The 57,378-nt window shown below is 59.7% G+C and carries 55 protein-coding genes and 2 pseudogenes (1 of these 57 only partly in view); 40 read left to right on the top strand and 17 right to left on the bottom strand.

The features are described 5' to 3' along the window. The 5 genes in view from PU724_RS26885 to PU724_RS26865 are tightly spaced (each overlapping or abutting the next) and all read left to right on the top strand, a layout consistent with a single transcriptional unit that may run on beyond the window. Positions 1-831 carry the 3' portion of an NAD-dependent epimerase/dehydratase family protein gene (locus tag PU724_RS26885; RefSeq protein ID WP_354422680.1) on the top strand. 267 nt of this gene lie to the left of the window's left edge, so 831 of the gene's 1,098 nt are visible here — the last part of the coding sequence; its start codon lies off the left edge, out of view; the stop codon is at positions 829-831. Beyond that, complete coding sequence (locus PU724_RS26880) at positions 828-2,390, top strand: glycosyltransferase (RefSeq protein WP_354422678.1); 1,563 nt, start codon at positions 828-830, stop codon at positions 2,388-2,390. Before PU724_RS26885 ends, PU724_RS26880 begins: the two co-directional genes overlap by 4 nt. Beyond that, on the top strand, positions 2,387-3,388 hold the full coding sequence (locus PU724_RS26875) for a polysaccharide deacetylase family protein (RefSeq protein ID WP_354422676.1): 1,002 nt from the start codon (positions 2,387-2,389) through the stop codon (positions 3,386-3,388). Before PU724_RS26880 ends, PU724_RS26875 begins: the two co-directional genes overlap by 4 nt. After that, positions 3,381-4,259 (top strand): glycosyltransferase, encoded by an 879-nt coding sequence (locus PU724_RS26870; protein WP_354422674.1) that lies wholly within the window; start codon positions 3,381-3,383, stop codon positions 4,257-4,259. Before PU724_RS26875 ends, PU724_RS26870 begins: the two co-directional genes overlap by 8 nt. Further along, positions 4,256-5,221, top strand: coding sequence for a glycosyltransferase family 2 protein (locus PU724_RS26865; RefSeq protein WP_354422672.1), 966 nt, complete (start codon positions 4,256-4,258; stop codon positions 5,219-5,221). Before PU724_RS26870 ends, PU724_RS26865 begins: the two co-directional genes overlap by 4 nt. Before the next feature lie 38 nt (positions 5,222-5,259). Here the strand turns inward: PU724_RS26865 and PU724_RS26860 are convergent, their stop codons facing one another. From PU724_RS26860 to PU724_RS26845, 4 genes are all read right to left on the bottom strand, one after another. Then, complete coding sequence (locus PU724_RS26860) at positions 5,260-6,303, bottom strand: polysaccharide pyruvyl transferase family protein (protein ID WP_354422671.1); 1,044 nt, start codon at positions 6,301-6,303, stop codon at positions 5,260-5,262. Continuing rightward, positions 6,300-7,547, bottom strand: a complete 1,248-nt coding sequence (locus PU724_RS26855; RefSeq protein ID WP_354422669.1) for an ABC transporter ATP-binding protein — start codon at positions 7,545-7,547, stop codon at positions 6,300-6,302. The genes PU724_RS26860 and PU724_RS26855 overlap by 4 nt, the downstream gene beginning before the upstream one ends. A gap of 3 nt (positions 7,548-7,550) precedes the next feature. Beyond that, positions 7,551-8,396 carry an ABC transporter permease gene (locus PU724_RS26850; protein WP_354422667.1) on the bottom strand — a complete coding sequence of 282 codons (846 nt, stop codon included), beginning with the start codon at positions 8,394-8,396 and terminating at the stop codon, positions 7,551-7,553. 638 nt (positions 8,397-9,034) lie between these two features. Further along, positions 9,035-9,253: a hypothetical protein gene (locus PU724_RS26845; protein ID WP_320320474.1), complete on the bottom strand. Its 219-nt coding sequence runs from the start codon at positions 9,251-9,253 to the stop codon at positions 9,035-9,037. A 140-nt stretch (positions 9,254-9,393) separates the two neighbouring features. On the opposite strand from PU724_RS26845, the gene PU724_RS26840 reads away from it, so the two are divergent. Together PU724_RS26840 and PU724_RS26835 are read left to right on the top strand one after the other, a co-directional pair. Further along, positions 9,394-9,624: a hypothetical protein gene (locus PU724_RS26840; protein ID WP_426213677.1), complete on the top strand. Its 231-nt coding sequence runs from the start codon at positions 9,394-9,396 to the stop codon at positions 9,622-9,624. A gap of 346 nt (positions 9,625-9,970) precedes the next feature. Continuing rightward, on the top strand, positions 9,971-10,156 hold the full coding sequence (locus tag PU724_RS26835; RefSeq protein WP_126058585.1) for a hypothetical protein: 186 nt from the start codon (positions 9,971-9,973) through the stop codon (positions 10,154-10,156). 8 nt (positions 10,157-10,164) lie between these two features. On the opposite strand, the gene PU724_RS26830 is transcribed toward PU724_RS26835, so the two are convergent. From PU724_RS26830 to PU724_RS26810, 5 genes are all read right to left on the bottom strand, one after another. Beyond that, positions 10,165-10,473 carry a hypothetical protein gene (locus PU724_RS26830; RefSeq protein WP_426213676.1) on the bottom strand — a complete coding sequence of 103 codons (309 nt, stop codon included), beginning with the start codon at positions 10,471-10,473 and terminating at the stop codon, positions 10,165-10,167. A 567-nt stretch (positions 10,474-11,040) separates the two neighbouring features. Continuing rightward, on the bottom strand, positions 11,041-11,262 hold the full coding sequence (locus PU724_RS26825) for a hypothetical protein (protein ID WP_354422663.1): 222 nt from the start codon (positions 11,260-11,262) through the stop codon (positions 11,041-11,043). Continuing rightward, the gene (locus PU724_RS26820; protein WP_354422661.1) at positions 11,262-11,450 is read right to left on the bottom strand and encodes a DNA ligase-like domain-containing protein; all 189 of its coding nucleotides are present in this window, start codon (positions 11,448-11,450) and stop codon (positions 11,262-11,264) included. The genes PU724_RS26825 and PU724_RS26820 overlap by 1 nt, the downstream gene beginning before the upstream one ends. A 20-nt stretch (positions 11,451-11,470) precedes the next feature. Then, entirely contained in the window at positions 11,471-12,745 is a 1,275-nt protein-coding gene (locus PU724_RS26815; protein WP_354422659.1) for a cation:proton antiporter, read from the bottom strand. A gap of 547 nt (positions 12,746-13,292) precedes the next feature. Further along, positions 13,293-14,681, bottom strand: coding sequence for a DUF6600 domain-containing protein (locus PU724_RS26810; protein WP_426213675.1), 1,389 nt, complete (start codon positions 14,679-14,681; stop codon positions 13,293-13,295). Positions 14,682-15,270: 589 nt separating this feature from the next. On the opposite strand from PU724_RS26810, the gene PU724_RS26805 reads away from it, so the two are divergent. Then, positions 15,271-15,462, top strand: coding sequence for a hypothetical protein (locus tag PU724_RS26805; RefSeq protein WP_354422656.1), 192 nt, complete (start codon positions 15,271-15,273; stop codon positions 15,460-15,462). Positions 15,463-15,470: 8 nt separating this feature from the next. Here the strand turns inward: PU724_RS26805 and PU724_RS26800 are convergent, their stop codons facing one another. Both PU724_RS26800 and PU724_RS26795 read right to left on the bottom strand, forming a co-directional pair. Beyond that, on the bottom strand, positions 15,471-16,412 hold the full coding sequence (locus tag PU724_RS26800) for a LysR family transcriptional regulator (protein WP_354422654.1): 942 nt from the start codon (positions 16,410-16,412) through the stop codon (positions 15,471-15,473). 131 nt (positions 16,413-16,543) lie between these two features. Next, entirely contained in the window at positions 16,544-17,530 is a 987-nt protein-coding gene (locus PU724_RS26795) for a class I SAM-dependent methyltransferase (RefSeq protein WP_128271535.1), read from the bottom strand. Between the two features lie 422 nt (positions 17,531-17,952). Here PU724_RS26795 and PU724_RS26790 point away from each other — a divergent pair, with 422 nt between their 5' ends. From PU724_RS26790 to PU724_RS26780, 3 genes are all read left to right on the top strand, one after another. Further along, a complete protein-coding gene (locus tag PU724_RS26790; RefSeq protein ID WP_426213674.1) occupies positions 17,953-18,687 on the top strand; it encodes a helix-turn-helix transcriptional regulator in 735 nt (244 codons plus the stop codon). 106 nt (positions 18,688-18,793) lie between these two features. Beyond that, positions 18,794-19,987, top strand: a complete 1,194-nt coding sequence (locus PU724_RS26785) for an MFS transporter (protein ID WP_354422650.1) — start codon at positions 18,794-18,796, stop codon at positions 19,985-19,987. A gap of 73 nt (positions 19,988-20,060) precedes the next feature. Then, positions 20,061-21,392: a hypothetical protein gene (locus PU724_RS26780; RefSeq protein WP_426213673.1), complete on the top strand. Its 1,332-nt coding sequence runs from the start codon at positions 20,061-20,063 to the stop codon at positions 21,390-21,392. A 92-nt stretch (positions 21,393-21,484) separates the two neighbouring features. Here the strand turns inward: PU724_RS26780 and PU724_RS26775 are convergent, their stop codons facing one another. Next, entirely contained in the window at positions 21,485-21,949 is a 465-nt protein-coding gene (locus PU724_RS26775) for a YidB family protein (protein WP_354422646.1), read from the bottom strand. A 516-nt stretch (positions 21,950-22,465) separates the two neighbouring features. Here PU724_RS26775 and PU724_RS26770 point away from each other — a divergent pair. Further along, on the top strand, positions 22,466-23,968 hold the full coding sequence (locus tag PU724_RS26770; protein WP_354422644.1) for a PAS domain S-box protein: 1,503 nt from the start codon (positions 22,466-22,468) through the stop codon (positions 23,966-23,968). Positions 23,969-23,983: 15 nt separating this feature from the next. On the opposite strand, the gene PU724_RS26765 is transcribed toward PU724_RS26770, so the two are convergent. Then, positions 23,984-24,622 carry a hypothetical protein gene (locus PU724_RS26765; protein ID WP_354422965.1) on the bottom strand — a complete coding sequence of 213 codons (639 nt, stop codon included), beginning with the start codon at positions 24,620-24,622 and terminating at the stop codon, positions 23,984-23,986. Positions 24,623-24,799: 177 nt separating this feature from the next. Here PU724_RS26765 and PU724_RS26760 point away from each other — a divergent pair, with 177 nt between their 5' ends. The 9 genes from PU724_RS26760 to PU724_RS26720 all read left to right on the top strand — a co-directional run bounded on the left by PU724_RS26760 (position 24,800) and on the right by PU724_RS26720 (position 34,507). Continuing rightward, a complete protein-coding gene (locus PU724_RS26760; protein ID WP_354422642.1) occupies positions 24,800-25,549 on the top strand; it encodes a DUF4142 domain-containing protein in 750 nt (249 codons plus the stop codon). A gap of 25 nt (positions 25,550-25,574) precedes the next feature. Further along, positions 25,575-26,177, top strand: coding sequence for a general stress protein (locus PU724_RS26755; protein ID WP_354422640.1), 603 nt, complete (start codon positions 25,575-25,577; stop codon positions 26,175-26,177). 123 nt (positions 26,178-26,300) lie between these two features. Next, on the top strand, positions 26,301-27,071 hold the full coding sequence (gene xth / locus PU724_RS26750) for an exodeoxyribonuclease III (RefSeq protein WP_354422638.1): 771 nt from the start codon (positions 26,301-26,303) through the stop codon (positions 27,069-27,071). Between the two features lie 272 nt (positions 27,072-27,343). Next, complete coding sequence (ligD, locus tag PU724_RS26745) at positions 27,344-29,263, top strand: DNA ligase D (protein WP_354422963.1); 1,920 nt, start codon at positions 27,344-27,346, stop codon at positions 29,261-29,263. A gap of 94 nt (positions 29,264-29,357) precedes the next feature. After that, the gene (locus tag PU724_RS26740; RefSeq protein ID WP_354422636.1) at positions 29,358-31,064 is read left to right on the top strand and encodes a PHP domain-containing protein; all 1,707 of its coding nucleotides are present in this window, start codon (positions 29,358-29,360) and stop codon (positions 31,062-31,064) included. A gap of 117 nt (positions 31,065-31,181) precedes the next feature. Continuing rightward, a complete protein-coding gene (locus PU724_RS26735; protein WP_354422634.1) occupies positions 31,182-32,036 on the top strand; it encodes a PRC-barrel domain-containing protein in 855 nt (284 codons plus the stop codon). 223 nt (positions 32,037-32,259) lie between these two features. Continuing rightward, positions 32,260-32,565, top strand: a complete 306-nt coding sequence (locus tag PU724_RS26730) for a hypothetical protein (RefSeq protein ID WP_127282040.1) — start codon at positions 32,260-32,262, stop codon at positions 32,563-32,565. A gap of 443 nt (positions 32,566-33,008) precedes the next feature. Beyond that, entirely contained in the window at positions 33,009-34,319 is a 1,311-nt protein-coding gene (locus tag PU724_RS26725) for an NRAMP family divalent metal transporter (RefSeq protein WP_354422632.1), read from the top strand. A gap of 26 nt (positions 34,320-34,345) precedes the next feature. Further along, positions 34,346-34,507: a hypothetical protein gene (locus PU724_RS26720; protein WP_354422630.1), complete on the top strand. Its 162-nt coding sequence runs from the start codon at positions 34,346-34,348 to the stop codon at positions 34,505-34,507. A 9-nt stretch (positions 34,508-34,516) separates the two neighbouring features. On the opposite strand, the gene PU724_RS26715 is transcribed toward PU724_RS26720, so the two are convergent. Continuing rightward, positions 34,517-34,771, bottom strand: a complete 255-nt coding sequence (locus PU724_RS26715; protein WP_354422628.1) for a hypothetical protein — start codon at positions 34,769-34,771, stop codon at positions 34,517-34,519. 49 nt (positions 34,772-34,820) lie between these two features. On the opposite strand from PU724_RS26715, the gene PU724_RS26710 reads away from it, so the two are divergent. The 4 genes from PU724_RS26710 to PU724_RS26695 all read left to right on the top strand — a co-directional run bounded on the left by PU724_RS26710 (position 34,821) and on the right by PU724_RS26695 (position 38,591). Next, the gene (locus PU724_RS26710) at positions 34,821-35,327 is read left to right on the top strand and encodes a YciE/YciF ferroxidase family protein (protein WP_354422627.1); all 507 of its coding nucleotides are present in this window, start codon (positions 34,821-34,823) and stop codon (positions 35,325-35,327) included. A 23-nt stretch (positions 35,328-35,350) separates the two neighbouring features. Continuing rightward, entirely contained in the window at positions 35,351-36,904 is a 1,554-nt protein-coding gene (locus tag PU724_RS26705) for an FAD-dependent oxidoreductase (protein WP_354422962.1), read from the top strand. Further along, a complete protein-coding gene (locus PU724_RS26700) occupies positions 36,904-37,509 on the top strand; it encodes a cupin (protein ID WP_426213672.1) in 606 nt (201 codons plus the stop codon). The genes PU724_RS26705 and PU724_RS26700 overlap by 1 nt, the downstream gene beginning before the upstream one ends. 140 nt (positions 37,510-37,649) lie before the next feature. Further along, positions 37,650-38,591 carry a DUF72 domain-containing protein gene (locus tag PU724_RS26695; protein WP_354422623.1) on the top strand — a complete coding sequence of 314 codons (942 nt, stop codon included), beginning with the start codon at positions 37,650-37,652 and terminating at the stop codon, positions 38,589-38,591. 902 nt (positions 38,592-39,493) lie between these two features. Here PU724_RS26695 and PU724_RS26690 read toward each other — a convergent pair. Next, positions 39,494-39,685, bottom strand: a complete 192-nt coding sequence (locus tag PU724_RS26690; RefSeq protein WP_354422621.1) for a CsbD family protein — start codon at positions 39,683-39,685, stop codon at positions 39,494-39,496. Positions 39,686-40,176: 491 nt separating this feature from the next. On the opposite strand from PU724_RS26690, the gene PU724_RS26685 reads away from it, so the two are divergent. The 12 genes and pseudogenes from PU724_RS26685 (at position 40,177) to PU724_RS26630 (ending at position 52,217) form a co-directional block, all read left to right on the top strand. Beyond that, positions 40,177-41,082: an MBL fold metallo-hydrolase gene (locus PU724_RS26685; RefSeq protein ID WP_354422960.1), complete on the top strand. Its 906-nt coding sequence runs from the start codon at positions 40,177-40,179 to the stop codon at positions 41,080-41,082. Positions 41,083-41,090: 8 nt separating this feature from the next. After that, a pseudogene (locus PU724_RS26680) lies at positions 41,091-41,557 on the top strand (metallophosphoesterase family protein). Between the two features lie 373 nt (positions 41,558-41,930). Next, positions 41,931-42,938, top strand: a complete 1,008-nt coding sequence (locus tag PU724_RS26675; protein ID WP_354422619.1) for an ABC transporter substrate-binding protein — start codon at positions 41,931-41,933, stop codon at positions 42,936-42,938. Between the two features lie 29 nt (positions 42,939-42,967). Next, positions 42,968-43,981 (top strand): ABC transporter substrate-binding protein, encoded by a 1,014-nt coding sequence (locus tag PU724_RS26670; protein ID WP_354422617.1) that lies wholly within the window; start codon positions 42,968-42,970, stop codon positions 43,979-43,981. 45 nt (positions 43,982-44,026) lie between these two features. Beyond that, on the top strand, positions 44,027-45,031 hold the full coding sequence (locus tag PU724_RS26665) for an ABC transporter substrate-binding protein (RefSeq protein WP_354422615.1): 1,005 nt from the start codon (positions 44,027-44,029) through the stop codon (positions 45,029-45,031). Between the two features lie 45 nt (positions 45,032-45,076). Then, positions 45,077-46,084, top strand: coding sequence for an ABC transporter substrate-binding protein (locus PU724_RS26660; protein ID WP_354422613.1), 1,008 nt, complete (start codon positions 45,077-45,079; stop codon positions 46,082-46,084). A 52-nt stretch (positions 46,085-46,136) separates the two neighbouring features. Further along, positions 46,137-46,439, top strand: coding sequence for a hypothetical protein (locus PU724_RS26655; RefSeq protein ID WP_354422611.1), 303 nt, complete (start codon positions 46,137-46,139; stop codon positions 46,437-46,439). Between the two features lie 45 nt (positions 46,440-46,484). Beyond that, complete coding sequence (locus PU724_RS26650) at positions 46,485-47,492, top strand: ABC transporter substrate-binding protein (RefSeq protein ID WP_354422609.1); 1,008 nt, start codon at positions 46,485-46,487, stop codon at positions 47,490-47,492. Further along, positions 47,489-48,073, top strand: coding sequence for an SCO family protein (locus tag PU724_RS26645; RefSeq protein ID WP_354422607.1), 585 nt, complete (start codon positions 47,489-47,491; stop codon positions 48,071-48,073). The genes PU724_RS26650 and PU724_RS26645 overlap by 4 nt, the downstream gene beginning before the upstream one ends. 61 nt (positions 48,074-48,134) lie before the next feature. Beyond that, positions 48,135-50,693 carry a GAF domain-containing protein gene (locus PU724_RS26640; protein WP_426213671.1) on the top strand — a complete coding sequence of 853 codons (2,559 nt, stop codon included), beginning with the start codon at positions 48,135-48,137 and terminating at the stop codon, positions 50,691-50,693. Then, positions 50,690-51,055, top strand: coding sequence for a response regulator (locus PU724_RS26635; RefSeq protein ID WP_354422603.1), 366 nt, complete (start codon positions 50,690-50,692; stop codon positions 51,053-51,055). Before PU724_RS26640 ends, PU724_RS26635 begins: the two co-directional genes overlap by 4 nt. Before the next feature lie 13 nt (positions 51,056-51,068). Beyond that, a complete protein-coding gene (locus PU724_RS26630; RefSeq protein WP_354422602.1) occupies positions 51,069-52,217 on the top strand; it encodes an adenylate/guanylate cyclase domain-containing protein in 1,149 nt (382 codons plus the stop codon). 312 nt (positions 52,218-52,529) lie between these two features. Here the strand turns inward: PU724_RS26630 and PU724_RS26625 are convergent, their stop codons facing one another. Next, complete coding sequence (locus PU724_RS26625) at positions 52,530-53,114, bottom strand: TetR/AcrR family transcriptional regulator (protein ID WP_354422600.1); 585 nt, start codon at positions 53,112-53,114, stop codon at positions 52,530-52,532. A gap of 81 nt (positions 53,115-53,195) precedes the next feature. On the opposite strand from PU724_RS26625, the gene PU724_RS26620 reads away from it, so the two are divergent. Further along, on the top strand, positions 53,196-54,434 hold the full coding sequence (locus PU724_RS26620; RefSeq protein WP_354422598.1) for an FAD-dependent oxidoreductase: 1,239 nt from the start codon (positions 53,196-53,198) through the stop codon (positions 54,432-54,434). 311 nt (positions 54,435-54,745) lie between these two features. Beyond that, the gene (locus PU724_RS26615; protein ID WP_354422596.1) at positions 54,746-55,639 is read left to right on the top strand and encodes an SMP-30/gluconolactonase/LRE family protein; all 894 of its coding nucleotides are present in this window, start codon (positions 54,746-54,748) and stop codon (positions 55,637-55,639) included. Between the two features lie 321 nt (positions 55,640-55,960). On the opposite strand, the gene PU724_RS26610 is transcribed toward PU724_RS26615, so the two are convergent. Further along, complete coding sequence (locus tag PU724_RS26610) at positions 55,961-56,875, bottom strand: ankyrin repeat domain-containing protein (RefSeq protein WP_354422594.1); 915 nt, start codon at positions 56,873-56,875, stop codon at positions 55,961-55,963. 316 nt (positions 56,876-57,191) lie between these two features. Between PU724_RS26610 and PU724_RS26605 the strand changes: the two are divergent. Next, a pseudogene (locus PU724_RS26605) lies at positions 57,192-57,378 on the top strand (sulfite oxidase); the annotation flags it as partial.

The raw sequence follows: 57,378 nt of genomic DNA, 5'->3' as shown, positions 1-57,378 counted from the left end.
TATCGTGCAGCCGCCGCTGCGGGCGTGGTGCGTCTGATCTATCTCAGCAGCGCTTCCGTTCATGGCCAATCGCCCCCGCCTGGGACGGATGAAACAAGCGCGCTGCACGACGATCAGGCGATCGAGTATAACAATGCGAAGGTTCGTGCCGAACGCCGGCTCGGGCAACTGTCACGCGATGACGCGGTGCAGGTCGTGGTGCTGCGGCCCGGAATTGTGTTTGGCCCACGCTCCGGTTGGACCGGTGGTTTCGCCGACGAGCTCATGGACGGCTCCGCCTACCTGGTGGATGGCGGTCGTGGTATCTGCAACAGCGCCTATGTCGACAATGTCATTCACGCGATCAAGCTTGCCATCGAGGTGCCCGAGGCGTCTGGGCAAACCTATCTGATCGGAGATCGGGAAGAGATCAGTTGGGCAGATCTTTGCCGACCGATCGCCGAGGCACTGGGGTTCGACCTGGCCGCAGTTTCGGTTTCAGCGCCATTGTCATTTGCTCCGAGCTGGAAACAAAGGCTGAAGGAAAGCAAAGGATATAGGCGGCTTGTCCAGAGCCTGCCAAGGCCTGCTCGCAGCGGACTGAAAGCAGGCTACGCCGAGTGGCGGAAGGCAGGACGCAAAGCGACCGGCGTGACTATGGCCCCCACGGTCATGGTATCGGAGGAGCGTGCACTTTTGCACCAGTGCCAGACGAAACTTCCATGGCGCAAGGCCGAGCATGAGCTCGGATACCGGCCGGCCGTCAGCTTCGAGGAAGCATGTCGGCGATCGGTCGGCTGGTTGACCTTTGCGGGCTACCCGACCTGCCGAAACCGAACGGGTGAGAGATGACCACCCGCCCCACTACACCTACCGTTTCAGTTGTCATCACGACCTACAATCATAAGCGCTTCCTTGCCGAAGCGATCGACAGCGTCCGCAACCAGACCGCAAAGCCGGATGAGATCATCATTGTGGACGATGGGTCGTCGGACAATCCTGAAAGTGTTGTTCGTCGATATGACGACGTCCACTATGTTCGCCAAGAAAACCAGGGGTTGGCCGCTGCGCGTAACACCGGGATGGCGGCAGCGCGCGGCGAATTCATCGCCTTCCTGGATGCCGACGACAGGCTGCGCCCGGCAGCGCTGGCCACCAATCTTGGCTTGTTTCGCGACAATCCCGATTGCGCATTGGTCTACGGCGCCTACCGCCTGATCGACGAAGCCGGGGCAGTCAGGAATGCTGTGCCACTGAGGTCGGTTGGCAAGGACCCGTATGCAGGGTTCCTGACCGACAACCTGATTGGAATGCATGCTGCGGTGCTCTATCGGCGCAGGACATTGGAAGCCGCTGGTGGATTTGACCGATCGCTGCGGGCTTGCGAGGATTACGACGTCTACCTTCGCTTGTCTCGGGCGCACAAGGTAGCCTGCACTCCGGAATTCCTCGCGGATTACCGTCGGCACGCAACGAATATGTCGAACAGCAATCCGATGATGTTGCGCGCGGTTCTGAAGGTCCTTCGCCGGCAGCGGGACGCCGCGCAGACCAATCCGGATTGGGCGGCCGCCTACCGTCAGGGTATCGAACAATGGAAGTGCTATTATTCGGACATGCAACTGGCGCAGCTTGGTAAAGCGCTTCGGTGTCGTTCTTCACTCGCCGGTCAAGTGAGCAGCACGATCGCCGTTGCGGTTGCAGCGCCGTTGCAGACCGCCGTGACGCTTCGGCATCGCTTCCGGCGCCGGTCAGGTCGGCACAGATCGAGCGTCTGGTTCGGTGACCTCGAGCGTAGCGTACCCTTCAGCACGGAGTTCGGTTTTGATCGCGGCAAGCCAGTGGACCGCCGCTATGTCGAGACTTTCCTCGCCTCCTGTTCGTTGAACATATCCGGAAGGGTCCTTGAAATCGGCGACAACGCCTACACGATGCGTTTTGGAGGCAGTCGGGTTACCACAAGCGATGTTCTGAACCGATACGACGGCCACCCGCTAACAACCTTCGTGGGTGATCTGGCAAAAGGCGATGATCTGCCGTCCGAGACCTTTGACTGCATCGTCCTCACCCAGACCCTGCAACTCCTTTTCGACATGCCTGCTGCGATTGCAACCCTGTGGCGGATATTGAAGCCGGGCGGTGTGCTCCTGGTTACGGTGCCCTGGGTCAGCCCGATCGACCGGGGGGAATGGGCAGACAGCTGGTTCTGGTCGATAACTCCTGCCGCACTTGGCCGGCTTCTGTCTGACAGGTTCGGGGCGAATAACGTCGAAGTCAGCCACTATGGAAACGCGTATGCGGCTACGGGCTTTCTCTACGGCTTGGCAGAACATGAGCTGAATCCGGCCATGCTTGATGTGCATGACCCCCATTGTCCCGTGATAGTCGCCGCTCGAGCTTTCCGGCAATGAACAACGCCATGAAGGTACGTCAAACTGTCAGCAAACTCCTACAACGGAGCCGATTGATTGCTCGTTTCAATCGGCCAGTCGTGCTGATGTATCACCGCATCCGAGAGCCGCTCGTCGACCCGTGGGAACTTTCAGTCTCGCCGCAAAACTTCGCACGCCAGATCGAAATCCTGGGAGAGACGCGCGATATTGTGCCCCTGCAATGGCTGGTGCAACGGCTTCGCGAGGGACGGCCACCGAGAAATGCCGCAGCCATCACCTTCGACGACGGCTATGCGGATGTCCTTCAAAATGCGATGCCGATCATGGGACGGATGAACTGTCCCGCCACTGTCTTCGTCACCACTCACGCGAGTACCGATCCGGCAGTGTTCTGGTGGGATATTCTATCCCGCATCATTTTTGAGACGATTGCCCTCCCGAACAGTCTGGCGATCGAATTCGCAGGCCGAAACTATGATTGGCGCGTGACGGAGGACGCTATGCACGCGCAATCCAACGACGCCGTCAACCGCACGACGCTCCATTTCGATTTGCACGCACTGCTGAAGCCGTTGCAGGCCCAAGAGCGCGAGAAGGCGCTGGAGCGGCTGTCACGATGGGCCGGAACCGACGCCGGCCCAAGAAAGAGCGACCGCGCCATGACGTATCAGGAGCTGCGCCAGCTCGCCGACACCGATGGCGTTTCGATCGGCGCCCACTCATGCACGCATCCATCTTTGCCCCTGCTGAAACAGGACGATCTCGAACGTGAGATCTCTGTCAGCCGCAAACAATGCGAGGAGATTGCTGGACGAAGGGTGGCGGGATTCGGGTACCCCTTTGGGGACTTTGATGACAGCACCGTCAATGCTGTGAGATCCGCTGGCATGGATTATGCGGTAACCACCCTGCCGCACGAAGTTGGGTCCAGAGTCGACCCTTTCCGATTGCCGCGCCTTATGGTGGCCGATTGGGGAGAGGTTGATTTCCGGCGCATGGTGCTGCGCCATGGCTGACAATGCACTCGGACAGCCGCGCGTCACGGCAATCATCGTCGTGTTCAACGGCGAGAGGTACCTCCGGGAAGCGGTTGACAGTATAATAGGCCAAAGCCTGACCGACTGGGAACTTCTTGTTGTCGACGACGGCTCGACCGACCAGTCTGCCGGCATCATACGCGACTATGAGCAGCGCCTCCCGGGCAAGGTACGGCTATTGTCTCATCACGACAATCGCAATCATGGCATCAGTGCCTCGCGCAACCGTGGGCTGGCGGAGGCGTGCGGCGCCTATGTCGCGTTTCTCGACGCAGACGATACATGGCTGCCCGAAAAGCTTTCCGAACAAGTCTCCATCATGGAAAGCGATCCGGCACTAGGCATGATATATGGCCGGACCCTGATCTGGTATAGCTGGGACGAGACTGATGATCGTGCGGACTTCCACTACCCGCTCGGAGTCGAGCCAGACGCCCGGTATGACCCTCCCGCGCTGCTGGAGCTGCTGCTGCAGAATGAGGTCCAGACGCCGACAACTTGCAATGCCCTGGTGCGTTCAAGCTTGTTCGCAACGCTTGGGGGATTCCAGAACAGCTTTCGCCTGATGTTCGAGGATCAGACATTCTTTGCCAAGGCGCTCGCATTCGCGCCCGTCTACGTATCCGACCGCATCTGGGCAAAATACCGCCAGCACGCTCAAAGCTGCTCTGCTGTCTCCGCCAGGGCAGGCGCTGACGAGGCCGCGCGTATCGCGTTTCTCAAGTGGCTGAATGGCACGATGGCGGATCAGGGCGCCTCTTTCCGTATTCGCTCCGCAGTCTGGAAAGTGCTAGCGCACGAAACCTGGCAAGCGAACAAGCGAAATATCAAGAGACGGCTTCAACGATGACTTCCCTGCCGCGGGTGACGATTGTAACACCCTTCCTCAACGCGGAGGCAACTCTGGGCGAAGCAATCGCCAGCGTCCAGGCCCAGACGGTTACGGATTGGGAGCTCTTGCTGGTCGACGATGGCTCGACGGATGACAGCGTTAGGATCGCCAATGATGTTGCGGCAACCGATCCCCGAATTAAGGTGCTGCGCAGACCCCACGGATCCGAGCGTGGCGCCGCCGCAGCGAGAAACGCCGGAATAAAGGCCGGCAGCGGCGATTTGCTTGCTTTCCTGGATGCAGACGATCTGTACGAACCCCATATGCTCGAGACGGCTCTGGCGGCAGCCGATGCCAACCCGCAAGCTGCCATGATCTTCGGCCCGACGAGATGGTGGTATCCAGACGGTGACAGCCCTGATTGGATCGAGCCGACGGACGGGCTTGCCGGCCGTTTGCATCAACCTCCGCGGCTTCTAAGTCGGCTTCTGCTGATGCAGGATGGCCTCATTCCCTGCACCTGTTCCGTGCTGGTGCGCCGGAGTGCCATCGAACATGTCGTCGGCTTCGAGGAAGGCTTCCGGCTCTACGAGGACCAAGCGCTGTGGGCTAAGCTGTTTTTGCGCTACCCGGCCTATGTCACACCAATCTGTCTTTCGCGTTATCGGCAGCACTCGGGCTCGGTGTCGGCGGATGCGGCCAAGCGTGGCCTCTATGATCCCATGGGCGCGCATCCGGCCCGCGCACCCTTTCTCGACTGGCTCACCCAATACGTTTTCAAAAGCGGGATAAAGGATCAGAAGCTCGATCGCGCAATTCGGCTCGCGCGATCGCCTTACAGGAGCGAGCCGACCGTTCGAAACAAGGCCGATCGGTTATCATTGAAAGCCGCAATGGAGCTCGCGTGGCTCCGTCATCGCTTTGCGCGAAGACTTGCTCGCCTTTACAGGTTGGTGACCGGGAGCGTCAGCAGATCGTGACCACCAATCGGTGAGTTCATGAGCGATACGCCCGAGGCTTATCCTCGACGAAGCATGGTGAAAGCTCCCCGGACAACTTTGCGTCTCCACGACTCGGCCGCAGGCGGCGTCTCCACATCGTTCCGTTCGGCTATCAAATCGCCGACGGGCTGAAGGCCGGCCCTGAACGCTTCCATTCGCTGGGGCAATTGTCGGGCGCGGAACGAGGCCTCGACCTCGTCACCGGTCAAGCTGTCCAACAGCCGCTCGCGCGTTTGAAGCAGGACTTTTTCGGCGTCCGACGCGCACTCTCGTGCCAACCGCCTTGCCTCGGGACCCAAGGCGAAATCCAGCGCCTGCGCTAGCTGCCGCTCGTCGATCTGGTCCAGCGTGAGCACGTTCGGCCAACTAACCCGGGTGCATTGCTTGGCGATCTTGCCGCTGCCCGGCACCGTATCGATTGCAAGGGCGGGCACGCCGTTCTTCAGGGCAAGGACGAGGCCGTGCAGGCGCGTCGTAATGAGGACGTCGACTCGCGCGATCAGCGCTTCGACTTCGCCGGGGGTGCGCAGACCCCCCTCATTGACGTCGAGCCGCGTGTCGATGCCAATGACGGCGAGCTCGCGGGCTTCGATCAGTTTCGCGATCGCCGCGTTGGTGCGCGCGACTTCCGCTCCCGGATGCTCTTCGACGAGGCAGACGCCGACGACCGGAGGAAGATCCTGCCGCGCCGCGAAGACCATATCCGGATTGGTTACGGCTGAACTGTCTCGCTCGATCAGCAGATCGAACGGGTTCCAATCTTCCAAGGGGAGGACCATCGACAAGTTCAGGCCGATGAGCCGGCATCGCGCGAAGTGGCCCAGGAATTCCGCTTCAAACTCGTCGCGGCCAAACGGACCGCAAACGAAGATCACGTGGGAATAGTCGGCAGGATCAAGCAGTCGCCAGTTTAAGCCGGGGGCAAAGGGGGGATCGGTCGCCAGATCGTAGGCAATGGATCTTTGGTCGAGCCATCGGCAAAGAACCTCGCGTGACAACACGTCGCCGGCCGTGGCGTGCCCGCTCGCGAAACTGAACCACCCGGCCACCAGTAACTTCATCGATATCCTAGCCCACGTCCCCTGGTCCAGTGGTGAGGCATCGTCATGCTCCCGTACCCTGGCTCTGCATTGACCAGCCGCCCGCCGAGGATGCCCGGCCGCACATCGAAGGTCGCCGCACCCTCGACGTGATCCTCGAGCGCACCCTCCCGCGATGTCAGCGCGGCATTGATGCGATAGCGGCCGGGACGCAGCAGGCAGGGCCGGAATTCGCAAACAAAACTGTCGCCGACGAGCTCGCCGTCAGAATGCTCGGCAGAGTCGAATGAGGTCACGGCATCACCGAACTCGTCGTAGATTGTGAAAGAACAATCGACCAGCGACTGGTCGCCAGCGGCACGAAAACGAAAACGCATGCACTGCCCGGAGATCGGGACGCCCCCATCGCCTTCGATCTCGATCGCCGTCAAGCGAACCCGCCCGCGACCGGAGCGGAGCGCGCGAGTGGCGAGATCCTGCGCGGCCTGATCCGTGATCGTCCGAAGGTAAGTTTCGATCACTTTTGCAGTGGGGCCGTCTGCCTTGATGGTACCGTCGCCGATAAGAATCGCTCGGTTGCAGAGTTTTTGGACCACGGACAACTGGTGACTGACGAAGATGACCGTGCGGCCAGTGTGCGCGATCTGCCCCACCTTTCCGATGCACTTCTTCTGGAATGCCGCATCGCCGACCGCCAGCACTTCGTCTACGACAAGGATGTCGGGCTCGACATGCGCCGCCACGGCAAAGGCGAGCCGCAAGTACATACCGCTTGAGTAACGCTTGACGGGCGTGTCGAGAAACGGCTCGACGCCGGAGAAATCGACGATTTCATCGAGCTTGGATCTGATTTCGGCGCGCCGCATGCCGAGTATCGCTCCGTTGAGATAGATGTTCTCACGGCCGGTCAACTCCGCATGGAATCCTGTGCCGACCTCCAGCAAAGCTCCCAACCGTCCGCGTATCGTCGCGCGACCGGAAGTCGGCTCCACAATCTGCGCCAATATCTTGAGGACAGTACTCTTTCCCGCGCCGTTGGGTCCGATCACGGCAAGGACTTCGCCTGCACGCACCTCGAAGGAAACATCCCTCAGGGCCCAGAATTGATCCTCTCCACTGTTGCGTCGACCCCAATCTGCCTTCCTTTGAAGGATTCGCCTTGCGCCACTCGCCAGCGCGTCCCGCAAGGTGGGAAAGCTGTTGTTTGCCACTCCCAGTCTGTAGGCCTTGGAGAGATTGGTGGCTTGAATCACTGTGTCGGCCATTGCTCAGATCAGGTCCGGAAACGCGCGTTCGGACTTAGAGAAAATAGCCAGTCCGGCAACGAGAAGGGCCACGGAGGAGAGGGTCGATATCGAGATCATTGCCCAATCGGCGGGCGTGCCCAGTACGCTCCAGCGCACGGCTTCGACTATACCGACCATGGGGTTTAGGCTGTAGAGCGGCCGCCAGAAGTGGGGCACGAGATTGCCCGGATAAACAACCGGAGTCATGAATAGAACTATCTGGAGGCTGAACGGCACGAGATAGCCCACATCGCGAAAGCGGACATTGATCGCAGATAAAGCCATTCCAAGCCCCGTCGCCGACGCTGCCATGACGAGCAGGAACAATGGGAGGAAGAGCACCTGCGGGGCCGGCCAGCTTCCGAATGCCAGCAGGGCGGCGAACAATAGCGCGAGGCCGACGATCATATCGGTCAGGCACGTGACCATAGCGGACACGGGAATGATCAGACGCGGAAAATAGATACGCTTCACCAGGTCCTGGTTGCTGACAAGGCTCCCCGTCATGCTCCCAACCGCTCTCGAAAAAAAATTCCAAGGCACGAGCCCACACAATACAAACAGCGGGTATGGCGCGCCGTTTGATGAGATGCCTACGAGTCTGCCAAAGAAGACGCTGAAGACCGACATGGCAACGAGCGGCTGCAACAGCGCCCAAAGCACACCAAGATAAGTCTGGCGGTATTTGACCTTGAAATCGCGCCAGGCCAGGAAGAACAAAACTTCCCGATATCGCCAAAGCGCGGAAAGGTCGATCAGCCGCCGCTTGCGGGACGGATCGATCACCGTCTCAACAGTTGCAGGTTGCGAGTCCGTGCGAACCGACACTATGATGGCGTCCCTGCTTCCTTGAGGCCCATTGAGGCCTACATTTCCGTGCAGCGCAATCAGGACTTTCTCCGAAGTCCTCGGTACGCTCGAACGCTGGACTATGTCTCCGGCGGCCGAAACAGGTCTTCGCGGTGATTCGGAAGGATCTGAAACGGCGGACCGAGGACCCCTGCGCCGAAACTACCAAAAGGCCCAGCGCCGGGCATCGACTCCAAATAGCTGGACGGACCTAAGGCAGCGGACGAGCAAGATTCGGCAAGCGCCAAGGCCACGGCGGGGCTGGCGAGAAGGATTAGCCTGCCACGGCTCGCTGGCGCAGCCAGGCCACAGGCCGCTTGCCTCCTAAAGGCGGGCATGGGCGCCTACCGCTTTTCTCACTGAAATGGCCCGCTGCCGGGGAAGCAGCGGGCCCATCAAGGCTTGGCCGGAGAGGGGTAAGGGACACAAGGGCATCCGGCCAGCATTACAAACGACGCTGACGAATTTATGTTCCCTACGCTGGCTTAGACGCCGTGGGTCCTACTGCTTCCTGTGAGTGCTCTGTTTCGGACCGCTGCGCGGGCAGAGGCAACGATCAAGGGGCCTTACCCAAGCATCAAGTCCGGCCTGGGGTACAGCGCCTTTTCCATCAAGCGCTAGCGGTTGTCCAACTGGATCGTCAGATGTCTGGTTGCAGCGCTTTCTACAATCAGCTCCTCGAGCCCGCTTTCGCTGATCGAAGAACCGCCGATACTGCGCCTGACTATGCGGAGCGCTTCGGATAAGGAAACTGGGATGGTTTTAGCGTGATCGTCCAGGTAGCGGCCGACTTCGATTACGGCATCTGCATCGACGTTGGATGGCAATATTCGCATTTGCAGGTCTCCCCGGTGCCGATCAACGCAAAAAGCCCGCCACCTTCCGGCAGCGGGCGCTAGTTCGGGAGGAGTCGGGCGCCCCTTTGCCCGTGAAACAACGGTACGCCTCACTTAGCTGGATAATAAGCTCGCGCCGGTTGAAGCTCTGCATATTCAAGCTGCGTGACTTTTCTGCCACAAAGAAAAAAGCCCCCCCGAAGCAGCGGGCCCATACGGACAACCTGTCCCCCGTACCCAGTTCAAAGCCGTTTGAACTCGGCAATCACCGCGCGGCTGCCTGGCTTTGCTGGCAGCGGGACATGATCGGCATGTCCGCTTGGCTGCTGAAGGCCGTCACGGGGATTGTTGTGCTATTGCTGCCCGACTGACTCTGCCGGGGGGTGACACAGGGTCGGCACAGAGTGCATCGTTTTACTCAATCCCCAATTGGTAGACTCCCGCGATACATCGGCAGCTAGTGTGTCCATCAGCCAAAAGTGAGGAAGTGTCGAACCGGGAGGAACGACGTTGTCTGTTCAAAAAGAAGACTTTCGAACGAACAGAGCCGACTATGTGATTGCGAAGGGTGGCCGATCGACCGTTGATGACGTTCGCGATGAGAATCTGGCAAGAAAAAAGTCCCTGTGGCTAAAAGAGAGGCGATCCGCCAGATTGGCCGCTAATCCATGTGAAAGCTTGCCCCCGAGAGCCAGACCAACCGGTCGAAACTGACAAATGGCCTACACCGTCATCTGGTATGGAAGACAGGGTGTTGTCGACAAGGCGACTTTCGACGCCGAGAAGACCGCCAGAGACCATGCAATCTCCATGTTCCAGACCCGAAAGGGCGACGATGGGATTGTGTCCGTTGAAGTTCGCAAGGACAGTGGCGCAGTCGTCTTCAGTCATGCGGAGAATTAAGGCGGTCATCACGGCCCTGGGCCTTGCCAGAGGCGTTCGGCCTTGTGTCGGGCGTATAGACAGCCCCACATCTGTGCCTCCGCACTCCTGCATTTCAGCTTGGGAATGAGGTCATTGGCCATGGCCGGCGAGTCAGGGCCGTAGCGGTCCCGGAGCTGGGCGAGGTCGGCTTCTGGCTGTGATAGCAAGGCGACTTTGGCGTCGATCAAGCTTTGGAATGTCCAGCCCTTCGCCATGCGGCCGATACGCCAGCGCGCCGCGCGGAAAGAATGACCGACGCGGATTGCCGGTGAGACAGCATTGCTCGCGTCGGCCACTGCGGCATTGTTTAGTGGGGGTATGCCGCGCGCCATACTTAGCAGCTGCTAAATTCTCAGGCAAAGAGGCATTTTCACCCCCGCAGGCCCCCTTTGCCTAGCCGCAGTCCTCGGGCGCTGGTAACCCTGACGAAGCCCCTGAAAGGATGAGGGACACCGCACTAAGCCTTAGTTGAGTGACTGCTTGTGTAGGGGTAGATTCACGTCAGAGGGGGTGCGAAACCATGCACCGGGGGGTACATGCCCGGCACCCGTCGTCGACTGCGGATGTAACAGAGACGGCGGGAGCTGCGGCAACGCGCGGCGAAGGGCGACTTGTTCCGCACCATGCTTCCAGCAAATCAGAATCGACTCTCGCCACGCCGGTGGGTTCTCGGATCATTTCGTGAGGGGAAGTTCCGACCACCTGCTTGTCGGTTGAGGATGTCCTAGGCCGGGCCATACCCCAGCAATAGTTGCCGGAGCCCCGTGACACTGCGCCTTGTCTGGGCAAGTCGCAATGTGTGCGCCTTTGAGGAGGGTTGAGCCCGCGCTCGCCTTCGGACGGGGAAAGCGCGGGCTTCTCTGTCACTCCACCAATCCACCTTCGCGGTGCTGCATCGCCTGGAGGATCACCTCAAATAAGCTGCCGACTTCCTCGCTGATCTCCTCGGGAGGGATGCCTTCACGCCCAGCAGCCTTGATGGCTTCCTCCGTCAAATAGATAATGGCCAAAGCATCGTCCGTTATCGCGTTCGGCAGATGCCCTGCCATCCATTTGTCGAGAAAGTTGATGCCGCGAGTGCTCATTACGCGATAAAGCGGAGTGCGAACATTAGGTTCCGCTCATACTTGACGCCAGCAAGCGGCGCCCCAGACTCGGCGGCAGCCTTGGCAAGGTCGCGATATTGGGCGGTCCAGTCGAGCCTGCGACGCGTGAAGATACGCACGCCCTCGGCATCCCTGACGATCTGCGAGCGGTAGTCATCGAATTTCACTTCATGCTACCAGACAGGCATTAATCTTCTCTAGAGCGAGCACGAGGCCTCAACCATGAGCGTGGTGAACGGGTGCGATCCATTTGTCGCATCACCGGAGTTACCATCACGCCATGCATAACAATTGAACTCAACACGGCGAAGCAGACAGTCACCCAAAGAATTGTCGCACCCTCAAAATCAGCCTGCCCGAGCGCAAATGCGAGGTAATAGAACGAGCCAAGGCCGCGGATTCCAAAAAAAGCAATCACGGCCTTTTCGCGGGATGACGCTCGAAATCCGATTAACCCAATCCAACCCGCCAGGGGTCGCACCACGAACAATACCAGGGCGGTAGTGACGATCACCTGCCAGCTCAAGGCGCCAAAAATCGACCCTTCTGCGATGGCTGCTCCAAGGCAGACCAGCAGGACCATCATCAGCAAACGCTCAATCTGCTCCGCGAAGTCATGCAAGCTCTCATGATACTCGTGTTGCCGCTCGACGGACCGTAGCGCCACGGCCGCGACGAACACTGCAAGGAAGCCGTAGCCGTGAAGGATTTCGGTCGAGCCATACGCAAGGCAGGTGATACCGAGCGCAACAAAGCCATCCCTCGTCTCTGACAACCCCGACCGTTTCGGCAGACGAAACGTAAGGTAGCCCATGGCTTTTCCGCCGAGCCAGCCAATTCCAACGCCTGCGGCGATCTTCCAGACAACGTCAACGATAAACCAGTGCCTGAAGAAGGGCTCGCCGGATGCGTTGGAAAGCGCGATTGCGATTGCAAGATAGACGAACGGAAAGGCCGCTCCATCATTGAGACCGGCCTCGGAGGTAAGGGCAAAACGCACCTCATCCTCCTTGCCGGATTGAGGTGGACCGACTTGTATGTCGCTTGCCAGAACAGGATCAGTTGGTGCCAGGGCAGCCCCAAGCAGAAGTGCGGCGCTAATGCCAAGCCCGAGAATTGACCAGCCTAGAATTGTAATTCCTGCGATCGTTAGAGGCATGGCTATGCCAAGAAGGCGCCACGAGGACTCCCAACCCCGCCAACTCACGGGCCGATCCAGCTTTAGGCCAGCCCCCATAAGGGCGACGATCACAACGAACTCTGTGAGACGCTCGGTTAGTATCCGGTTCTCCAGTGGGTTTACCCCTACGAGCGGAGAGAATGGTGACCAAACCCAAAGAACCCCGATCCCGATGCAAAGCATTGGCAACGAAAGCGGAAGCTTTCGGAGCAGTAAAGGTAGCCAGGCCGTAAGGAGCACGATTGCTCCAAAAACTGCCAAGAGGAGAGCATAGGACTGCATGTAGGCTTAGGCCGTTGAACGCGTGCTGAAGGCGCCAAGCTGCTGCGAGCCCGAGCAGAAACAGGCTCCCCTCCCCACCCAACGTTCGCCCATCATGTCCTCCCCCGGCCCTTGGCTCGACCGAAGTTTATCGTGACACCGGCCTGGAGCCGCTGTCCGAGACGACTTTCTACTGGTGCAGACGTTGTGCTCCATGACTTCTCGTGGAATATCCGCCACGTAACTCCGCTCGCATGCTTTGCGGCTGGCTGGTGAAACAGCACCTTGGTTAAATTCCAGTGCGAGCAGCCTAGTCTTCACCAAGCGCTCGACCGCCAGTAATCCCCCGCGCTCAGCGCGCGAGCCTATTTTCTGTTTTTCTGTTCACCCTCCTCGGCTTGTAGATCATAAGATCCTGGTTTTCGGCGCATATCGCCATTTCGGATCAATGACGAATGCACACAGCCCAGCCAAAGGTGGCCGCGAAGGATAGAAGCCAGGATCGCAGGTGTGCCCGCATTGCCAACAGCGGGCACCGCTAAGAGCGGTTAGTCTAACCGCCACAAACCTAGCAGTTCGCCTCAGTCTGCGGATCACACGCCTTTTTTTCTTGCTTCTGTGGCTTGGGTTTTACCGCCTGCTCGCCCTGCTGCTGCTCGGCGGCGGGTTGCTCCTTGGCCTTTTTCTGCGGCTTTGCCGCCTGCTCGGGCTCGCCCTGCTGCTGCTCGGCGGCGGGTTGCTCCTTGGCCTTTTTCTGCGGCTTGGCCGCCTGCTCGGGCTCGCCCTGCTGCTGCTCGGCGGCGGGTTGCTCCTTGGCCTTTTTCTGCGGCTTGGCCGCCTGCTCGGGCTCGCCCTGCTGCTGCTCGGCGGCGGGCTGTTCCTTGACCTTTTTCTGCGGCTTTGCCGCCTGCTCGGGCTCGCCCTGCTGCTGCTCGGCCGCAGGCTGCTCCTTGGCCTTTTTCTTCGGCTTTGCCGCCTGCTCGGGCTCGCCCTGCTGCTGCTCGGCTGCAGGCTGTTCCTGGGTCTTTTTCTGCGGCTTAGCCGCCTGCTCGGGCTCGACCTGTTCGGTCGTGGCGGCGCCTTCGGTCGGCTTCGATTTCCGGCCAGCCTGAACCTTCTTCACCTCCTCGATATCTTTGATCTCAGCTGGTTTGGCATCGGCATCGGCTTTCACCTCGCCTTCAAAGACCCTGACCGTATTGTTTTCCAATTTGCCAGACTGCTCGGGCGCGTCGGTCTTGCTGACCTTGACGACAGTCACCTCCTGGTTCGTCTCCTTCTCGATCACATCAACATCTATGACTTTGTTGGTCACCACGTTGTTATGGATCGTCACATCGCCAACCGGCTCGGCTGCCTCGACAATGCGCACAAATTCCGGCTCATCACGGATAACGACGACAGAAATGTCCGCCGCAAGGAATTCGCGTGTGGGGACAACGACCCAGTAAAAATCCGGCGTCGCGTCGAAGGTCACCTCGATTGAAATCAAATCCGGATCACGACGCGGCGGCAGCGGAGCCCAAATCATGTGCTGCCTGTCACGACGCCAACTCACCCAGGCTGGCGCCCAACGAGTGCCCGGGACCCAGTACCAGCCGATGTCGTCGGCATAGCCCCACCGGCCGTAATGGTACGTCGCCCAGCCGAATGGCTCGTCGGATACCCAGAGCCAGCCATACTGCTCGGTATAGACCCAGTGTCCAAGGGTATATGGACGCCAACCGTCAGGTACTTCAGCCGGTACGAAAACGGCCGCTCCGTGGTAGGAAACCCAATCACCATGAGAAGAAAGGTCCTGGTAGAATGTGCTGATCGAAACGTCTGTGGCAGCCCGTGCCTCGGACACGAGCGACAATGGCGTAGTCGGGTTGGGAATCTCGACGATGGTCAGCAGACAGGCGGTTACGCCGCCCAGCATCAGTCGTACCGCATTTTGGGCAAGGACGCGTTTCATCCCAGTTTCCTCCGAAACAGATCGCCCTTCATCTTTGAAACCCGCCGGCTGTCGGATTGTTCCACTTTGCCAGCGTTGCCCGTATCCGCTCACGGCTTGGCATCCCAAGCGGGCCTAGCCAGCCTCCTTGTTGCTGCGAAGGAGGGAAGGTGCAAACTCGGGTAGCCTTTATGGCCTTCGAAAGGGCAGCGCGAAAGCAACTAATGGTTCAATCTGTGGGGCGGGTTCCGGCTCGCAAGATGAATGATCAGCTTGTCAGATCGCTAATCCGGCGAGGACATCCGCATCAGCCACATTGCAGCGCCCGGAACTAAAGGGGTACCCCGCGGTTCTCTTGGAAGGACAGCTAACCATGAGGATGCGGCAGTATGGTTGAACTTGTGGTGTTGGAACAGGCGGTCGCCAGGCAACGCATGAAGCGAGCAGAAAAATCTCCCAAACAGGCAGATGCAATGGTCGGCGAGAGCTGCGGGCTCGCGGTTAGCCTCGCCCTTTGCGCCCGTATGCGGAGCCGCCAACGGCTCGCAGCCAGAAGGCGACTGCCGAAGGCCGTCCCGCCGACAAGTGCACACTGAGGAGAGCAGTCGCGATGTTGTTTGAACCTCGCAACATGGATGGCCGAAAGCGAAGCGCCATCTACCACGCAGCACGGCTTTCGATGCTGCACGAGCGGCTAGCCAAGAAGCTCGAACAGGTGGACCATGCAGCCGATCAGGTTGAACAGGCGGCGGCCGATTTGGTTGGGGCCGCGAATCAGCCCGCCGTCCTCGCCAGAGGCTGAACCACCGCTCATGTGCTTCGCCCAGGTCGAGCAGCATTTGTTCCCGAATTACCGGGCGTATCCCCTGCCCTATTCCTGGCAACAGCAACCAACCGGAGCACAGAACGCTTTGGATTCGAGTCGAGCCAGACAGCCCTGATTGAGCTGACACTGTTTTGCCCCGCCAGCGGTTTCCACATCGCGGATTCGATAGCGGTCGTCCTGGCACAGCTTTCCTCGGCCAAAGTAAGGCCCTCCCCAAGTTGCACCTTGAGAGCGACCGTCGCTTGGTTCGCTCGGCACGTCTGCACTGCCGGGCCGCCGGTTGCTGCGATGCGCTCCAATAGTCGCAGGTCGAATAGCGGCCCCTCTGGCCCGACTGGAACGAGCAGGCACATTTCTGCAAGATCGGACCATGCGACCACGGGCCTGTCGACGAGCGAGTGAGACGACGGCAAGAGGACGAAGAGGCGCTCGTGCCAAAACACTTCGCTGCAACAGGAAGGGACGGCGCCAAAGTCGTGAGTGAACACGAGGTCGAGGTGCCGGCGGCGTATGGCTGACAGCCACCGCCCCGCGGGAACATCCTCGATGCTAAAGCTCACGTCCGGGTAGAGGCTGCCGAAGCGAGCGATGATGCCTCTTAGGAATTCTCCTCCCCTCACGCAACACAATCCAATCCGGAGCGTCTTTGCGTCCTTGTCTCCGACACGGTCATCGAAAGCGTCCAGCAATCCTTCGTAGTGAGCTCGCACAACATCGATCCAGGCTCGACCCGGCTCCGTCAAACGAACGCCGCGGACATCGCGTTCGAACAATTGGACTTCCAAGTGTTGTTCGAGCTTGACGATGTTTCGGCTCACGGAGGATTCTCGAACCCTCATCGCCCTTGCCGCCCGCCTCAGGCTGCCATGATCGACCGCTGCAAGGGCGTACGCCAGTAGCCGCAACGCGTTGCCGTTCGGCGTCATGCCTCGGGCGCTTTGCCGACGGGGATCGTGTCAGTTTCGGCGCAACGCGTTCCCATCTCTTCGTTGGTGCAGGAGGCAGTCAATAGGTTCCCTCCGTGCGCGCGGCTGAAGAAGTTCGCCGAGGCACATTTTCACGGGACGGCATGATCCGTCAGGCTTCGATACAAGCCCGCTTCGTAGACATACTCATGTGGAATGGCCGGGTCCGCCATCTGCGAGACGTACAGGTTAAGATTTTCCCGGCTGTTGCTCGCCGCAAGGCTGCAGAAATTTCCGCTGTTCCAGGTCATGACGCAGTGTTTGAAATGTGTCCCTACAGCGCGCGACATCTCCTCAAGCGTCACCTCGTTGTTGAACATCGTGGTCAGCACCGCGGTCTTCTTTGCCTCGATCTGCTCTTGCTGGAAGTAGCGAGCCTTGAAGCCGAAATCCTTCTGGTACTCGCGGCGCTGATAGTCGCTGTCGTCAACCGCCCGAAATTTCTCGAGGAATACGAAGATGCCTCCTTCCTTGAGATGCTGCGCCACGAACTCAATCTGTTTGGGTCTGTTCGGCGAGTACATTTGAAAGGTGGTATCTTCGAGGATTATGTCGAATCCGGAAGCGAACTTGCCTAACCGGGCGTTTGAATTGAGGACGGCCTTGGTCAGTCGATGGAACGGGCCGACAAAGAACTCGGCGTCTGGCGGTTCGCCATATGCCATGAAGCACTTGTAATTTTCCGCGTTAGGACTGCAGGAGAGGCTGTGGATTTGCCCGCGGGACAATTCCGACAGTGTTCTCGCCATGGTGCCCTCCGCTGTGCCAAGGCTATATAACGACAGCTGGGCACCGCGAATTCGTGCATATCTCAGCACGCCGTAAGCCATCCGGCACTCCTCCTCCAACCGGTAGGGAATGCTGCTGTGATAGTGCTGATCGAAGAAGCCTTGTCGTGCCGCATGCAAGCCGATCAAGTCGCGAATGAGGTTATCGTTCGGAAGAAGCCTGGAATCGACCTCGGGCTTGCGTGTAGGCATTCCGCTTTCGCCGGCTGCCGTCGTCGCGAAAAAGCCTGACAGTTCATTGATCCGCGGGGCGCGGTCGCATTCAGCCAGAAAGTCGTCGAGTCCTCGCATCGAATTGTGCCTCCCACTACCCGTGTGATCGGTGAGATGCCTCAACTCGACAACGGCACGAAGATTAGCGCCGAGTAATATTCTTGGTGGTCGAGTATTAGCGGAGGCGAGGGATAGAATGGCCTTGTAGAAGCGGCTTCCATCGAATTGCGATTTTTTCGCTCGCGCCACATCAACCGACAACTCTGAATTATTTGTGAGTTGTCCAACAACCTATGGTTAGGCACAAACAGGAGGATGAGTAGTCACCGAAGGAGTCGCTTCGATTGGCGGATATTTTTTGCCTCGACCCGGCCACATTCCGCCGTTCGCGGCACCAAACCCTTGTTCACCAATATGAGAGCTGGGGGAACATACGCGCAGACGTAATTAAGAGAACGGGTTTAGAGCGGCAAGAAACGAGAATTGCCCACCCCCGGCATATGTTCTTGATGAACTTGAAGGGTGCCGCCCGACGCGGAGAAGACTTCGTCGACGGTCGCCGGGTTGCCTTCTCGGCCAGGCGGCCCGGTTCGATTGTCTACATCCCTGCCGGCAGCGAATGGACTGGTTGGGATGAGGGCGACGCAATCGCCTCCTACCTCCTCGTGTCGATCGCGCGGGAGTTCGAAGACGAGACCTTCCAAGGATTTGCACCCTATCGCCTGACGGGACTGCCCCCGTGGATCGGATTTCGTGACAACACCATAGAAGTGGCGTTGCAGAGAATAGCCGCCGAGCTCAGGTTTCCTGATCCGATAAGCACGACGATGGTGGAGAGCCAGGTCACGCAATTGTTCGTGCAAATGGTCAGGTTGAACCGACCCGGCCGCAAGCCGGCAAAAGGCGGTCTCTCGACTTTCGATCTCAAGCGCGTCGTGGGAATGATCGAGGCATCCCCAGACGCCAAACCCACGCTGGCCGATCTAGCAAAAGAGCTAGGTATCAGCCGTTTTCATTTCGGCAGGGCGTTCAAGCAGTCGACTGGAATGACGCCGCATGCGTTCATCGCGCAGCGCCGATTGGTACAGTCCGCGGAGATGTTGCGATCGACGGATTTGTCGGCGACAAAAATCGCGATGGAATGCGGCTTCGCAAGCTCAAGCCACCTCACGACCGCGTTCAAACGCGCCTTTGGCACGAACCCGATAGAGTTTCGGCGCAAGTCCAGGATCTAGCCCGGACCCCTTTTATTTCAGCAAGGAATTGAAAGGCTCGGCATCCCGTTAAATCAGACATCGCCGGAGTGGCATGACATGCGGCCAATGGATGGGTGGGCCGCCGATGTCACGCGAAGTTCGGTTTCATTATGCCAAAGGAACGCTCCGTGAGCCCCGCGCCTTCATTGGCTTCCTGGCCAGTGCGTTGTCCGCGTCTGTCGGACGAAACGGCTACTACATCGCATGCTCGTGGACTCTCGTCGAAGCAGGGTATGGAAGCGCGAGTGTCGCGACGTTGCTCGCGATCGTCAGCCTTGTCGAATTTGTCGCGAGCCCCCTGGCTGGCGCAATGGCGGATCGGTTTGACAGACGACTGCTGAGTATCGCAGCGGACGTCAGTCGCTTTGCCGTCATGCTCGCCACAGCCTGCGCGCTTCCCTATCTGGACTTGTTTCCAGCGATCTGGTGTTCAGCGATTCCCTTTGCGCTATGTGACCGAGTTGCACTTACGAGTTCGCAGTCAATGATCCCTCTCGTAGCGGGAGGCGATCTGACAGCTTCAAATTCCGTTGTCTTCTTCGTCACGCAGTTCGGATGTCTGGCGGCAGCGCTGCTCGTTGGTGCGTTGCCAAAGGACCATTCCGCTACCCTGGTGTTCGTCCTCCTTGCCGCATGTTTTCTTGTTTCGGCGGGAACCTTGTCCTGCATTCGTGGCGGCTCGGCGTCTGGCGGACGCAAAGTCAACGGGCTTGTTCTCAAAATTGACGGGCGCCTGGTTCGTCTCTTCGCCGTCTACGCGCTCCTATATGGAGGCGCGGTGTTGGTCAGCGTGATGGGATCTAGCTTCGTTTTCGTAGAACAGAAGGGCACCGCCGCGGACTTCGGTCGCGTCGAGGCAGCCTGGTCGGCGGGTTCTCTGATCGGAGCGGCACTGCTCAGTCGGCTGACAGGAACGATAAGTCCTCATACATTGCACCTCATGGTTTTAGGCTTAACCGCGCTCGCGCTGATGGCGCTGGTACCCTTGCGCGTGCCCTGGACATTGACCATGTTTGCCGCGCTTGGGTTTCTCTACAATCTGGGCCGGGTCAGCGTCGAGGTCACACTGCAGTCGCGTGTACCCGACAAGGCCTTGGGCAGGGCCAAAGGTGCCATGCACAGCCTCGCAGTCGGGCTTGGGTTTGTCATTTTCTGCATCGCGACCGTTTTGGGAGACCAGGCCTTTCCGTCGACGAATTTCCTCGGTTTCGCTGTGGTGCTTCTCTTCGGCGTTGCTGCCTTGAGCATCAACGCCGCTCGGCAAGAGGGGGATCCATGACGTGTATGAGCTAGCAGGAGCCGCAGGAGCGAAACAGGCTGTGCTTAGATCGCTGGCGACACTCTACCCGTGGATGCAACACTACTATTCCCGTCCGATCCGCGACTACGCGGCCAGGCTGTACGAGGCCCCAGTTTCGACAACCATGCCTGAAAGTCGGCAATACGCTCTGGCCAAGCTGCTCGACGCGATCAAAAACGCGGGGAAGCGAAATGGATTGCCGATCGACGCGGTCGCAGAAATCTGCAGGGAATTTGAAGAGCGTCGCGTTTTGCAGACGGGTCCTCACCTGCTGCTCCTGATGGACCCGGAGGCTTACTACACTCACGTCCTTAGCCTCCTGGGCCTCTCGGCGCATGGCTGCTCTACCTACCTGTCCTATGCCGTTTGCACGGTGAGCCTCGTTGAAAGGGCTCGCAAGGGGCCGGGCTGGCTCACAGTTGATCAGACGCCGATCAACGTCTTCGGCCTCCCACGAAGCCGCATGATCGGGTACAGCCTTCTGACGGGGCCCGGAGCCTATCGGTTCGAACTGGTGCCAGCGGAACAAGGCGCGGAGCCAGAGGCGCTTGCGGTGCTTCACAATCTTCTGCCGAAGGGCCAATTCGAACGGCCGGCACATGCCATAAAGGAAGCCAATTGCAGCCTGTGGCCGAAGCTGTTTGGAAGCCGCTTTACCTTCTTGCAGATCGACGACGAGGATATTGCCGACCTTGTGGCGAACCATCTGTCGGAAGAGAATTCCTGGCTGCGTACGAGGCTGCTGGAAGACCCAAGGTTCGCGTTGAATATGCTTGCAGAGATCGACAGGCTTGCAGACGGCCCCTGGAGTGGCTGGCTCGCGCGCGGTACCGACTTCTTCTGGTTCTATCAAAACGGCAGGCGCCTGCCACTGCGACTGGTCGCTGGCGAACTCGTCAATCCGGCAACAGGATTGAAGATGGTTCGCTTCGAGGCTGCCGAAATCATCGAGCGGTTGGCCGACCGCAGTCTAATTCCGAATCTCCTTCTCATGTTTCTGGTCGTGTCGGTCCTGCCGGGCGCCCGCGCGCTCGGAGGCAGTCATCAGCCGGTCTACTACCCGTTGATGCGCTATGTAGTCTGCCGCGCACTTGAGGCTGCGGGCGTGGATGCCGATCTGCGGGAGGCTCTCATCGCGGATGATCTACCTGGCGCTTGGGGACACCGAGTAATTGAGTGCGATGACGATCTCTTGGACGTTTTTCGAAACGGAGACATGGCCGTGTCCAGCGATACCATCATGGACCGGCTCGGAAAAATTCCCTTCGCAAAAGCCTGTGGAAGTATGACCAGTTTTTCTTCGGACGCGTCGTGGCAAGAGCTTAGCAGACAGTTGGGCGAGCAGGCGATCTCACCCACTGATGCGGAATGGGCCTTTTCCTAAGCAGAGCAATAGGCGCAGGACATCACGCTTTATCCCTGGGACGGGCAGGACCGTGCGCCCCTCTTAAGGCCTTATGACCGGGGCGGCAGCACCTACTCGGGGGTGCGTGGCGGCACCTGATCGAGGAGTGTAATCTTGCCTGTCTCTTGTGTCGGGTTTGCTGCCGGCAGTTCGCCGTGTGGCGTCAGCTTATCGACTGCTTCGGGCAAATCTTTCGTGATCCTGGCAATCAATTCATCGCGTGACAGACCAGTCTGCATCGAAAGAGACGTGAGCGTGTCCTCGTCGATTGCGGTCTCCACGTCCTTTGGTTCGATCGGCTGATTGGGTCCGGTGCTAACCCACGAATCCACCTTCGACCCGGCTCCTGCATTTCTGAAGCGCTCGAGGATGTCCCCAAGCGCCGTGCCGGACACGCCCTTGGATAGCTGATCCAAGAGCCCTCCCTGCGGGTTGTTGGGATCGCGATTTCCTCGAATCAAGTCTCCGATCTTTTCGCGATTTTGATAAGCAAGGATGCCAAGCACTGCGACAGCCAGTCTTCCCAGATTTGCCATTGGTTTCCTCCCTTGGATCACAGGGAGAAGGTTTCGTGCTCGCAAAGGTTCCGTCTGGCTAGCAAAATCCGAGTCGCGGAACATTGGTCATTATCACAGGTTGGAAGACGCCCACGCAGATACCGCCGCACCGCCTCCCTCGCAATTTGGCGGCGCAGCAATTCGGCCAGCTTCTCGCGTCGGTCTCCGGGCATTATTGCTGAACCCTGTCCAATCCGATTTGTTCCTGTATCGATCGCCAACCTTGAGCCGTCCTGCCTCAGCGTCCTGCAAGTCGTCGGATGTCGAAGTCAGTCCCGGGGTCCAAGCAAGCGATAACGACTGACGGTACCAATCCACGTCAGGCCCGAAGTCCCTATTGCGAAACTGCGCAAGGCGCATATTGTTTGGCATGGTTGCGGTCGCAACCGGCAGTCCAAGAACTTGGGGAGCGGTGCTGCGTTAGGTGGTTTGGTCGAGGACTTGGTCGAACTTAAATCGAGCCATCCGTGGGATAGAGCCATGCGGCACGGGGCCATGAGTGATGCGGCCATGGGGCGAGGCCAGCATGAGCCAGCCGACGGCGATATTGTCAGAGAGCAAGCCGTCCTCTTTCGCCTCACCGACCGACTATACCGAGCCAACGGCCTTGGCGAGATCTACGATGCAGCACTCGATGCCATATGCGACGCGCTCGGTTCGTCGCGCGCCTCGATTCTGAGATTTGACAGCCACGGCGTCATGAGCTTCGTCGCGTGGCGCTCACTCTCTGAAGAATACCGCGAGGCAGTTAACGGCCACACGCCGTGGACGCGCGGGGACCACAATGCCGAGCCAATCTTTGTCGAGGATATTCGTCTCAGCGGTGAATCTCGGCAACTCATCGACAGGGTCCTTGGCGAGGGAATCGAAGCGCTGGCCTTTATCCCGCTTGCCAGCTCCCGCGAGCTCATCGGCAAGTTCATGGTCTACTATCCAGCACCTCATCGCTTCGCCGATCGTGAACGCGAACTTGCGTTGACTATTGCCCGTCAGCTCGGGTTTGCGATGGAACGGATGCGGGCGGAAACAACGGCAGCGCGACTGAGCGCACTGGTCGAATCCTCGGATGACGCAATCATCGCGATCGATATGGATGGCATCGTTACGGACTGGAACAACGGCGCCGAGGGTATCTACGGCTACGGCCGCAAGGAAATTGTCGGACGTCCGCTCATGTTGCTGATACCGCCCGATCGCCAGAATGAGGAGCGAAAGATTCTGGCGCGCATTCGCAATGGAGAACATGTCGAGCATTTCGAGACCGTTCGCATGCGCAAGGATGGCAGCAGCATTCCGATCTCTTTGACCGCTTCCCCGATCGCGGATACGTCTGGCGCAATTATCGGTGTCTCCAAGATCGGCCGTGACATTTCCGAGCGGCTGCGCGCGCAAGAGCAGCGGGAGCTGCTGCTTCGCGAGATGGACCACCGCGTGAAGAATCTCTTTGCCATCGCAAGCTCCATCGTCAATTTGAGCGCGTCAGCCGCTGAAACGCCGGCCGCGCTCGCCTCCACCGTTTCTGACCGGCTCGGCGCCCTCGCGCGGGCGCATGCGCTGACGATGCTCCCTTCGACTGGCCCCTCTGTTCAGGTCGCGACGAGCCTACATGCATTGATCGCCGCAATCCTCGCGCCATACCGCCATGGAGCTGACGAGCATCCCCGCTTCGCGATCAGTGGCATCGATATGCCGGTGCCTTCAGCGATGATCACGCCGCTTTCTCTCTTGCTACACGAATTCGCCACCAACGCTGCCAAACATGGCAGCCTCTCGGCGGCCGCCGGCTCAATAGAAATCGCATGCTCCAGTCGGGACGGTAAGGTGACTGTCCGGTGGAGAGAGGTAGGAGGACCACCTCCGGTCGCAACCGAAGACGAAGGTTTCGGGAGCCGCTTGGTACGCGCCGCCGCGAGTGAGCTTGGCGGAGTCGTGCGAGATTGGGGCCCCGCCGGAATTGTCCTTGAGATCACGATCGATATTGAAAGATTCTCGGCATGATGACCGAGTCGCTTGTCAGCGCAGCAGCCCATCGCTCTCAAAGTCTTCCCAACCGCGCAGTTTGGCCTTCGAGCTTTCGTCTCCGCCACTCCCGGCTGAATGGGGAGCCTCACGCCCCCTCTTCTGCGCACGCTTGATTGCCGCCTTGGCGGCGGCCCGTCGCCGGTTCTCCGCGGCTGCCGCCGCATCTTCGTCACGCCAGACAGTGACCAGGTCACGGTCAAGCACATCTTCGATGTGCCGCGGGTCGAACACGTGGAATGTGATCTTCCTGGCGCGGCCGCGAAGCTTGACCGTCCTGGTCCCGGCGCTCTGCAAACGTCCGGCCTTGAGCCAGCGGTGACGCTCGCCAGACGAAATCGTCAGGATGTCCTCGACTTCGCGCGGGATCACCGGCAGGTCTTCGATGTCCTGCATCGCTTTGGACACGATCGCCGTTGCCGCATCGACATCTGCGTAAGAGCCCTCCGGCAGTCGCAAGGTCAGCACCCGGGATTCGATATGAAGCAAGTTTCTGAGCGCAGGCGGCAGACGCGCGCGGATCTCAAGGAAAATGCCCCTCGCCCGCATGGACGATCCCAGGGTCGCGGCCGGCGACAGCGGCCACTCGGCGATCAATTTTGAGGTCGGGTCGATTTTTGGGCGCGCGGGCATGCCGGAAAGATGGGGTGTCCCGCCTGCAAACACTACCCGACGCCCGTGCACTTTTATGCACAGACGCGAAACTCGGGACGCCAATTTCTCAGTGCGGGGGTGGCACCGATTGTTGGAACAAACGCTGCGCCCCTCTGTTTGTCTTCCAGGCACAATTCTGTGCGTTGGAGGATATCCATGAAACTTCATTTGCTATCGGCTGCGCTCTGCACGGCGGTCGGACTGGGTTTTGCCCATCCGGCGCTCAGTGCCGAAAAGGCGCAGGATTTCGTCAACAAGGCCGCGCAAGGCGGGATCTTCGAAGTCGAGTCCAGCAAGATCGTCCAGGGCAAGGCGAAAGACCAGGCCATCAACGACTTTGCCCTGAAAATGATTACCGATCACGGCGCCGCCAACGCCAAACTGCAGTCGATCGCCGGCGAGCAGAAATTGCAGGTTCCGGCGGAGGCGGACGCCAATCACAAGAGTGACCTCGAGGCGTTGAAATCCACGAACGGGTCAGCCGACCAGACTTACGTGAAGATGCAGCAAGACGCGCACGCCGACGCGGTCAAGCTGTTCCAGGACTATGCGGCCGACGGCGACAACGCGGATCTCAAGGCATTCGCACAGCAGACGTTGCCGACACTCAAGATGCATCAGGAGATGATCGAAAAGATTGCCTCCGGCAAGACCGACAATACGGCAACGACCAGCACCGCACCCGCGGCGACAGACACAGACCAGAACGCATCCGCTCCGGTGCCTGGAGCGAACAGCTTTACGGAAGCCCAGGCGAAATCACGGATCCAGGATGCCGGCTTCGCCAATGTCAGCACATTGACGAAGGACGACCAGGGCATCTGGCGCGGCACCGCCGAGAAAGACGGAAAGCAGGTAGCCGTAGCGCTCGATTTCAAAGGCAACGTGGTTGCCGGCGCTCAATAACCGAACTCAGACGATGGAGTGAAACATGACGACTGTCACCGGACTTTTCGATGACTATCAGGACGCGTCCGACGCAGTAAGCGAGCTGGAAGCGATTGGCGTGCCGAGAGACGACATCAGCATCGTGGCGAACAATTCCGACAATTGGTATCGGGATGAGACCTCGGAAGCCGGCGACGATGCCGCCGCCGGCGCAGGCCTGGGAGCGCTCGTGGGCGGCGCGGGCGGCCTCCTTACCGGGCTCGGAATCATGGCCATACCCGGTGTTGGGCCTGTGGTGGCGGCCGGCTGGCTAGCTGCTACGGCAGTTGGCGCGGTGGGCGGCGCGGTGGTCGGCGGAGCCGCCGGCGGAATTGTGGGCGCGCTGACGGAGTCCGGCGTTCCTGAACGCGATGCTCATGTCTATGCCGAGGGCGTTCGCCGCGGCGGCAGTCTCGTGACGGCCAAAGTCGACGATCGGCTCACCGGCGAGGCTGAACGCATCCTGCGAGGCGAGCGTGCCGCCAACCTGGACGAGCGGCGAAGCGCTTACGAGGCCAGCGGGTGGACGGGTTTCGACGCGGCCGCAGAGCCCTATGATGACATCGAGGCCGAACGCGATCGCGTTCGCCGGACCACACCACTCTAAAAAATGAGGCCCCGTCGAATACACGACGGGGCTTTTTCTTGCCGGGCGCACGAGGCATCCGAAATTTTTTGATTGTCTGCTCATCAGGAACATCTAAGGCAACCTCACGCAGGAATAGCGGGGATGACCCGGATCGCGACCTTCAACGTCAATGGTGTCAATGGGCGCTTGCCGGTGCTGCTGAAGTGGCTTGGCGAGACTGACTATGACGTGGTCTGCCTTCAGGAACTGAAAACATCGGACGTGAAATTTCCGATCGAGGCGATTCGGGACCTCGGCTTTAGCGCAATCTGGCACGGCCAGAAATCCTATAACGGAGTGGCAATCCTGGCCCGTGGGAGGGATCCGGTCGAGCGCCGCCGCGGCTTGCCGGGCGATCCCGATGATATGCATAGCCGCTATCTCGAGGCGGAAATCGACGATCTCGTCGTCGGCTGCATCTATCTGCCCAATGGCAATCCCGCGCCAGGGCCAAAGTTCGATTACAAGCTCCGTTGGTTCGAGCGTCTCGTCACCTACAGCCAGTCGCTGTTGGGCGAGCGGACGGTGCTTTGTGGTGATTACAACGTCGTGCCCACCGAAATAGACGCCGTTCTTCCGGCGCGCTGGCTGGGCGATGCCGTTTTCTTCCCCGAAAGCAGGAAAGCCTATGCCCACATGCTAACCTTGGGTTGGGTGGATGCGATGCGTCGTATCCATCCAGACAAGGGCATATACACCTACTGGAACTTTTCCTATCGCGGTGGCTACGACAGAAGCTCAGGCCTGCGGATGGACCATCTGCTCGTAAGCCCGTCCCTTGCGAAGAGCATTCTGGCTGCGGGTGTCGATGTCGCGACCCGTGGATGGGAAAAGCCGAGCGATCACGCACCCGCCTGGATCGACGTCGGTTAAGACCGATCGCGCGATCGCACTTGCAGAAAGACTGCTTGCGGCCGTCGCCCACGCTTCACGTCGAAACCCCTAAAAGGAGATCTCGCAAATGCCAAAGTTCGTTACGATCCAATATGGCCATGTGGCAAGATGGTGGAGGGAAGCAGCCAGTACGGATCCAGCTGAGAGCCGGCCGAGGCGCTGCAAGCGACTCGGCAATGACGGAGACAAGCTCCACTCGCAGCGAAACTAAAGAAGCAGTCGTGCGTTGGACGCGATTAAACCATTTCGTCGTGGGATGGGGCGGGTGTAGTGTGGTCAAGCCAACGTCGCGTAAAGCAATTCAGGGGTCAACCGCTCGTCAAGCGAAGTCGCCTACGCGTGACCCAGCCAATTCAGAACTGCCCACTTTTCGGCCTGTCCAGCTCGCAACGCTCGTGGACGTCGTCCCTGCCGGCGACCGCTGGCTCCACGAAATGAAATATGACGGCTATCGCATTCTAGTCGCCGTCGACAGTGGGCAAGCGCGTGCCTACACGCGATCTGGCCTGGACTGGTCTCACCGTTTTCCTTCCATTCTTTCGGAAGCCAGCAAGCTCAAGGTCGGGTCCGCCCTGATTGATGGCGAGGCCGTCGTTGTCGATGCGAACGGACGATCAAACTTCCAGGCCCTTCAAAACGCATTGAAAGGTGCGCCGGCGACCATCGACTTTTATGCCTTCGACCTCCTTCAACTCAACGGCGAAGATCTCACCAGGCGTCCTCTCCTTGATCGCAAGGAAAAGCTCCAGGCCATTTTGCCCGCGAAGAACCCGGTGCTTCGTTATTCCGATCATATTCTGGGTCGCGGAGAAGAGTTGCTCGAGCGCTTTTGCGCAGCTGGTCTCGAGGGGGTGGTTTCAAAGCTCGCCGATTCGCATTATGTGGCCGCCCGCGGCGGAAACTGGCTCAAGATTAAGTGCATCAAACGGCAGGAATTCGTGATTGTCGGCTGGACGCCGTCCGACAAGGTCCGCGCCTTCCGGTCATTGATCCTTGGAGTGCATGACGGCGGCAAGCTGCGTTATGCCGGGAAAGTCGGGACCGGCTTCGATACAGCTGAACTTTTCCGTCTCATGAAGATCATGGCACCACTCGAGCAGAAGGCCGCGACCGTCGAGGCGCCGCGAGCCGAAGTTCGCGGAGCACACTGGCTTCGGCCCAAGTTGGTGGCGGAGATTGCCTTCACAGAGATGACCAACGAAGGAACGTTGAGACATCCGAGCTACCTCGGTCTGCGCGAAGACAAGAAGGCGGCGGCGGTCGTGCTGGAGACGGAACGTCGCACAGCCAAGCTGACCGCGGCGCCGGCGAACACCATCGCTATCAGCAACCGTGACCGCGTTATCTATCCGGAGTCCAATATCACCAAAGGCCAGCTTGCCGACCACTATGCGGCCGTCGCGGAGATCATGCTGCCTTGGGTCGGCAGTCGGCCGATCAGCCTTGTTCGGTGTCCCCAGGGCCGGGCCAAGAAGTGCTTTTTCCAGAAGCATGATGCCGGGAGCTTCGGCGACAAGGTCCACCACGTCGGTATTACGGAAAAGGACGGTCACGAGGAGCCATACCTTTATGTCGACGACGCCGATGGGCTGATGACCTGCGTCCAGATGGGAACGATCGAGCTGCACGGGTGGGGAGCTCGGATAGAGGATGTCGAAAAGGCCGACCGCCTCGTCTTCGATCTCGACCCGGATGAGGGTCTCGATTTCGAAGCTGTCCGCGCCGCCGCTTTCCAGTTTCGTGATATTTTGAAATCGCTGGGACTTACGACGTTCCCGATGCTGACGGGAGGCAAAGGAGTGCACGTGATCGCGCCGCTCACCCCACAGGCCGAGTGGCCGCGAGTGAAAGACTTTGCGCATCGCCTCGCTCAGGCGGTCGCTCAAAGCGATCCCTCTCACTTCACGGCCGCGTTGTCGAAGGCGCGCCGCAAGGGTCGCATCTTTGTCGACTATTTGCGCAACCAGCGTGGGGCGACCGCGATCATGCCTTATAGCGCTAGGTCCCGAGCTGGCGCACCGGTCGCGGCGCCGATCACCTGGGCGGAGATGAAGACGATTGATGCGCCCTCGCATTTCCACGTCGGCGATGCTCCTGAATTGAAGAAACGCGCAGCTAGCAAATCTCTGGCGGGATGGGGTCGAGCCGACCAATCATTGCCGGATCTCTAGCCCCACTCCGCGAAAGGCAGCGAGGCTGGATTGGGCGCTTCGCTGCCTTTGCCCCGATTGGAACCTGCGGTGATTGGCCCCGTTTGCCTTGACCATGGCCAAAACCGATCCGCGGACAGTCGCCAGTCTGCTTAGGGAATACGCACATCGCACGTCGCTGCGCGGAGACAATCCCTATCGCACCAAGGCTTACTTGCGCGCGGCCGATAGTCTGGCTGCGTTGTCGCAGCCGCTTGATCGGATCATCGCCGCGGGCGCCCTCACCAGAATCCCGGGAATCGGTGAGGCGATCGCGGACATTGTGCGCAAGCTCCATGAAACGGGCACGCATCCACGCCTTGAGACGCTGCGCGAGGAGGTGCCGGCAGGTGTGATGGAGCTTTTTACAATACCTGGCCTGCGGCCTGACAAGATCCTGAAGCTCCATCAGGCGCTCGGTGTGAACTCGTTGGCCGAGCTCGAAGCCGCGGCAAAGGCAGATCGTATCCGGCCTGTCAAAGGCCTTGGTGCTTCGCTTCAGACAAAAATCCTGCAAAACCTGGCTATCGCTCGAAGCGACGAAACACAGCTTCACCTGCACAAGGCCGCCGCACTCCTTGAGCATGCAATCCTATCGGTGAAGCAAGAGCATCCCGAACTTTCGCGTGTGGAAATCGCCGGTGATTTCCGGCGCGGTTGCGAACTTGTTACCGAGCTCGCGCTGGTCGCGCTGGGCAAGAAGCGGACCGAAATCGAGCAATCCACGCTCAGGCTTGTCGTCACGGACAACAAGCACTTTGGCGCGAGCCTCCTCGAAGCAACCGGTTCAGTTGTCCATCTTGAGCAGTTGAAGATATACGCGGCCGCGAGAGGATTTGCCCTCAAACCCGGCGGGCTCTACCGCGGGAGAAGGCTGATCGCATCAGCGACAGAGGAGGAAATCTACGGTGCGTTGGACCTGCAGTTCATCGAACCTGAACTGCGCGAAGGCAGAGACGAGATTGGGCGGGCAGCGAGGCGGCAGCTCCCTACCCTCGTCCGGGATGAAGATCTGCATGGTATCCTGCATTCTCACACGACCGCATCCGATGGTACCGAGACGCTTGAGGCAATGGCTGAAGCGACGCGCAAGCGCGGGTTCGACTACTTTGGTGTCGCCGACCATTCGCAGTCTGCCCACTACGCGGGCGGCCTCACACTGCAGGAGATTGCCGAGCAGCACCGTGAAGCGGATCGGCTGAACAAGAGGTATGGCGGAAAATTCCGTGTCCTGAAGGGCATTGAGGCAGACATCCTCGCCGACGGCTCGCTTGATTATCCGGACCACGTCTTGAAGCGGTTCGATTTCGTTGTCGCGAGCGTGCACAGCCGCTTCAAGTTGCCGAAGAAAGAGCAGACGGACCGTATCATTGAGGCAATCGCGAACCCCCTGACGACAATCATCGGGCACATGACCGGTCGCCAATTGTTGCGTCGTCCCGGCTACGAGCTCGACGTCGACAAGGTCCTCAGAGCGTGCGCGAAATATGGTGTCGCTGTCGAAATCAACGCGCATCCCTGGCGGCTCGATCTCGACTGGCGCTGGCATCAGAAAGCCCTCGACTACGGCTGCATCTTCAGCATCAATCCGGACGCCCATTCAATCCGCGAACTCGACCACGTGCATTGGGGCGTCGAAATGGCCCGCAAGGGAGGTATCCCCAGAGATCGGGTTTTGAACGCCATGGGTTTGACGGCTGTGCTCGCGCATCTTTCAAAGCGCAAGTCCGCCCGCAACGGCGGCAACCGTCACTCGCCTGCGAAGAGCCCTAGAGCCGCGTAACGAGCGGCGGTCAGGATCATGGCCCACTCCCGGAACGTAGGGCCTTTGTTTTCGTTGGTAGAAATGACGTTGGCAGATCCGACGGTCAATCAACCAAGGCAACAGGAGGAATTTCACATGGTCCGCAAGATACTGGCTACGGTGGCCACGGCTGCTTTCATGTCGACGGTGCTGTGCACCGCCGGTGCTTACGCCGCAAATACCAGCAAACCCGCTGCCCAGACGGAGGTCGTCGCTCCGGTCACGGATGGCAAGCTCGTCTCCAAGATCATGGGAGCCGCGGTTTACGACAGCACCGCAGATGACGCGACGAAGATCGGCGATGTTAATGACATCGTCCTCGACAAGAACGGGAACGCCAAACTCGTCGTCATTGGCGTCGGCGGTTTCCTCGGCGTGGGCGAAAAAAATGTCGCCTACGATTTCAACAAGCTTGAATGGATCAACAAGAACGGCGATCGCTGGCTGGTCGCAAAGACGACCAAGGATGAGCTTAATGCTCAGCCCAATTTCGATACGACGGCCTACGATCCTGCGGCAGCCTCGACGACCCAGCCGACCAAAAGCACGGCGGACACTCAAGCGACAACTGCCAAAACCGATACGACTGCGACGGCCTCGATCGACAAGTCGAGCTTGACCGAAATGCCGTCAGACAAAATCAGCGCGGCAAATCTGATCGGAACCAACGTCTATGGCGCAGATGATGCGAAGGTCGGCGAGATCGGCGACGTGATCCTGACAGGCGACAAGAAGGTCGACTCGATAATCGTTGATGTAGGCGGCTTCCTGGGCATTGGCGAAAAGAAGGTCGCCGTCGGCATGGAGAACCTCAAGTTCATGACCGACAAGAACGGCAACCGCTATTTGTACACGAACTTCACCAGGGAGCAGCTGGAGGCGCAGACTGCCTACGACAAGGCCACTTACGCCCAAAACCGCGATAAGCAACGGATAGTCATCAGCAAGTAAAGAACTACCCGAAGCGCTCGTCGTCCACGGCGGGCGCTTTGGTCATCCGGTGACAGAAGCGGGCCTTGAGATTAGCCGACGAAGTCCGTCATAGCTCTGAAGATATCAGCGACCCTCGTCCTGTCTGATGTCCCTCGCGTGTCGAAAGAGACGCGGTCAGAGGGGCTGGCCTGACCTCGCAGATCAGTCTTCTCCTGGTGCCCGCAGCATAGCGGTGACTAAGATGTATCTCATCCAAATCCTGTTGCCTCTATCAGACAACCAGGGTCAACCGTACCCCCGAAGAGATTTCGACCGCCTGAAAGAAGAACTGGCGGGTCGCTTCGATGGCGTGACGGCCTATCTCCAGGCGCCTGCGGAGGGTCTTTGGAACGACCGCGGAAAAACAGACAGGGACGATATCGTCATCTTCGAGGTGATGACGCCAAGCATGGATGTTTCAGATTGGCGGCGCCGACAGGGCGACCTGGAGCATGTCTTTCGGCAGGAAAATATTGTGGTCCGCTACTGGACGATAACACTCCTTTGAAGCTCAGGCTCGCTGGCCGCTCCGGAACAAGACTGGGGCATTCAGGTTGCTAGGCGAGAGGCCTGGTCGCATCTGGCGCCGACGCACAATGTCATCGTCAAGGCGCATGAACGCCATCATCCAGATCGCACTGCGATTGCATCAATGACGGCCGGCGCCTCCACCACCGCCACGACACGGTCGTCTCCTACGATCATGGGAGCGTAACCGCCACACTACGGTTGTCATCAAGACCCACTCCGTTTGGAACCGCCGTGTCTCCTCATCGTTGAACCGAAGGTTCCATAACTTCCAAAGCGATGGTGGCACGTGACTCACAGCTCGACATTCAAAAACGTGCGGCTTGAGATTTTTGGACCAACTTTCGAACCGGTAGGGATCGGGCCGGTGCTGGCTGCAACAAGTGCCGTGGCTGCCGCTCTTTGCATTGCACGGCCCAAGCAATGACCGATGTCAGCTCGGAAATTGAGCGAGAGCAATGCAACACGGTTGCCAAAGGGCCATTTCAACGTTTCCTCCGCATTATTGGCCCCGGCTTCATCACCGGCGCCTCCGATGACGACCCCTCAGGGATAGGCACGTACAGCCAGGCCGGAGCCCAACTCGGGTTCAACATCGGCTGGACCATGCTCTTTACCTTTCCTCTTATGGCGGCGATCCAGGAAATTGCGGCTCGGATAGGTCGCACCACGGGCAAAGGCATCTCTGGCAACCTTTCTCGCTATTACCCTGCCCCTCTGCTTTATCTTGTGGTCGTCCTGCTATTTTCCGCCAATGTGATCAACATTGGTGCCGACTTAAGCGCGATGGCTGATGCGCTCAACCTTCTGATCGGAGGGCCTAGCTCGGTCTATGTACTGGGGTTCGCGCTGGTCAGCGTGGCGGCAATCGTGTTCCTCAAATACAGCCGCTACGTGAAAATCCTTAAATGGACCACGCTTAGCCTGTTCGCCTATGTCGTGGCGATGTTCGCTGCAAACGTTCCGTGGGGCGAAGCGGCAAAGGGGGTGTTGATTCCGCACGTCGAATGGAACGGCACGTTCTTCACGACGCTGCTTGCCATCTTGGGCACAACCATTTCTCCCTACCTGTTTTTCTGGCAGGCTTCGCAAGAGGTCGAGGAGGAAAAGCTCGATCCTTCCGCCAAGCCCCTGAAATGGGCACCATGGCAGGCTCGAAAGGCGTTCGGGCGGATTCGCGCTGACACACTGGTTGGGATGGCCCTGTCCAACCTTATTGCCATCGCCATCATCTTCACCACTGCTGCGACGCTCAACAAGGCAGGGGTAACCGATATCTCCTCTTCCACGGACGCGGCGAAGGCATTGGAACCGGTGGCCGGCAAATTCGCCTTCATCATCTTTGCGGCGGGAATCATCGGTACCGGGTTACTGGCCGTTCCGGTGCTCGCGGGATCGGCCGCCTTCGCAGTCGGCGAGGCCCTACACTGGAAGGTTGGCCTGGCCCGTGAACCGAAGGAGGCGGTGGCCTTCTATGGGACACTTGCCACGGCCGCGGCCCTTGGCACCGGCATCATGTTCACGCCAATCGACCCGATCAAGGCGCTTTATTGGAGCGCCGTAATCAACGGCATCTGCGCGGTGCCGGTGATGGTCGTGATGATGCTTTTGGCGGGCCGGGCCGACATAATGGGAGACTTCCCCATACGAGGGTGGCTCCGTTCCCTGGGGTGGCTCTCGACCGTAGCCATGACGCTATGCGTCGTTGGTCTGGCGGCTCAGTGGCTACTGTGACCGCTTTCGACTTCCGGGAGCGATGGATGAGCAAGCCGATAGAGAAATGGCCTGTCACCTATGACGCTGAGGTCTGGGCCAAAAAATATGGCCCGACGCTCAAGCAGGCCAAGACGATCATCAGTTCAAACGGCCCTCCCAAGCATGGTTGTGACGTTGGCGCTGCCGCATTCATTCGCGTTTGGTAATGAGGGGAATTAGTTCGCCAGCCCGCCGACGGCCAACACCTGGTGGCGCGCCTTGAGGTATCTCGCTTCATTCAGTAGTGAATTCCAATAGGTGCCGATCAGCACAATACTGGTCGCCGCTCGCATGGAAGGCACAAGGCCGCGTTTGACCTTGACCCACAAGCCGACGGCATTCGTTCCGGCGACTTCGCCACACCAGAGTCCCGAGGCGAAATTCATACCTGCGCGGCTGGCCTGCTGCTGGCGGCCGGAACTGGCGGTCACGCCACGCGTTCTCCAACGATCTTTCGGCAATGGAGATTGGGAGCGCGCTATGGGCCTGTTTACGAAGGACATCAAGACGATGGACGATCTGTTCCTGCACGTTTTGCAGGACATCTACTATGCTGAAAAACAGATTCTGAAGGCGCTCCCCGATATGGTTGAAAAGGCCACCAACCGGGATTTGACGGCGGCTTTCAAAGCCCACCTCGCCGAGACGCAAAAGCACGTCCAACGGCTGGAGCAAGCCTTTGAGCTTATCGGTGAAAACCCGAAGGGGACGACCTGCCCGGCGATCGATGGCATCATCAAGGAAGCCAACGGGATCGCAGGCGAGGTTGCCGAGAAGAAAGTGCTCGACGCCGCCCTGATTGCCGCCGCACAGGCCGTCGAGCATTATGAGATTACCCGCTACGGAACTCTGATTGCGTGGGCGCAGCAGAGCGGCAACGAAGCCGTCGTCCGACTTCTCACTGCGACCTTCAACGAGGAAAAGGCGGCCGACAAGAAACTCACCACCATCGCCGAAGGGAAAGTCAACGAGAAGGCGTCGACTTGATCGATGCGCTCGAGGACGCTTGCATGAACGCGCGCGCTGAACTCACCCGATCCCTTTGGATGAAGGTCGACGTCTATCCCGATGCGCCGAAATTCTCGGGCAAGAAGAGCTGTGACACAGTCATCATAGGAGCGGGGATCGCCGGACTGTCGATCGCTCACGAACTGGCCAACATCGGCCAGAAGGTCATCGTCATCGATCGCGGAACGATCGCCGGCGGTATGACGTCGCGAACCACGGCGCATCTGGCGCCGATCTGTGACGATGGGCTCAGCGCGTTGATCAACCTGCGGGGTGAAGACGTTGCAAGGCTCTTCCAGCAAAGTCAGGAAGCCGCCGTCGCCCGCATCGAGGAAAACGTCTCCGAGTTACGGATCGACTGCAATTTCCGCAGGTTGGACGCGTTTCTATTTCCGGCAATGGGTGTCGACCCCAAAAACGCCCGCGATCAACGCCAGCAAGAATTCGATGCGGCACGAAAGGTCGGGGCCGCTGTCGAACTGGTAACTGGCGTGCCGCTCAAGGGTTTCGAGGAGGCGCCGGTCCTGTGCTACCCCAACCAGGCGACTTTCCATCCGTTGAGATATCTGCGCGGGCTTGCGGGATCGATCCGCGACAGCGGGTCCCTCATTTTCGCCAACAGCGCCGTGACCTCCGTCGAGGAACTGCCTGAGGACGGCGTGCGCGTCTCCACGGAGAACGGCGGCGTGATTGACGCGGGATCGGCCGTCGTTGCCACGAACTCGCCGATCAACGATCGTTTTCAGCTGCACACCAAGATGTCGCCCTACCGGACCTACGCGATTGCTTTCACATTGCCGAAGGGTGCGCTCCCCGATGCGTTGTTCTGGGACACGGGCGATCCTTACCACTACGTCCGAATGAATCCCGGTCCCGGCTCGGTTGACTATCTGATCGCAGGCGGAGCCGACCACAAATCCGGCGAATCCGACGACGGCGACATTCGTTTCGAGGCAATCGAGGCCTGGATACGAGCGCTCGTGCCAAGCTTGGGCAAAAAGGTCACGCGCTGGTCGGGACAGGTTCTGGACACGATCGACTATTGCGCCTTCATCGGCCTCAATCCCGGCAGCAAATCGGTCTATGTCGTCACCGGCGATTCCGGCCAGGGAATAACGCATGGCGCGCTGTCCGGCTTGCTGGTGAAGGATATGATTTCGGGCAAGGAGAACCCGTGGGCCGAGGTCTACGACCCGTCGCGCAACACGCCCTCCGGCGTGATCAACTATGTTCGTGAAAACCTGTCCGCGGTCAAAAATCTCGCCGACTATTTGCTTCCGGGTGACTTGAAGTCACTGGCCGAGCTTGCGCCTGGCCAAGGCGGGGTCCTGCGGGACGGACTGCGCAAGATCGCAGCCTGCCGCGATATGGCTGGAAAGCTCTATCTGAATTCCGCCGTCTGCACGCATTCTGGATGCGAAGTGGCCTGGAATTCCACCGAGCAGTGTTGGGACTGCTGCTGTCATGGCTCCCATTTTGCTCCCGATGGCATCGTGCTCAACGGGCCGGCCGTTGGTCGTCTCAACCCCGTGGACGCACCGGCGGGAGGAACATGATGCCCATACTTGAGCGCGGCAAAACACTCGTCGAGAAGATCACCGGCTGGCAACGACCCTCAAGCGACGAGCTCGGTCGGCTGGTGCGCCAGCGCAAGGCCAATGCATTCCGCTTCGAGGACGACGGCATCATCCCCAATCATCCCCACTGGCCGTTGGTCGTCTATCGCGGCGTCGTGAAACTGCCTGCCGAATTCGATCCGGCCGCAATCTTCGAGGAGCTCTTCGAGCGCAACAACTGGAAGGGGTCTTGGCGAAACGGCATCTACGATTATGCGCATTACCATTCCCGCATACATGAGGTTCTTGGCGTCGCTCGCGGATCGGCAAAGGTGCAGTTCGGAGGCAAGCGCGGCCGCACGCTCACCATCAAGGCGGCAGACGTCGCTATTTTGCCAGCAGGCACTGGTCACCAGTGCCTCGCGGCGAGCGAAGACTTTCTCGTGGTCGGCGCCTACCCGCCCAACGGCACATACGATGAGTGTTCTAGGAGCGAGGACCATGCCCACGCCGTCAAAACCATTTTCAAGGTCGCTAAACCACCACAGGATCCCGTCTACGGTGGCAGCGGTCCGCTTTTCGACATCTGGAAAGCATTTCGGTAAGCGCTGAGCGCTTCCGCCCATTTCCTCTGGATCGCCGAGTTGCGCTGCCTCGATGGCGGGCGGACAAAGGACCGCGCCAATGCACTTCGCCTAAGGAGCGATTGGCTCTGATCGCCGTTAAGACGGACAGAGATTATGCAATGGCCATCAACGTTCCCAGGAAAGACATAGGCCTTGACGAGCGACGTGAGCGCCGCAGGCTGCGCCGCGAAAAGCAGCGCGCAGAGAACGTGGGGCGCGCGGAAAAAATGCACCTCGCACGGCTGGCGGGCAAAGGGCCCGGCTGCCATTCGACCGAGTTGGCGAACTCCGCTTATGTCGGCTGCTCCGGATGGTTCTACTGGAAATGGCGCGGAAAGTTCTATCCGGCTGAGATGCCAACCTCCGAATGGTTCACTCATTATGCGCAGCAGTTCGACACCGTCGAAATAAACGCATCCTTCTATTCCTGGCCGACCGTCGCGAATGTGAAAACCTGGCTTCGTCAGCCCGGAACGCGCGCGTTCGTTTACACCATAAAAGTCTGTGAGCTGATCACGCACGTCAAGAGATTCGAGGATACCGAAACCCTGGTAAAAGATTTTGGACTGATCGGCGATATCCTTGGCAAGCGGATGGGCTGCTTTCTCTTCCAGCTTCCGCCAAGCTATCGCTTCACCGAGGAGAGGCTCCGCGCCATTCTGAGCCAGCTCGACCACACGCGACGCAACGTTGTGGAATTTCGTCATGCCAGCTGGTGGAACGAGACCGTCTATTCCGCCTTCCGCGAGAGCGGCACGATATTCTGTTCCTGCAGCGGTCCACGGCTTCCGGACGTTCTGGTTCGCACAGCCAACGATATTTACCTCCGAATGCACGGTCCGGAGCGCTGGTACAGGCACGACTATTCCGAAGGCGAGTTGGCCGAATGGGCCGAGAGGATCAAGAACAGCGGCGCGCGGAGAGCCTGGGTTTATTTCAACAACGACTATGAAGGCTTTGCGCCCGGCAACGCTTTGACCATGCGCCGGCTGCTCGATCAAACAGGCTTGGATCAAGCTCCGTCCGAAGTGGATGTTTCCGTGGCGGCTCCATCATCATAGTATGAGATCCGCGTCCGATGAACCCACCAACAAAGCGCAGTTCCTGCAAATGCCAGATAAGGCGCTGCGCACGTCCAATCGTTTCGGGCACTTTCCTACGTTGGCTCGGTTCCCGCTGTTGCTCTGCGTCCGCTCGGTCGGTTCAGCTTTCGAGCACCAGCGATGCTTTCACCAATTCCACTGCTGCGCTCCGGGCCGGGTTTTGTGGCACAACGAACCACAAAACGATGGTCATCTTCGTGTGCAGTCGGGTCGCTTTTCCAGTCGGGCACGAACACGCGGGCGCATGCGCGAAAAATCGACCGCAATCGCGACGGCTCCGGCTCCAATTGAGGATGCCAGCAGCTCCTGTGGAAAGCTTCAGTCGCGCAAGATTAAGGAGCGTGCTCCGTTCAGGCGGCGGAGGACCCTGACATCTCCAGATCAATCGCCGGCTGCAGCTTTCAACGATCCTGCCGCGCGCCTATCCACCGCCAGCGCCAACAACCGTCGATAAAGGCTCAAGCCGCAGCTCCATATGGCCCGCCTGTTCCTCCCCAACCAGGCCGCCGGCCTCGGGTCGAGATCCGGCGCGATGGTTGCGAGCGCAGAGCCGAGACGGTCAAATGTGAGAAGCGTCGAGAGCCGATCGCGCGTTCCAGAAGCAATTTCCTTGCCGGGTTCGGTTAGCTGATAGGCGGGGCCTCGCACCCTCCCTCGCCCCAGCCATCCTCGCAACTCGTGCAGTTGAGCCAATCCGAGCCGATACGCGCGAAAAATGACGGTGGTGTTGGCGGGCGGCAGGTCGAGCCCGTCTCAATGATATTGGCCGCCCTCGCCATAGGCGAAGGCGACCATCGCGTTTTCATTTTCAGCAAAGGAAAAGCCCGCGTCGCCGCGGGCTTTAGCTGCGTATCGGACACTCAGGCTTTGTCGACGAGGTTCTTCACCGCGTCTTTGACCTGACCCTTCGCAACCTGCGCGTTGCCCTTGGTTTCCTGGACTTTGCCCTTGGCCTGTTCTTCGTGGTTGTCCACGGCCTTGCCTACAGCCTGGCGCGCCTTTCCAGCGACTTCGTTGGCCTTGCCTTTAACCTTGTCCGACGTGCTTCCCATGACGAGCTCCTTCTTAAGTCAGGCAATCACTCGGTAAAGGAATTTACGCCTCGACAATTGGTTCCACAGCGAGTAGCCGCAAGTTACCGGTCGGCTTGAGTGGGAGACCGGCGCTGAAGTTAGACCTCAGGATCGGACGCGCTGACCGGGACGGACGTTGGATGCGCACGGGTCGACCGCAAAGGAGAGAATGCGGCAACAGCCGCATGCCAGCCTTTCGCGGCCGGGCCAAAGCCGCCACTCACCGCTCCCCCCTTACCGGCCCTCAGCTACCTGGCTCTGGGACATCAAGTACATGGCGGATGCCCTCGCCCCTCCATCGCGACCTCGTTCATGGCGATGGTGAAAGCGCCGGGATAAGATCCGAGGAGGGCACGAACTCAAAATAGTTCGGAGACGGGTACAGCAAACTGGCAGGGTGGAAATCCGCGCGCGACGCACTGTTTGCCCGCTTTGAGGCCTCACTGCTCGCGGGATAGACGAGCCCCATGATTTTCAGACTTACCTTCCTCGGCACCTCGGCCAGCGTTCCCTCTGCGGATCGCAATCACCCTGCCCTACTTGTGGAGGCAGGCGGCCACCGAATTTTGGTCGACTGCGGAGAAGGCACGCAGCGCCAGTTGCTGCGCAGCGGCGCCGGCTTGCGGCGGCTTCATCGCTTGCTCCTCACGCACGCGCATTTCGACCATACACTTGGGATCCCCGGCCTGTTCTCGACGCTCCGGTTAGGGCAAAGCGAAGAGCTCCTCACCGTCCATGGAGGCCCGGACACCCTCGACGTCGTGGTGCGCATGCTGGCCGGCCTGTGGGGTGAAGGACGAGCGCCGATCCCACTAAGGCTTGAGCCGCTGACGCCCGGTCGGTTTTTCGACGCGGATGAATTCACGATCGACTGCTTTCAGGTTCGCCATCGCGACACGGATAGCTATGGCTTCGTGCTCGAAACGCCCCCGCGCCGCCACCTTCGCGCCGATTACCTGGTGTCTCTGGGCGTGCCAAACGGTCCAATCAGGAAGGAACTGGTGGAAGGCCGGGCTATCACCCTGGCGGATGGCCGAACGGTTGCTTCCGAAGACGTGTTGGGACCGCTGGAAGCAGGCAAGAAGCTCGTGATCATCGGCGACACAGAGTCCACCGATGGGCTGGCGGAACATGTCCGCGGCGCTGACCTTCTGGTGATCGAGGCCACCTTCCTGGACCGAGATGCGGCCATGGCGCGCGACTACGGACATCTCACGGCTGCGCAGGCGGCATCTCTGGCGGCGACGAGCAATGTGAATCAGCTCGTTCTTACGCATATCTCCGGCCGATATGCCAACGAAGAAATCCTCGCGGAGGCCGTGCGGGCATTTCCGAACAGCCGGATTGCGGCTGATCTCGACGTGCTCACCATATAACAGCTACGATGACATTCAGGATAGGCATCATCTCCGACACCCACGGCCTGCTGAGGCCGGAGGCGGAACGACGCCTGGCCGGGGTCGACCACATCATCCATGGCGGGGACATTGGCAGTCCTGAAATCATTGCCACGCTGCAGCAGATCGCACCAGTCACCGCGAAAGAGGAAACGTCGATACGGCTGGGTGGGCTGCTACCTACGCCGACACCGCGTTGGTGCGGCTGGCAGGCCGAACGCTCTACGTCCTCCATGATCTGAAGACGCTGCAGGTCTCACCAGCGGCACTCGGTATCGACATGGTCGTGTGGGGTCACTCCCATGTGCCGACACTCAAAACCGTTGATGGCGTGCTCTACCTTAATCCTGGCAGCGCCGGTCGCCGTCGTTTCAAGTTGCCGATCACCCTTGCGACGGTTGATATCGCGCCTGACGGTCTACTGCCGGTCATTCAGGATCTCAGTAGCAGCTAAGGCGCCGATCAAGGCGATCGCATGCCAAGCGGGACGGCCTCCGCAAGCGACCATCACCTCAAATTGGCTTCTTGAACCGGCCGAAATGGAGAGTTCGACAATGCCTTTTATGCGACTGTCAGCGAGGCACTGACGTGACGTTTGGCGCGAGAAAGTTTTGGGCTCGCAGCCAATGCAAAATGGGCGTATCCTGGCATATCGTCGGCAGCTAATAAGTGAGCCGGCGACTGAGAGCGCAAGACTCCCGCATCGGACTGGGCGCGCTCGAACCACAACTACTCGTCGCGCTCACGAGACCATCTGCCTCCGCCGAACCTCTTTTGCCCGGTTCCGCGCAGAATTGCCGTTTGCGATTCGGAAGAGGAGCGTCCCGATGCGGATTTTTCAAAATCGTCGCACGTTCCTGGCCGGCGCGGCGGCGACCGGCGCCGCAAGTCTCATCGGCGGAACGACTGAGGCCTGGGCCGAGGCGCCCCCGGAAACGACTACCGTGCGCCTGGGCCGCTGGGTAGGTGGAGCTTATTGCTGGGGTTCGCTCTATCTCGCCGGAGAATTGTTGCGCGCCGACGGCATAACCGACGTCCGCTACGTCCAAGGAGACACCAAGGTCGACAACACGCTGTGGCTCGCTGGCGGAGTGACGGATTTCGATTTCAACATGCCGACGATGCATATCCGGTCCATCGATGCAGGAGCACCTATCAAGATATTGACCGGCGTGCACATGGGTTGCTGGGAGTTGCGGGCCAGCGACAGCGTCAACGGCGTTGCTGACCTGAAGGGCAAGCGGGTGGGGATTTGGGCCCTGAACGACCACCCACACGTATTCCTTAGCCTGATCGTCAACTACGTTGGGCTGGATCCCGGCCACGACATCGAATGGGTCGTGGGGCCCTCGCCGATGCAGGATTTCATCGACGGCAAGGTCGATGCCTTCCTCGCCGACACCAGCGCGTTCTCGAAGGTCCGTTCCGACGAGATCGGCCACACGATTGTCAGCAACTTGGTCGACCGTCCATGGTCGGAATATTACTGCTGCATGGTCGCAGGCAGGGCGGACTATGTAGAAAAATACCCGCTGGCGACCAAGCGTGTGCTGCGAGCCATCCTCAAGGCTGCTGATTTCTGCGCATCCGACCCGACCTCGGCGGCGCGTGAGCTGGTCGATCGCGGCTTTCTGCCGAGCTACGACCTTGCACTGACGACCCTGCAGAATACCGCGCACGACAAATGGCGGGACTACGATGCTGAGGATTCTGTTCGCTTCTACGCGCTGCGCATGCAGGAGACGGGCATGATCAAATCGAGCCCGCAGGAGATCATCGCAGACGGAACGGACTGGCGCTTCCTCGACGAGTTGAAGCGTGAGCTGAAAATCTGATCCCATTTGTCTCAAGGGGAGACGTGGAGATGCAAATCATCCAGAGCCGCCGGCGCTTCCTGGCCGGCATTGCGGCGGCTGGCAGCGCAGGGTTGTTCAACATTGGTCCAACCAATGCCGCAGGGGAGCCGCCGCCGGAAACGACCACCGTCCGCCTGCCGCGGTACATCGGCGGGGCCTATTGTTGGGCAGGCCTTTACCTCGCCGGAGAGATGCTGCGCGCCGAGGGGGTCACCGATGTCCGCTATGTGCAAGGCGACAAGAAGGTTGATCATTCGGCGTGGATCGCAAACGGCGAGACGGACTTCAGTGTGAACTACGTGCCGATTCATCTGGCGTCGATCGATGCAGGCGTGCCGATCAGGGTGCTAACCGGCCTGCACTCCGGGTGCCTCGAACTGATCGCCAACGACAACGTCAAACGAATTTCGGACTTGCGGGGACGGCGGGTCGGGGTCTTTACGCTCGATTCGCCGCAATACGTATTGGTCTCTCTGATGGCCGCCTATGTTGGGCTCGATCCGGTCAACGACATCGAATGGGTCATCGAAGAACAGAATTTTGCGGAAGGCTTCGTGGCAGGAAAATACGATGCATTCCTCGGCCAACCACCCCGAACGCAGGAACTCCGGTCCAGAAGAGTAGGCCATACGATCCTGAACTCAACCACCGACCCGCCGTGGTCGCAGCACTTCTGCTGCATGATTTCTGCGACTGCGGATTATGTCGACAGATATCCGGTAGCGACTAAGCGCGTCCTGCGGTCCATCCTCAAGGGCGCCGACCTCTGTGCCTCAGATCCGTCATGGAGCGCAGCGCAGCTAGTCGATCGAGGGTTCGTCCCCAGCTACGAACTCGCGCTGCAAACGCTTAGCGACATCCGGTATGACAGATGGCGGGATTACGATGCCGAAGCCTCGATGCGCTTTTACGCGTTGCGCATGCACGAAACGCGCATGATCAAGTCGAGCCCGCAAGAGATAATCGCCACTGGATCGGATTGGCGCTTTCTCGATCAACTGAAGCGCGAGTTGAAGACCTAGGCAATCGCCAACAGGCCGTGCGCCCTATCAAGGGAAGGAGAGGCTATGCAGATCATCCAGAATCGCCGCCGTTTCCTAGCCGGCGCTGCGTCAGCCGGCGCCGCGAGCCTAGTTGGGGTCCGCCAATCGCTCCCCTCTGAGCCACCACCCGAGACGACGCGGATCCGGCTCATCCGGATTCCCAGCATCTGTCAGGCCCCCCAGTATGTAGCCGAAGAACTGCTGCGCAGCGAAGGGTTCACCGAGGTGCACTACCTCCAAAAGAGGGGGACCGCAGACATCGCGCCGGCTCTCGCCTCCGGTGAAGCCGACCTCAGTGCGCATTTCGCGGCCCCGCTCCTTCTCCACCTGGAGGCTGGGGATCCGATCGTCATCCTGGCTGGTCTCCACGTCGGCTGCTTTGAGCTGTTCGGGACCGATCGCGTCCAAGCAATCCGCGACCTCAAGGGGAAGACCGTGGCCGTGCCGTCGCTGGATTCCAGCCGATACGTCTTTCTCGCCAGTATGACGGCTTATGTGGGCCTGGACCTCCATAAGGACATACACTTCGTCACCCATCCGGGCCCCGAGTCCATCCGGCTCCTAAGTGAGGGGAAGATCGACGCCTATCTGGGCTTTCCCCCCGAACCGCAGGAGATGCGGGAGCAGCAGATCGGCCATGTAGTGATTAGCAGCACCGTGGACCGGCCCTGGTCGCAATACTTCTGCTGCATGCTGGCTGGGAACCGGGAGTTCGTGCGCACGAATCCGGTGGCCACCAAACGCGCCCTCCGCGCCATCTTGAAAGCGGCGGATTTCTGCACCAGCGAGCCCGAGCAGTCCGCCCAGTTCTTGGTGGAGCAGGGCTATACTAAGCGCTATGACCATGCCCTCCAGGTCTTGAAGGCGATCCCCTACGGTTGGCGTGAGTATAGCGCTGAGGACACGCTGCGCTTCTACGCCTTGCGCCTCCACGAGGTCGGGATGCTCAAGAGCACCCCCCCGAAGCTCCTCGCCCAGGGCGCCGACTGGCGTTTCCTCGCCGAACTGAAGAACGAGTTGAAGACGTAGGCAATCGCCAACACGCCGTGCGCCCTATCGAGGAAGGAGAGGCCTATGCAGATCATCCAGAACCGTCGCCGTTTCCTGGCCGGCGCTGCGGCAGCAGGCGCTGCGAGCCTCGTTGGGGTCCGGCAATCGCTCCCTGCAGAGCCACCGCCGGAAACGACGAGCGTCCGCCTTGCAAAGATCAGGGGCATCTGTATCGCGCCTCAATATGTTGCCGAGGAGCTGTTGCATGCGGAGGGCTTCACCGAGGTTCGCTATGTAATGACTGAGACAGCCGCGGGGCAATCTGACGCGGTCGCGAGTGGCCAGGTGGACTTTACTTTGAATTTCGCCGCGCCGCTTGTGGTGACGTTGGATGCAGGGGGCCCGATCTCCGTGCTGGCCGGGGTGCACCCTGGCTGCTTTGAGCTATTCGGAACCGAGGATATCCGCGGGATCAGAGACTTGAAGGGCAAGAGTGTCGGCGTCCAAGCCTTGGGCTCGAGTCCGCATGTATTTTTGACGGGCATGGCGGCCTATGTCGGGCTGGATCCACTGAAGGACATAAATTGGGTCACCAGCCCGACCATCAAACCAATGACGCTCTTCACGCGGGGAGAAATCGATGCGTTTCTCGGCTTTCCGCCCGAGCCCCAGGAACTGCGCGCCCAAAACGTGGGCCACGTAGTAGTCAACAGCGCCGTCGATCGTCCCTGGTCACAGTACTTTTGCTGCATGCTGGCCGGCAACGCCGACTTCGTTCACAACAACCCGATCGCGACCAAGCGCGTCGTCCGCGCCATTCTGAAAGCCGCGGACCTTTGCGTCGCTGAGCCACAGCGTGTCGCACGACAGATCGTCGATGACGGATTCACGGCTAACTATGACTATGCACTGCAGACGATGACCGACGTGCCTTACAACAAGTGGCGAGAATACGATCCGGAAGACACGATCCGGTTTTACGCCCTGCGACTTCAAGAGGCCGGCATGATCAGGTCGGGTCCCCAGAAGATCATCGCAGACGGTACCGATTGGCGGTTCCTCAACGAGCTAAAGGCGGAGCTGAAGACGTAGACCTATCGTCCACGCGCGGTGCCTTTTTCAGGGAAGGAGAGACTCGTGCAGATTGTCCACAGCCGTCGCCGTTTCCTCACAGGCCTGTCTGCGCTCGCAGCAGCAGGCCTTGCCAACGGCCGCAATACGGCAGCAGCCGACGCGCCACCTGAAACCATCACCGCTCGCATGGCGGCGGGACCATCGCGAAGCGCGCTACGACGTGTGGCGGGAGTTCGACCCCGAAGACACAATGCGCTTCTACGCACTGCGGATGAACGAAGTCGGCTTCATCGAGGCCGGCCCTAACAAGATTATCGCCAACGGCACGGATTGGCGTCTCCTCAACGAGATCAAGCGCGAGCTGAAAACGTGAGCAGCCAACCGGTACATAGTTGCCTTTTATGGGAAGGAGAGGCCCATGCAGATCATTCAAAATCGCCGCACCTTCATGGCTGGCGCTGCGGCGGCCGGCACCGCCGGTTTCATCGGCGCAACGACTGAGGCCTGGGCCGAGGCACCACCGGAAACGACCTCCGTTCGCTTGCCGCGGTGGATCGATGGTGCCTACTGCTGGGCTGGGATGTACCTGGCCGGAGAGCTCCTCAAAGCGGAGGGCTTCACCGACGTCCGCTACGTGCAGGGCGAGGAGAAAGTCGATCAGGCGGTGTGGATTGCACGCGGCGACACGGATTTCAGCATGAACTACGCGCCGGTCCATGTCGCGTCGATCGACGGCGGCGTGCCAATCAAGGTGCTTGGCGGTCTGCACTCCGGGTGCCTCGAGTTGATCGCCAACGACAGCATCCAAGGCATTCCAGACCTCAAGGGCAAGCGGGTGGGCATGCACGACATCGATGCGCCGTCGCGCGTGCTGGTCGCCCTTATGGCCGCCTATATCGGACTGGATCCCGACAACGACTTCGAATGGGTCCAGGAAAGCAAACCGGTGGAAGCCTTCGCCGAAGGAAAGTTCGATGCATACCTCTTCACGCCGCCGGAGACGCAGCAACTGCGCGCCAAGAAAATCGGCCACACGATCCTCAACACAACCATCGACCGCCCCTGGTCGCAGCACTTCTGCTGCATGACCTCGGCCGCTGCGGATTACGTGAACAAGTACCCGGTGGCGACCAAGCGCGTGCTCAGGGCGATCGTCAAGGGTGCTGACCTCTGCGCGTCGGATCCCGCATGGAGTGCAGGGCAGATGGTCGAGCGAGGTTTCGTAGACAGCTACGAATACGCGCTGCAAACGCTGAGCGATACGCGGTACGACGTCTGGCGGGACTACGACGCCGAAGCCTCGATGCGCTTCTACGCGCTGCGCATGCAGGAGACGGGCATGATCAAGTCGAGCCCACAGCAGATCATCGCCAGCGGCACCGACTGGCGCTTCCTCGAGGAGCTGAAGCGGGAGTTGAAGACGTGAGCGGGTTGGCGGCCCGTATCCTGCTCCTCGCGCTGATGACCGTGCCAGCGCAGGCACATGACGCGCAGCACAATCAGCGATTGCCGGCAATCGGACCGGCTCCAGACTTTACGCTGACATCGCAGGACCGGGCGCACGTCTCGCTGCGCGACTTCCGCGGCAAGGTGGTCGCCATTGCATTCATCTATACGTACTGTACCGACGTCTGTCCGATGCTGACCGCCCATATGGCCAGCGTGCAGGAGAAGCTGGGCTCTACGTTCGGATCGAAGATCGACTTCGTTTCGATCACTGTCGACCCGGAGCGCGATACCCCCGATGTCTTGAAGGAATACGCACAGAATTTTGGCGCCGATCTGAAGGGCTGGTCGTTTCTTACCGGTGATCCGGCGGTCGTCCATGAGGTGGGACGGAAATACGGGGTCATCGCGAAGAAGGCGGCGAACGGAGAGGTTGACCATACCTTGTTGACGTCGCTCGTAGACCCCAATGGCATCTTGCGAGTACAGTATCTTGGCGTCCGGTTCGACTTGGAGGAGTTCCGGGATGACCTTGTCAGCCTCTTGGACGAATCCAAATAGCATAACGAACCGGCTCGTTGGGTGGGTTGCCCGGCTGCCGGCTCGCGTCCAGACCAAGCTCTTGATCGCGTTCCTGTCGATCGTCGGCTTGCTGATCGTGCTCGGGGCCGTCGGGTTGCAGGTGCTGAGTGGGGTCAACGATCAGACCAACGAGCTGATCAAGCTGCAGCGCAGGATCGCGGCCTACCGCCAGGTACAGCACGATACGACCACCCAGCTCTACGGCATCTCCACCGCCCTGTTGCTTCAGGACGACCGGATGCTGGATGCTGCGCTGCGCCAGCTCAATCAGTTCGGCTACGACCTCGACCGCATGGAGTTCGTCGCCAAAGCCGAGGTGGAAGTGCTTGGTCAGGTCAGGCAAGAGTACGAACGAGTGACGGCCGGGGTCACGCACGTGGTAGAACTCGTCCGCGCCGGCCGTACTGAGGAGGCGCGCAAGGTTCAGCTTGATGAAATCATACCGTCGGCTGATCGCCTCGAGCGGCTGACAAACCAGCTGGTCAACATGGCCGAAGCCGACATGGTGGCGGCCATCGAAACGACCGAGGGTGCGTACGGCACGTCCAGACTGATCGTGGTCTCGTTTGCCGTGGGCAGCATCCTGCTGGCGTTGGGGCTCGGTTACATCATCTCCTGGTCGTTGATCGAACCGGTCAAGAAGATCGAGACGCGTCTCAGCCAGATAGCGGCCGGCGACTTCGCCCAACAGGTTGCCGTCGCCAATCGCGACGAACTTGGAGTGCTCGCCGCCAACGTTAACCAGACCTCCGACCAGCTTGGGCGCCTGTATCAGGAGATTGAGACGCGTACCCAGCAGCTCGACGAGGCGCTTCAGCAGCAGACGGCCACTGCAGACGTTCTGAAGGTCATCAGCCGCTCTACCTTCGATCTGCAGGTCGTGCTCGATACGTTGGTGGAATCGGCTGTCAGGCTCTGCCGTGCCGACAAGGGTGGTATCGTGCAGTTGCTTGATGGCGTATTCCGCTATGTGTCGACGCATGGCTACCCGCCCAGTTTCCGTGCTTATGTCGACGCCAATCCATTTCCAGCGCTTGCCGCAGGCCGAGGCTCCGCCGTAGGGCGCGTAATCGAAGAACGGCGGATCGTGCAGATCGAAGACGTGACCGCTGATCCGGACTACCGCGTTGCCTTGATCGCTGAGGCCGGCGGATTCCGCACCGTCCTCGCTGCCCCGCTGTTGCGGGAAGGTGATCTCGTTGGCGTATTCGTCATGACGAGGGTTGAGCCGCAACCTTTCAATCCCAAGGAGATCGCACTTGTCGAGACATTCGCCGACCAGGCCGTGATCGCCATCGAGAATGCGCGGCTCTTCGAGGCGGTGCAGTCACGGACGCGCGAGCTTGCCGCGTCTGTTGGTGAACTCGAGGCGCTTGGTGAGGTGAGCAAGGCGGTCAATTCGACGCTGGATCTCGACACGGTGCTGAAAACGATCGTCGCCAAAGCGGTCCAGTTGTCGGAGACGGATGCTGGCACGATCTACGTGTTCAGCAGCACGCGGCAGCAATTCCGTCCGCGCGCAAACTTCGGCATGAGCGATGAGCTTATCGCCGCAGTCTCGCACCAGACGATCGGGCTGGCCGATATGGGGATCGGCGACGCGCCCGGACGGTGCATGCCGGTACAGTTTCCCGACCTCAGCAAGGAGACTTCCTCCTTCCCTGTGAGAAAGACGATCGTCGACGCCGGGTATCGCGGTATCCTGATCGTTCCGCTGCTGAGGCCCAACAAGATCGTCGGTGCGCTGGTCGTCAGGCGCCACAAGCCAGGTGCCTTCCGAGAGCAAGTTGTCCACCTGATGGAGACTTTCGCAGCCCAATCGGTGCTCGCGATCCAGAATGCCAAGCTGTTTCGCGAGATCGAGGAGAAAGGCCAGGAGCTGGAGGCAGCCAGCCGCCACAAGTCCCAATTCCTCGCGAATATGAGCCACGAGCTCAGGACACCGCTCAATTCGGTATTGGGCTTCACAGAACTGCTGGTCGACGGCATCTACGGAGAACTCCCGGACAAGGCAAAGACGACCGTCGCGCGCGTGCAGGCAAACGGCCGTCACCTCCTCGGGCTCATCAACGACGTACTCGACCTTTCCAAGATCGAAGCCGGCCAGCTCACGCTAGCGATCGAGGACTACTCCGTCGCGCAGATTGTTCGATCGACCGTTACGGCTGTCGAGCCGCTGGCACGAGCGAAGCGTCTTGAGCTTTCAACGACTGTTGCCGAGAACCTTCCAATCGGCCGCGGGGACGAACGCCGTTTAACGCAGGTTCTGTTGAATCTTGCAGGCAATGCCGTGAAGTTCACCGAAACGGGTGCGGTCGACATTCTTGCCGATGTGGTCGACGGGCACTTCGAGATCACCGTCCGAGACACCGGTCCCGGCATCGCGTCCAAGGACCAGGCCCTCATCTTCGAAGAATTCCAGCAGGTCGACAACAGCAGCACCAGGCAGAAGGGTGGCACAGGTCTTGGCCTGGCGATCTCGAAGCGCATCGCCGAAATGCATGGCGGAACCATAGACGTCGAGTCCGTGATCGGGTCAGGGTCGACATTCCGTCTGAAAATACCGATCCGGATGAATGAGGACGTGAGGGCCGCATGAGCAAACGAATCCTGATGGTGGAAGACACCGAGGACAACCGCCAGATCATCCGCGATCTCATTGCCACCACCGAATACGAACTGATTGAGGCGACGGACGGCGCCGCCGGCATAGCTGCGGCCGCAGCGCACAGGCCAGACCTGATCCTTATGGACATCCAGCTCCCGGTGATCGACGGGTATGAAGCGGCCCGCCGCATCAAGGCCGATCCGGCGCTCCGGCACATTCCGATTATCGCCGTCACCTCCTACGCGTTGTCGGGCGACGAGGCGAAAGCCCTTGCTGCTGGGTGCGATGGTTACATTGCCAAGCCATTCAGTCCGCGCCAGCTGCTTTCCGAGATTCGCGGATTCCTTTCTTGAGGGAGGCAGCGCCTTGCACGATCCGCCTCGCATTCTCGCGGTCGACGATACTCCGGAAAACCTTGAGATCCTGCGCATGCGTCTCGAGGCGAATGGCTATGAAGTTGCAACCGCCGCCGATGGTGAAGAGGGGCTTGCGAGAGCCCGCGAACTCACACCTGATCTGATCCTGCTCGACATCATGATGCCGAAGCTCGACGGCATCAGTGTGGTGCGCATGCTCAAGCACGACCAATCGCTGCGATCGATCCCCGTTGTACTTGTCACCGCGAAGGCCGATACGCGCGACCTAGTCGAGGGGCTGGACGCCGGTGGCGACGACTATCTGACAAAGCCCTTCGAGCACAGGGCGCTGCTAGCGCGGGTGCGCTCGATGTTGCGCCAGAAGGCGCTTCACGACACTGTCGCGAGCCAGGCCAAACGCCTTGAGCACCAAGCCGCGCAACTTTCCGACTGGAACCGCTCGCTCGAGCAAACCGTGGCTGAGCAGGTGACGGAGCTCGAGCGAATGGCGCGGCTTAGGCGGTTCCTGCCCGAACAGGTCGCCGACCTCATCGTTGCGGCGGGCAATGGAGATGCGCTCTTGCAGAGCCACCGCCGCGAGGTGACGGTTGTCTTTTGCGATTTGCGCGGATTTACGGCCTTCGCAGAGACCGCCGAACCCGAAGAGGTCATGACAGTTCTGGCGGAGTATCATTCCTGTCTTGGCGAACAAATTGTCCGCCACGAGGGGACTCTTGAGCGGTTCGTGGGCGACGGTATCGTCGTGATTTTCAACGATCCACTGCCATGCGCTGACCACAGCGAGAGAGCTGTCTCAATGGCTGCCGCGATGCGCGACGCGATTGACGAGCATTCAGAGCGATGGCGCAAGCGGGACTATTTGCTTGGCTTTGGGATCGGTATTGCCAGGGGCCACGCAACCATCGGGCGGATCGGTTTTGATCAGCGCTCGGACTATGCGGTCATCGGCACTGTGTCGAACCATGCCGCCCGATTGTGCGAGGAGGCTAAATCCCGTCAGATTCTTGTTAGCCAACGGGTCCTCGGAGCTGTCGAGTCACTGGTCGAATCCGTCCCTGTTGGCGAATTGACGCTGAAGGGTTTTCGCCGCCCGATGCCTGCCTATGAAATCTTGCGGTGGATCGGTCGACCAAGCTAGCGTTAGGCGCACTCCGGCTTCTTTCGGACGATGCGCCGCGTCGAACCACCGGCACAAAAGCAGCCCAACCATTGACCGATCTCGAAATCGCCGCAACAGGAGAAAGTGGTCGTTCCGCGAGTGGCAACCAATGGCAGCCTAAATTAGAGGCGCAAACGAGCCTCCTCACCTGTACACGCCGATGTCTGCTTTTGTGATGCGGTTACGACCTCAACACGACCGATATGAGGCGCATGCCAAACATTTTGCGTGCCTTTGAGCAACACCTTAGATAGCGCCCGCCCCTAACAAAGTGCGGCCCGAGGAAGCAGTTTAGGTCGCGTCTGCCCCCATGACGTAGCGCTGAAGCACTGGGCCGACATTCTCGATGATTTCTTCGTGCGACAGGGCCACCACCGGTGGCAACCGAAGGAGATAGCGGCACGTTGCCAATCCCAGTAACTGGCTGGCGACGAGCCCTGCGCGTCGGCCGGCGTCGGCAGGGTTGCCGAAAGCTGCAACAACTGGCCTAACCTGATTGGCGAACACGTCACGCACCTTCTCGGCGGCGAATTCGTTCGACGCCGCCGAGCGCAGCAGTATGACCATGCCGGTGGCGCTCGGCGATCCTTCCCATGTCCGCAGGAAACGTTTGATGATTGCGTCGCCGATGGAAGCGTGGTCGGTTACCAATGTTGCTGGGAGTTGCAGGTCGAAGAGCGCCGCCCTGGCGAACAACTCATCCTTGCTGTTGAAATAGCGGATCACCATCGCCGGATCGATCGAGGCGCGTGCTGCGATATCGCGTATCGATGCACCGTCAAAGCCATGCTCGGCGAATAGCTCTCTGGCAGCCTCCAGGATCGACGTTTTCGTGCGGTCGGATTTGCTTGGCTTTTTCGGCTGATTGGTACTCATCAAATTCATTTATCAACGACTGTTGACAAATTCAAGCGCGGCGATTAGAAAGTCAACGATCGTTGACAAATGGAGAGAAGAATGCTGCCCGACACCACCGAAGTCATGATCATTGGCGCCGGTCCGACCGGCCTCGCCTTGTCCATCGCCCTGCACCAGGCAGGGGTCGACCACGTCCTGGTCGAGCGTCTTGCCACGGGCCTCAACACCTCGCGCGCCGGAGTGGTTCACGCGCAGACGCTTAAATCGCTGGAGCCGCTCGGCGTCGCTGCACGTCTGGTTGAACATGGATTGAAGCTCGATGCCTTCGCGATCCGCGACCGTGACCGGACGTTGCTCCAGCTCGGCTTCGACAATCTGCCTTCGCCATATCCCTATGTGCTGATGATCCCGCAGAACCTAACCGAAGAAATCCTAGCCGAACGCATCGCCAAGCTGGGTGGTGTTATTCATCGGGGCGTCGAAGCCAAGGCCGTGACGCAGGATTCTGAGAGCGCCCATGTCACTGTCCTTCAGAATGGCCGTGAGAAGACGATCTCGGCGCGCTATGTCGTCGGCGCCGACGGCATGCACAGTGTCGTTCGCAAGGCTGCCGGCATTGGTTTTGACGGCGAGGCTTATGACGGCGTTTTTGTTCTAGCCGACGTGCGCCTCGACTGGCCTTTAGGACCGACGGAAGTATCGTTGCTGTTTTCACCGGCAGGTCTCGTGGTCGTGGCGCCACTGCCCGACGGATCGTACCGGATTGTAGCGACCGTCGACGAGGCGCCGGAGAAGCCGGGTATCGCCGACATCCAAGCGCTGCTCGACAGCCGCGGACCGTCCGGCGGCCGAGCGCGGGTGCTCGACCTGACATGGAGTTCACGCTTCCGCGTCCATCATCGTATTGCCAAATCCTACCGCAATGAGCGGCTGTTCGTGATGGGCGATGCCGCGCATGTACATAGTCCGGCCGGCGGCCAGGGCATGAACACCGGTTTGATCGATGCCGTCGTGCTGGGAGAACTGCTCGGCGAGGTGATCAACGGCGTCCGTCCGGAAAGCGAGCTCATTCTTTATGAGGCCTTGCGTCGTCCAGCGGCGCAGGAAGTGATCGAGCTGGCGGGAAGATTGACGAACATGGCGCTCGTGCGCGTTCCGCTGTTGCGCGTCTTGCGCAATGTCGCGCTTGGTCTCGTCAATAGGATCCCTACGATCAAGCGCGGGATCACTTTGAAACTTTCAGGCCTCAGCCGAGCAAAAATGGCGACCCTGCCGGCGCCCTCGCAGCCTGGCGTGCGCAAACAGTCGACGAACAGCGAAGTCAAGCTCGTCGCTTGAAGTCGCCGCCCACCGAATGCAGGAATGGCCGAGCAAAGGCGCTGGCTTAACCGTCGGTGCTTTTGAGCAGACTGAATGTCTGAAGTGGGGCCGACAGCGGACTGTCGGCTTCTGGCTTCGAAAAAAGCGATAGCAGACAGTCAACCAAGTGCGATTGAAGTCTCGAATATATCCTTTGCGAGTGTCCGCTCTGGTACGAGATTGGTATTCGGGAACTCGAGTGCCCAGGATGATCGCAGGACGCGCCAGAGGCCGTCGCCGACCGGCTTCAACTCGACAATCAACCAAACTGGGTAGCAGGGAGAATGGGAATGGGATCGCGCATTTTCGCAGCCGATGTTGGCGCTCCAGAAGGTCCGGTCACGTTGCCTGACGGCTCAATGTACATAACAGAGATGTCGCACGACACGCTCAACGTCACGAAACTGACCCCAACCGGATCAAGGCAAGTTGTCAAGAAGACGGGCGGTCGCCCGAACGGCCTTGCGATCGACGGCGAGGGATTGATTTGGGTAGCGGAAGCCGGCCTCCGTGCCCTTGTCTGCATCGACCCGGACGGCCGAGAAGTGAAGCGGCTCGAGGGTGATGACAAACACGGCCGCTTCTATTTTCCGAACGATCTGGCCTTTGGTCCGGACGGCCTCCTGTACATGACGGATTCGGGCATGGCACTCGCCGATTTTCTGGATGGTGAGAACATCGTAGAGGGATTTATGGACCTCGCATGGGATGGACGCGTTTACGCGATCAATCCCAAATCGAAAAAAATTGAGCGTCTAGTCGATAGCAGGATCCGCTTCACCAATGGCATAGCCTTCGATGCCGACGACGCACTCTACGCCAACGCCTCCTTCACTGGCGAAGTCTACCGTTACGATGTGTTCGGTTCGAAAACAGCGGTCCGCGAAGTTTTCGGTAACGTCTTACAAGAAGACGATCAGAAGGGGTTCAAAGGCCCCGACGGCATGAAGTTCGGTGTCGACGGCCGCCTCTATTGCACTGTCTATGGACAGCAGAACGTGACCGTTCTCGACAGAGATGGCCGAGTGGCCGATCGGATGATGCTTGACGGTCCTTGCCCTACCAACCTCGCCTTTTCGCGAGATGGCAAAAAGATACTTGTCACGGAGGTCGCAAAAGGTCAGGTCGAGATCCTTGAGGCTCCTTGCGCGGGGCAGGCCTTACACTATCCGATCACACGTTAGGACCCGTCGCGCCAGTTTGCTAGGCCCCGATTGGGACGTCAGGAGCAGACCCCATCCAACGTCCCTATTCGGCGCAATGTGTCTGGGCCCGCAAATAGCATGTCGGCTTTTGTGAATGGCGGCGAGAATGACCGCAATGTGGCGCGTTGCAGATCGGCAGCATCGGGCCGAAAGCGGTAGGTCAGCTTGCGGTATCGGGGAATCGATAGCGGACGCAATTTGCGATGCTCTATGTCTCGAGCTAACCGGTGGGAACATGGAATTCGAAGAGAATACGTCGGCTCGCCCATAACTGCCAGGGCGAAGGCCGGGCGCATGCAGTCAGGGCAGGGGAAACGGCGAGTCGGCGAGTGTTCGCAGATAGGCGATCACGTTCAGCCGGTCAGTTTCATCGGGTGCGCCTCGAACGTCCATGTTCACGCCCGGCGTCGTGAGAGTAGGACCGGCGAGAAAAATGTTGAGGTCCTCGTACGTCCAGGAACCCTCCCAGGCCAAGAGGGAGTGGGAGTAGCCGTCGAACTTCGTCGACGCCTTGTCGCGTCCGACGACGTTCCACAAGTTCGGCCCCTTGGTAGGTACATCCTGTGCACGCACGACATGACAGAAGGAGCAGTTGGAGGCAAAGAACGCCGCGCCCTTTGCCGGGTCACCGATTGCCAGCCTCGCGGAAATCGGCTCGGGCTTCAGAATGACGACCCCATGAGCCTGCAGGTAGGCGGCGATGTCGGCATGGTCGTCGTGCTTTGCAAGGTGGTAGGGCGTGATAATGCCGGGTAGACGGGCGGGGTCGCCCTGGATCCAGATGGCGTTCACGTCTGCGCCGGCTTCAACGAGCACCTTGACACAATCGAGACAGCCGTTCGCGACCGCGAAGTGCAACATGGGCTCGCCGCCTCTCGCTTTGGCATTGGGGTCAGCACCATGTGACAACAACAGTTGCATGAGGTCGGCGTAACCCTTCAGGACAGCAACGGTGATCGGCAGACCGAGCGCCGACTCCTTGCTCACACCCGCGCCGCGCTTGATCAGCAGTTCCGCCGCCTCGGGATGGTTGCTGCGAACTGCCAGGAAGAGAGGAGTGGCTCCCTTGTCCTGCTCCTCGATGGCCGCCCCTGCATCGAGGGCCGCTGCGATAGCGGCAAGGTCCCCGTTCTTGGCCGCCTCGTGAAGCGGACTGCCTTCGGCGGTCGTGAGAGCAGCCAAATAGATGAGCACGCTTCCAATCAGTTCACGCATCTGGCTCTCCCTGGGCCGACACGGTGATTGAGAAGCGTATACCCGATCAACTCCCTCGACTACTCCGGAGCGTCGGCGCGTCGCGCTCGCCATGAACGCAGATCAGGCGTATACTTGACGATTGCTGGCTGGGACCTGACGGAGCCGGCAACGGAGAGCGGGAGACTCCACCTTAAGATCTGGCGCGATTCTAACTCGCGTTGTTCCGCGCGCTCTCAAGACTGCCGCCTCGGCCGGCCTCTCGTTTGCGCTATTCCGGCCGCCATCACTTTTATCACTGGAGGAGAAAACAGCTTTCACTGGAGGAGAAATCATCATGTATTACCTTCCACGACGCGAATTCATCGCTCAAGGCAGCGCGGCCCTCGCGGCGCTCGCTATCTTCCACTCACGGTTTGCCCAAGCCTTTCCAAGCCGAGCGGGTGAAACCGTGATCCCGTGGCTTGATCAGCCGCAGCCCAATCCCGTTCCGGCGGTCATCCAGAGCCAGCTTGTCTGGGAGG

The sequence above is a fragment of the Mesorhizobium abyssinicae genome, from assembly GCF_049887195.1.
Lineage (GTDB): Bacteria > Pseudomonadota > Alphaproteobacteria > Rhizobiales > Rhizobiaceae > Mesorhizobium > Mesorhizobium abyssinicae.
This window is presented reverse-complemented; position numbering and strand designations above follow the sequence as displayed.

Bases quoted from the DNA above. Each gene is read 5' to 3' on its own strand.
- PU724_RS26720 (WP_354422630.1), top strand. From the start codon at position 34,346: ATGAGCAAGCCGATAGAGAAATGGCCTGTCACCTATGACGCTGAGGTC.
- PU724_RS26785 (WP_354422650.1), top strand. From the start codon at position 18,794: ATGTCACGCGAAGTTCGGTTTCATTATGCCAAAGGAACGCTCCGTGAG.
- PU724_RS26695 (WP_354422623.1), top strand. From the start codon at position 37,650: ATGGCCATCAACGTTCCCAGGAAAGACATAGGCCTTGACGAGCGACGT.
- PU724_RS26775 (WP_354422646.1), bottom strand. From the start codon at position 21,949: ATGGCAAATCTGGGAAGACTGGCTGTCGCAGTGCTTGGCATCCTTGCT.
- PU724_RS26755 (WP_354422640.1), top strand. From the start codon at position 25,575: ATGACGACTGTCACCGGACTTTTCGATGACTATCAGGACGCGTCCGAC.
- PU724_RS26845 (WP_320320474.1), bottom strand. From the start codon at position 9,253: ATGCGAATATTGCCATCCAACGTCGATGCAGATGCCGTAATCGAAGTC.
- PU724_RS26770 (WP_354422644.1), top strand. From the start codon at position 22,466: ATGAGTGATGCGGCCATGGGGCGAGGCCAGCATGAGCCAGCCGACGGC.
- PU724_RS26870 (WP_354422674.1), top strand. From the start codon at position 3,381: ATGGCTGACAATGCACTCGGACAGCCGCGCGTCACGGCAATCATCGTC.
- PU724_RS26725 (WP_354422632.1), top strand. From the start codon at position 33,009: ATGACCGATGTCAGCTCGGAAATTGAGCGAGAGCAATGCAACACGGTT.
- PU724_RS26740 (WP_354422636.1), top strand. From the start codon at position 29,358: ATGGCCAAAACCGATCCGCGGACAGTCGCCAGTCTGCTTAGGGAATAC.
- PU724_RS26635 (WP_354422603.1), top strand. From the start codon at position 50,690: ATGAGCAAACGAATCCTGATGGTGGAAGACACCGAGGACAACCGCCAG.
- PU724_RS26815 (WP_354422659.1), bottom strand. From the start codon at position 12,745: ATGCAGTCCTATGCTCTCCTCTTGGCAGTTTTTGGAGCAATCGTGCTC.
- PU724_RS26730 (WP_127282040.1), top strand. From the start codon at position 32,260: ATGTATCTCATCCAAATCCTGTTGCCTCTATCAGACAACCAGGGTCAA.
- PU724_RS26735 (WP_354422634.1), top strand. From the start codon at position 31,182: ATGGTCCGCAAGATACTGGCTACGGTGGCCACGGCTGCTTTCATGTCG.
- PU724_RS26875 (WP_354422676.1), top strand. From the start codon at position 2,387: ATGAACAACGCCATGAAGGTACGTCAAACTGTCAGCAAACTCCTACAA.
- PU724_RS26700 (WP_426213672.1), top strand. From the start codon at position 36,904: ATGCCCATACTTGAGCGCGGCAAAACACTCGTCGAGAAGATCACCGGC.
- PU724_RS26865 (WP_354422672.1), top strand. From the start codon at position 4,256: ATGACTTCCCTGCCGCGGGTGACGATTGTAACACCCTTCCTCAACGCG.
- PU724_RS26835 (WP_126058585.1), top strand. From the start codon at position 9,971: ATGGCCTACACCGTCATCTGGTATGGAAGACAGGGTGTTGTCGACAAG.
- xth (WP_354422638.1), top strand. From the start codon at position 26,301: ATGACCCGGATCGCGACCTTCAACGTCAATGGTGTCAATGGGCGCTTG.
- PU724_RS26810 (WP_426213675.1), bottom strand. From the start codon at position 14,681: ATGAAACGCGTCCTTGCCCAAAATGCGGTACGACTGATGCTGGGCGGC.
- PU724_RS26615 (WP_354422596.1), top strand. From the start codon at position 54,746: ATGGGATCGCGCATTTTCGCAGCCGATGTTGGCGCTCCAGAAGGTCCG.
- PU724_RS26880 (WP_354422678.1), top strand. From the start codon at position 828: ATGACCACCCGCCCCACTACACCTACCGTTTCAGTTGTCATCACGACC.
- PU724_RS26670 (WP_354422617.1), top strand. From the start codon at position 42,968: ATGCAAATCATCCAGAGCCGCCGGCGCTTCCTGGCCGGCATTGCGGCG.
- PU724_RS26620 (WP_354422598.1), top strand. From the start codon at position 53,196: ATGCTGCCCGACACCACCGAAGTCATGATCATTGGCGCCGGTCCGACC.
- PU724_RS26660 (WP_354422613.1), top strand. From the start codon at position 45,077: ATGCAGATCATCCAGAACCGTCGCCGTTTCCTGGCCGGCGCTGCGGCA.
- PU724_RS26765 (WP_354422965.1), bottom strand. From the start codon at position 24,622: ATGCCCGCGCGCCCAAAAATCGACCCGACCTCAAAATTGATCGCCGAG.
- PU724_RS26690 (WP_354422621.1), bottom strand. From the start codon at position 39,685: ATGGGAAGCACGTCGGACAAGGTTAAAGGCAAGGCCAACGAAGTCGCT.
- PU724_RS26760 (WP_354422642.1), top strand. From the start codon at position 24,800: ATGAAACTTCATTTGCTATCGGCTGCGCTCTGCACGGCGGTCGGACTG.
- PU724_RS26790 (WP_426213674.1), top strand. From the start codon at position 17,953: ATGTTCTTGATGAACTTGAAGGGTGCCGCCCGACGCGGAGAAGACTTC.
- PU724_RS26610 (WP_354422594.1), bottom strand. From the start codon at position 56,875: ATGCGTGAACTGATTGGAAGCGTGCTCATCTATTTGGCTGCTCTCACG.
- PU724_RS26805 (WP_354422656.1), top strand. From the start codon at position 15,271: ATGTTGTTTGAACCTCGCAACATGGATGGCCGAAAGCGAAGCGCCATC.
- PU724_RS26780 (WP_426213673.1), top strand. From the start codon at position 20,061: ATGCAACACTACTATTCCCGTCCGATCCGCGACTACGCGGCCAGGCTG.
- PU724_RS26665 (WP_354422615.1), top strand. From the start codon at position 44,027: ATGCAGATCATCCAGAATCGCCGCCGTTTCCTAGCCGGCGCTGCGTCA.
- PU724_RS26860 (WP_354422671.1), bottom strand. From the start codon at position 6,303: ATGAAGTTACTGGTGGCCGGGTGGTTCAGTTTCGCGAGCGGGCACGCC.
- PU724_RS26795 (WP_128271535.1), bottom strand. From the start codon at position 17,530: ATGCGAGGACTCGACGACTTTCTGGCTGAATGCGACCGCGCCCCGCGG.
- PU724_RS26705 (WP_354422962.1), top strand. From the start codon at position 35,351: ATGAACGCGCGCGCTGAACTCACCCGATCCCTTTGGATGAAGGTCGAC.
- PU724_RS26625 (WP_354422600.1), bottom strand. From the start codon at position 53,114: ATGAGTACCAATCAGCCGAAAAAGCCAAGCAAATCCGACCGCACGAAA.
- PU724_RS26800 (WP_354422654.1), bottom strand. From the start codon at position 16,412: ATGACGCCGAACGGCAACGCGTTGCGGCTACTGGCGTACGCCCTTGCA.
- PU724_RS26825 (WP_354422663.1), bottom strand. From the start codon at position 11,262: ATGAGCACTCGCGGCATCAACTTTCTCGACAAATGGATGGCAGGGCAT.
- PU724_RS26675 (WP_354422619.1), top strand. From the start codon at position 41,931: ATGCGGATTTTTCAAAATCGTCGCACGTTCCTGGCCGGCGCGGCGGCG.
- PU724_RS26710 (WP_354422627.1), top strand. From the start codon at position 34,821: ATGGGCCTGTTTACGAAGGACATCAAGACGATGGACGATCTGTTCCTG.
- PU724_RS26650 (WP_354422609.1), top strand. From the start codon at position 46,485: ATGCAGATCATTCAAAATCGCCGCACCTTCATGGCTGGCGCTGCGGCG.
- PU724_RS26855 (WP_354422669.1), bottom strand. From the start codon at position 7,547: ATGGCCGACACAGTGATTCAAGCCACCAATCTCTCCAAGGCCTACAGA.